49 protein-coding genes (1 of these 49 cut by a window edge) are annotated in these 56,339 nt (G+C 74.3%); 30 read left to right on the top strand and 19 right to left on the bottom strand.

Features of this window, described 5'->3' with window-relative positions:
• The 3 genes from ACIRBX_RS19655 to ACIRBX_RS19645 all read right to left on the bottom strand — a co-directional run.
• On the bottom strand, positions 1-470 hold the 5' portion of the coding sequence (locus ACIRBX_RS19655; protein ID WP_402298274.1) for a cellulose binding domain-containing protein. Its footprint begins 1,159 nt before the window's first position; only the first 470 of its 1,629 coding nucleotides appear in the window; it begins with the start codon at positions 468-470; its stop codon lies beyond the left edge, outside the window.
• 242 nt (positions 471-712) lie between these two features.
• Complete coding sequence (hrpB, locus tag ACIRBX_RS19650) at positions 713-3,229, bottom strand: ATP-dependent helicase HrpB (protein WP_402298272.1); 2,517 nt, start codon at positions 3,227-3,229, stop codon at positions 713-715.
• 3 nt (positions 3,230-3,232) lie between these two features.
• Positions 3,233-4,102: a class I SAM-dependent methyltransferase gene (locus ACIRBX_RS19645; RefSeq protein ID WP_402298270.1), complete on the bottom strand. Its 870-nt coding sequence runs from the start codon at positions 4,100-4,102 to the stop codon at positions 3,233-3,235.
• A gap of 412 nt (positions 4,103-4,514) precedes the next feature.
• Here ACIRBX_RS19645 and rpsA point away from each other — a divergent pair, with 412 nt between their 5' ends.
• On the top strand, positions 4,515-6,005 hold the full coding sequence (gene rpsA, locus ACIRBX_RS19640) for a 30S ribosomal protein S1 (protein ID WP_345284251.1): 1,491 nt from the start codon (positions 4,515-4,517) through the stop codon (positions 6,003-6,005).
• Between the two features lie 169 nt (positions 6,006-6,174).
• Positions 6,175-8,394 (top strand): MMPL family transporter, encoded by a 2,220-nt coding sequence (locus ACIRBX_RS19635; protein ID WP_402298268.1) that lies wholly within the window; start codon positions 6,175-6,177, stop codon positions 8,392-8,394.
• A 7-nt stretch (positions 8,395-8,401) separates the two neighbouring features.
• Here the strand turns inward: ACIRBX_RS19635 and ACIRBX_RS19630 are convergent, their stop codons facing one another.
• The gene (locus ACIRBX_RS19630) at positions 8,402-8,551 is read right to left on the bottom strand and encodes a hypothetical protein (RefSeq protein WP_402298266.1); all 150 of its coding nucleotides are present in this window, start codon (positions 8,549-8,551) and stop codon (positions 8,402-8,404) included.
• A gap of 126 nt (positions 8,552-8,677) precedes the next feature.
• On the opposite strand from ACIRBX_RS19630, the gene coaE reads away from it, so the two are divergent.
• The 5 genes from coaE to ACIRBX_RS19605 all read left to right on the top strand — a co-directional run bounded on the left by coaE (position 8,678) and on the right by ACIRBX_RS19605 (position 13,152).
• Complete coding sequence (coaE, locus tag ACIRBX_RS19625; protein ID WP_402298264.1) at positions 8,678-9,271, top strand: dephospho-CoA kinase; 594 nt, start codon at positions 8,678-8,680, stop codon at positions 9,269-9,271.
• A 171-nt stretch (positions 9,272-9,442) separates the two neighbouring features.
• Positions 9,443-10,435: a hypothetical protein gene (locus ACIRBX_RS19620; RefSeq protein ID WP_402298262.1), complete on the top strand. Its 993-nt coding sequence runs from the start codon at positions 9,443-9,445 to the stop codon at positions 10,433-10,435.
• A gap of 84 nt (positions 10,436-10,519) precedes the next feature.
• Positions 10,520-11,614: a saccharopine dehydrogenase gene (locus ACIRBX_RS19615; RefSeq protein WP_402298261.1), complete on the top strand. Its 1,095-nt coding sequence runs from the start codon at positions 10,520-10,522 to the stop codon at positions 11,612-11,614.
• Positions 11,611-12,243 (top strand): TetR/AcrR family transcriptional regulator, encoded by a 633-nt coding sequence (locus ACIRBX_RS19610; RefSeq protein ID WP_402298260.1) that lies wholly within the window; start codon positions 11,611-11,613, stop codon positions 12,241-12,243. The genes ACIRBX_RS19615 and ACIRBX_RS19610 overlap by 4 nt, the downstream gene beginning before the upstream one ends.
• 204 nt (positions 12,244-12,447) lie before the next feature.
• Entirely contained in the window at positions 12,448-13,152 is a 705-nt protein-coding gene (locus tag ACIRBX_RS19605; protein WP_402298258.1) for a hypothetical protein, read from the top strand.
• A 48-nt stretch (positions 13,153-13,200) separates the two neighbouring features.
• Here ACIRBX_RS19605 and ACIRBX_RS19600 read toward each other — a convergent pair whose 3' ends face one another.
• From ACIRBX_RS19600 to soxR, 5 genes are all read right to left on the bottom strand, one after another.
• Positions 13,201-13,605, bottom strand: a complete 405-nt coding sequence (locus ACIRBX_RS19600; protein ID WP_402298256.1) for a hypothetical protein — start codon at positions 13,603-13,605, stop codon at positions 13,201-13,203.
• Positions 13,602-15,992, bottom strand: coding sequence for a hypothetical protein (locus ACIRBX_RS19595; RefSeq protein WP_402298255.1), 2,391 nt, complete (start codon positions 15,990-15,992; stop codon positions 13,602-13,604). Before ACIRBX_RS19595 ends, ACIRBX_RS19600 begins: the two co-directional genes overlap by 4 nt.
• Positions 15,992-18,298 carry a hypothetical protein gene (locus ACIRBX_RS19590; protein WP_402298253.1) on the bottom strand — a complete coding sequence of 769 codons (2,307 nt, stop codon included), beginning with the start codon at positions 18,296-18,298 and terminating at the stop codon, positions 15,992-15,994. The genes ACIRBX_RS19595 and ACIRBX_RS19590 overlap by 1 nt, the downstream gene beginning before the upstream one ends.
• Positions 18,299-18,417: 119 nt before the next feature.
• Positions 18,418-19,272: an SAM-dependent methyltransferase gene (locus tag ACIRBX_RS19585; protein ID WP_402298251.1), complete on the bottom strand. Its 855-nt coding sequence runs from the start codon at positions 19,270-19,272 to the stop codon at positions 18,418-18,420.
• A gap of 75 nt (positions 19,273-19,347) precedes the next feature.
• Positions 19,348-19,836: a redox-sensitive transcriptional activator SoxR gene (gene soxR, locus ACIRBX_RS19580; protein WP_402298249.1), complete on the bottom strand. Its 489-nt coding sequence runs from the start codon at positions 19,834-19,836 to the stop codon at positions 19,348-19,350.
• A gap of 116 nt (positions 19,837-19,952) precedes the next feature.
• On the opposite strand from soxR, the gene ACIRBX_RS19575 reads away from it, so the two are divergent.
• Both ACIRBX_RS19575 and ACIRBX_RS19570 read left to right on the top strand, forming a co-directional pair.
• Positions 19,953-20,657 (top strand): transketolase, encoded by a 705-nt coding sequence (locus ACIRBX_RS19575; protein WP_402298247.1) that lies wholly within the window; start codon positions 19,953-19,955, stop codon positions 20,655-20,657.
• Between the two features lie 43 nt (positions 20,658-20,700).
• A complete protein-coding gene (locus ACIRBX_RS19570; protein ID WP_402298428.1) occupies positions 20,701-21,588 on the top strand; it encodes a transketolase family protein in 888 nt (295 codons plus the stop codon).
• Here ACIRBX_RS19570 and treZ read toward each other — a convergent pair whose 3' ends face one another.
• The 3 genes from treZ to ACIRBX_RS19555 form a co-directional block, all read right to left on the bottom strand.
• A complete protein-coding gene (gene treZ, locus ACIRBX_RS19565; RefSeq protein ID WP_402298245.1) occupies positions 21,589-23,313 on the bottom strand; it encodes a malto-oligosyltrehalose trehalohydrolase in 1,725 nt (574 codons plus the stop codon).
• Positions 23,314-23,341: 28 nt separating this feature from the next.
• Complete coding sequence (locus ACIRBX_RS19560; protein WP_402298244.1) at positions 23,342-26,116, bottom strand: alpha-amylase family glycosyl hydrolase; 2,775 nt, start codon at positions 26,114-26,116, stop codon at positions 23,342-23,344.
• Between the two features lie 81 nt (positions 26,117-26,197).
• Entirely contained in the window at positions 26,198-26,788 is a 591-nt protein-coding gene (locus ACIRBX_RS19555; protein ID WP_402298242.1) for a TetR/AcrR family transcriptional regulator, read from the bottom strand.
• Positions 26,789-26,929: 141 nt separating this feature from the next.
• On the opposite strand from ACIRBX_RS19555, the gene ACIRBX_RS19550 reads away from it, so the two are divergent.
• A complete protein-coding gene (locus tag ACIRBX_RS19550) occupies positions 26,930-27,757 on the top strand; it encodes an SDR family NAD(P)-dependent oxidoreductase (RefSeq protein ID WP_402298241.1) in 828 nt (275 codons plus the stop codon).
• 12 nt (positions 27,758-27,769) lie between these two features.
• Here ACIRBX_RS19550 and glgX read toward each other — a convergent pair whose 3' ends face one another.
• Positions 27,770-29,887 (bottom strand): glycogen debranching protein GlgX, encoded by a 2,118-nt coding sequence (gene glgX, locus ACIRBX_RS19545; protein ID WP_402298240.1) that lies wholly within the window; start codon positions 29,885-29,887, stop codon positions 27,770-27,772.
• A 351-nt stretch (positions 29,888-30,238) separates the two neighbouring features.
• Here glgX and ACIRBX_RS19540 point away from each other — a divergent pair, with 351 nt between their 5' ends.
• On the top strand, positions 30,239-31,462 hold the full coding sequence (locus ACIRBX_RS19540; RefSeq protein ID WP_402298238.1) for an SAV2148 family HEPN domain-containing protein: 1,224 nt from the start codon (positions 30,239-30,241) through the stop codon (positions 31,460-31,462).
• A gap of 88 nt (positions 31,463-31,550) precedes the next feature.
• Positions 31,551-32,252: an exonuclease domain-containing protein gene (locus ACIRBX_RS19535; protein ID WP_402298236.1), complete on the top strand. Its 702-nt coding sequence runs from the start codon at positions 31,551-31,553 to the stop codon at positions 32,250-32,252.
• A gap of 145 nt (positions 32,253-32,397) precedes the next feature.
• On the opposite strand, the gene ACIRBX_RS19530 is transcribed toward ACIRBX_RS19535, so the two are convergent.
• Both ACIRBX_RS19530 and ACIRBX_RS19525 read right to left on the bottom strand, forming a co-directional pair.
• On the bottom strand, positions 32,398-33,384 hold the full coding sequence (locus ACIRBX_RS19530; RefSeq protein WP_402298234.1) for a polysaccharide deacetylase family protein: 987 nt from the start codon (positions 33,382-33,384) through the stop codon (positions 32,398-32,400).
• Between the two features lie 120 nt (positions 33,385-33,504).
• On the bottom strand, positions 33,505-34,389 hold the full coding sequence (locus ACIRBX_RS19525) for an aminoglycoside phosphotransferase family protein (RefSeq protein WP_402298233.1): 885 nt from the start codon (positions 34,387-34,389) through the stop codon (positions 33,505-33,507).
• A 367-nt stretch (positions 34,390-34,756) separates the two neighbouring features.
• Between ACIRBX_RS19525 and ACIRBX_RS19520 the strand changes: the two genes are divergently transcribed.
• From ACIRBX_RS19520 to ACIRBX_RS19495, 6 genes are all read left to right on the top strand, one after another.
• A complete protein-coding gene (locus ACIRBX_RS19520; protein WP_402298232.1) occupies positions 34,757-36,916 on the top strand; it encodes an MMPL family transporter in 2,160 nt (719 codons plus the stop codon).
• A gap of 344 nt (positions 36,917-37,260) precedes the next feature.
• Positions 37,261-37,467, top strand: a complete 207-nt coding sequence (locus tag ACIRBX_RS19515; RefSeq protein WP_345284203.1) for a cold-shock protein — start codon at positions 37,261-37,263, stop codon at positions 37,465-37,467.
• Positions 37,468-37,630: 163 nt separating this feature from the next.
• A complete protein-coding gene (locus tag ACIRBX_RS19510; protein ID WP_402298230.1) occupies positions 37,631-39,358 on the top strand; it encodes a DEAD/DEAH box helicase in 1,728 nt (575 codons plus the stop codon).
• A gap of 175 nt (positions 39,359-39,533) precedes the next feature.
• The gene (locus tag ACIRBX_RS19505; protein ID WP_402298228.1) at positions 39,534-39,860 is read left to right on the top strand and encodes a DUF2563 family protein; all 327 of its coding nucleotides are present in this window, start codon (positions 39,534-39,536) and stop codon (positions 39,858-39,860) included.
• Entirely contained in the window at positions 39,857-40,750 is an 894-nt protein-coding gene (locus ACIRBX_RS19500; RefSeq protein WP_402298226.1) for a WXG100 family type VII secretion target, read from the top strand. The genes ACIRBX_RS19505 and ACIRBX_RS19500 overlap by 4 nt, the downstream gene beginning before the upstream one ends.
• 30 nt (positions 40,751-40,780) lie before the next feature.
• Positions 40,781-41,380: a hypothetical protein gene (locus ACIRBX_RS19495; protein WP_402298224.1), complete on the top strand. Its 600-nt coding sequence runs from the start codon at positions 40,781-40,783 to the stop codon at positions 41,378-41,380.
• Positions 41,381-41,452: 72 nt separating this feature from the next.
• Here ACIRBX_RS19495 and ACIRBX_RS19490 read toward each other — a convergent pair whose 3' ends face one another.
• A complete protein-coding gene (locus tag ACIRBX_RS19490; RefSeq protein WP_402298222.1) occupies positions 41,453-42,265 on the bottom strand; it encodes a helix-turn-helix domain-containing protein in 813 nt (270 codons plus the stop codon).
• Between the two features lie 135 nt (positions 42,266-42,400).
• On the opposite strand from ACIRBX_RS19490, the gene ACIRBX_RS19485 reads away from it, so the two are divergent.
• The gene (locus ACIRBX_RS19485) at positions 42,401-43,417 is read left to right on the top strand and encodes a hypothetical protein (RefSeq protein ID WP_402298220.1); all 1,017 of its coding nucleotides are present in this window, start codon (positions 42,401-42,403) and stop codon (positions 43,415-43,417) included.
• A gap of 2 nt (positions 43,418-43,419) precedes the next feature.
• Positions 43,420-43,803: a hypothetical protein gene (locus tag ACIRBX_RS19480; RefSeq protein WP_402298218.1), complete on the top strand. Its 384-nt coding sequence runs from the start codon at positions 43,420-43,422 to the stop codon at positions 43,801-43,803.
• On the opposite strand, the gene ACIRBX_RS19475 is transcribed toward ACIRBX_RS19480, so the two are convergent.
• Positions 43,800-44,573, bottom strand: coding sequence for an ATP-grasp domain-containing protein (locus tag ACIRBX_RS19475; protein ID WP_402298216.1), 774 nt, complete (start codon positions 44,571-44,573; stop codon positions 43,800-43,802). The two genes, ACIRBX_RS19480 and ACIRBX_RS19475, sit on opposite strands and share 4 nt — an antisense overlap.
• 115 nt (positions 44,574-44,688) lie before the next feature.
• Here ACIRBX_RS19475 and ACIRBX_RS19470 point away from each other — a divergent pair, with 115 nt between their 5' ends.
• Genes ACIRBX_RS19470 through ACIRBX_RS19460 form a run of 3 tightly spaced genes read left to right on the top strand, consistent with a single transcriptional unit; the run spans position 44,689 to position 46,265 of the window.
• Positions 44,689-45,216 (top strand): hypothetical protein, encoded by a 528-nt coding sequence (locus ACIRBX_RS19470; RefSeq protein WP_402298214.1) that lies wholly within the window; start codon positions 44,689-44,691, stop codon positions 45,214-45,216.
• Complete coding sequence (locus ACIRBX_RS19465; protein WP_402298212.1) at positions 45,213-45,680, top strand: MarR family transcriptional regulator; 468 nt, start codon at positions 45,213-45,215, stop codon at positions 45,678-45,680. The genes ACIRBX_RS19470 and ACIRBX_RS19465 overlap by 4 nt, the downstream gene beginning before the upstream one ends.
• Positions 45,681-45,695: 15 nt before the next feature.
• Positions 45,696-46,265, top strand: coding sequence for a HEAT repeat domain-containing protein (locus tag ACIRBX_RS19460; protein ID WP_402298210.1), 570 nt, complete (start codon positions 45,696-45,698; stop codon positions 46,263-46,265).
• Positions 46,266-46,558: 293 nt separating this feature from the next.
• Here the strand turns inward: ACIRBX_RS19460 and ACIRBX_RS19455 are convergent, their stop codons facing one another.
• Positions 46,559-47,800: a helix-turn-helix domain-containing protein gene (locus tag ACIRBX_RS19455; protein WP_402298208.1), complete on the bottom strand. Its 1,242-nt coding sequence runs from the start codon at positions 47,798-47,800 to the stop codon at positions 46,559-46,561.
• A gap of 104 nt (positions 47,801-47,904) precedes the next feature.
• Positions 47,905-48,075 carry a hypothetical protein gene (locus ACIRBX_RS19450; protein WP_402298206.1) on the bottom strand — a complete coding sequence of 57 codons (171 nt, stop codon included), beginning with the start codon at positions 48,073-48,075 and terminating at the stop codon, positions 47,905-47,907.
• Positions 48,076-48,265: 190 nt separating this feature from the next.
• Between ACIRBX_RS19450 and ACIRBX_RS19445 the strand changes: the two genes are divergently transcribed.
• From ACIRBX_RS19445 to ACIRBX_RS19415, 7 genes are all read left to right on the top strand, one after another.
• Complete coding sequence (locus ACIRBX_RS19445) at positions 48,266-49,612, top strand: ParB N-terminal domain-containing protein (RefSeq protein ID WP_402298204.1); 1,347 nt, start codon at positions 48,266-48,268, stop codon at positions 49,610-49,612.
• Between the two features lie 221 nt (positions 49,613-49,833).
• Positions 49,834-50,880, top strand: coding sequence for an NAD(P)/FAD-dependent oxidoreductase (locus tag ACIRBX_RS19440; RefSeq protein ID WP_402298202.1), 1,047 nt, complete (start codon positions 49,834-49,836; stop codon positions 50,878-50,880).
• Positions 50,881-50,916: 36 nt separating this feature from the next.
• Positions 50,917-51,195 (top strand): hypothetical protein, encoded by a 279-nt coding sequence (locus ACIRBX_RS19435; RefSeq protein WP_402298200.1) that lies wholly within the window; start codon positions 50,917-50,919, stop codon positions 51,193-51,195.
• Positions 51,196-51,327: 132 nt separating this feature from the next.
• The gene (locus ACIRBX_RS19430) at positions 51,328-52,764 is read left to right on the top strand and encodes a PLP-dependent aminotransferase family protein (RefSeq protein WP_402298198.1); all 1,437 of its coding nucleotides are present in this window, start codon (positions 51,328-51,330) and stop codon (positions 52,762-52,764) included.
• Between the two features lie 276 nt (positions 52,765-53,040).
• Positions 53,041-54,021: a DUF5937 family protein gene (locus ACIRBX_RS19425; protein ID WP_402298196.1), complete on the top strand. Its 981-nt coding sequence runs from the start codon at positions 53,041-53,043 to the stop codon at positions 54,019-54,021.
• A gap of 72 nt (positions 54,022-54,093) precedes the next feature.
• Positions 54,094-55,377, top strand: a complete 1,284-nt coding sequence (locus ACIRBX_RS19420) for an MFS transporter (RefSeq protein ID WP_402298194.1) — start codon at positions 54,094-54,096, stop codon at positions 55,375-55,377.
• Between the two features lie 206 nt (positions 55,378-55,583).
• Positions 55,584-56,285, top strand: a complete 702-nt coding sequence (locus ACIRBX_RS19415) for a hypothetical protein (RefSeq protein WP_402298192.1) — start codon at positions 55,584-55,586, stop codon at positions 56,283-56,285.
• The last annotated feature ends 54 nt before the right edge of the window (positions 56,286-56,339 follow it).

Genomic DNA, 56,339 nt, shown 5'->3' with positions numbered 1-56,339 from the left:
TTCAGACCGCCGGGCACGGTGGGCGCGGCGGTGTCGGCGGGGGAGCCCGCACAGGGCCGGTCGTTGACGGTGCAGTTGGCGGGCGGGGTCTGGGCCGCGCTGCCGTTGTTCACCCCGAAGCCGACCACGGCGGCGGTGGCACCGGGGGCCAGCGGTCCGGCCCAGGCCGGGGGAGTGACGGTGTAGCGGCGCCCGCCGGTGACGGCGACCGAGGTGAGCGTGCCGTTCCAGGCGCCGGTCACGGTCTCGGTCGCGGGCAGGTCGAAGGAGAGCGCCCAGGTGGAGACGGGCGCGTTGGTGCGGTTGGTGACGGTGTAGCTCGCCTCGAAGCCGGTCTGCCAGGTGGAGGTGACCGCGTAGGCGGCGGTCACGCCGGTCACGCCGGCCTCGGCGTGCGCTCCGACGGCGGAGAACGGGACGGTCAGGGCAGCGGCCGTGGCGGCTGCCAGGGGCAAGGCGACGCGCCTCATGGGCGGGTACTCCTCGGGGTGAGTGGGGGATGGCAGCCGCGCGGCCTCCACAAGATGGTCCAGACCAATGCGGGCCGTCAATGGATAGCCGGACGCTAGGCGAAAGCTTTGCCATCTGCGGTGGCGCACACCCGAGTTGAGCACCGATCGGCTTGACCTCCCGCTACGGCGGGCTTAAGGCCGGCTTGAGGTCCGCTCAGCGGCCGAGGGCCTCGGCCGACGGCTCTGCCACAGCGCCGCATTCAGCCCTTGCGCGGATTGGTGCGCTTGGTCGGCTCCGCCGTGCTCGGGTCCTCCGGCCACGGGTGGCGGGGGTAGCGGCCGCGCAGGTCGGCCCGGACGGCCTTGTAGCCCTCGCGCCAGAAGGTGGCCAGGTCGCCGGTCACGGCGGCCGGGCGGCCGGCGGGGGAGAGCAGATGGACCGTCAGCGGTACGCGCCCCCCGGCCAGCCGGGGCGCCGCCTGCCAGCCGAACAGCTCCTGGAGCTTGACCGCGAGCACCGGCCGGTCGCCCGCGTAGTCCACTCGGATCCGGGACCCGCTCGGCACGGTGATCCGCTCCGGCGCGAGCTCCTCCAGCCGCCCGGCCTGGCCGGAGGCCCAGGGCAGCAGGCGCTGCAACGCCGCCACCAGGTCGATCCGCTCCAGGTCCGCCCTCCGCCGGGCCCGGGACAGATCCGGCTCCAGCCACCCGCCCCCGGCCAGCGCCGCGTCGCCCACCTCAGGCCACGGCTCGCCCAACTCCCGCTCCAGGAATGCCAGTCGAGCCCGCAGTCCGACCGCCTCCGGGGTCCACCGGAGCAGCGCCCCGACCCCCTCCCGGGCCAGCCCGTCGAGCAGTGCGGCCCGTACCAGCTCCGGGTCGGGCTTCGTCAGCGGCGTGGTCTCCAGCTCCACCGCCCCCAGCGCCGACACCCGCCGGGCCGTCACCTCGCCCTGCCGTGCGGACCAGGCGACCTCCGCCCGGGAGGAGAGCAGCGCCGCCCCGGCCCGCCGCGCGGTCTCCTCGTCCAGCGCCGCCCCGAGCCGTACCCGGGCCGAGTGCGCCCCGGCGGGCCGGTCCGCACTCGCCACCGCCAGCCACTCCTCCCCGGCCAGCCGCGAGCCCGCCCCGAGCTCCGCCGCCGTCCCGGAGGCCATCAGGTACGGCCCGTCCACCGCCCGGGCCCGGGCGATCCGCTCCGGGTACGCCAAGGCCGCCACCAGGCCCGGCACCTGACGCTCCGTCACCGACGACGGGCCGCCGCCGCCCTCCACCAGCCGCCCGAGCCGCCGCACCTCGTCCTTCCACCGCCGCGCGTACGGGTCGTCCGACGACCCGGCCCGCACCCGCCGCCAGACCTCCGCGAGGTCGTCGCCGAAGGCCCGCGGCGGCTCCTCGGAGAGCAGTGCCACCACCTCCGCCGCCCGCCGGGCACCCACCAGCTCGGCACCGTCCAGCAGGGCCCGGGCCAGTCGCGGGTGCAGCCCGCTGCGGACGATCCGCTGCCCGCGCGCGGTGGCCCGCCCGTCCTCGTCCACCGCGCCCAGCCCGGCCAGCACCTGACGCGCCGCCAGCATCGCCCCGGCCGGCGGCCGGTCCGGCAGTGCCAGTCCGGCGGCCGTCGGATCGCCCCAGCAGGCCGCCTGGAGCGCGAACGAGGTGAGCTCCGCCTGGGCGATCTCCGGCGTCGGGAAGCGCGGCGCGAGCGCGTCCTCCGCCTCCGCCCAGCACCGGTAGACCACCCCGGGCGCCTCCCGCCCGGCCCGCCCGGCGCGCTGCCGGGCCGCCGCCAGCGAGGCCCGCACCGTCACCAGCCCGGACAGCCCGCGCGCGTGGTCGGTGCGCGGCTCCCGGGCCAGCCCGGAGTCGACCACCACCCGCACGCCCGGCACGGTCAGCGAGGACTCCGCCACCGAGGTCGCCAGGATCACCCGTCGCCCCGCACCCGTCCCGACCGCCAGCGCCGCGTCCTGCACCGCCGCCGGAGCCTGCCCGTGCAGCTGGAGCACCTCCACCCCCGGGGCGCCCAACTGCCCGGCGACCCTGGCGATCTCACCCACCCCCGGCAGGAAGCAGAGCACGTCCCCGCCCCGCTCGGCGAGGGCCCGCCGCACCGTCCCCGCGACGTGCTCCAGCAGCAGCGGGTCGACCCGCGTCCCCTGCGGCGGCTTCACCCCGCGCGGCGGCGGCGCCCAGACCCCCTCGACCGGGTACGAGACGCCGTGCGCCTCCACCACCGGTGCGCCGCCGAGCAGTTCGGCCCAGGCCTCGGTGTCCGAGGTGGCCGAGGCGCAGACGATCCCGAGCTCCGGCCGGAGCGTGCCCCGGACGTCCAGCAGGAAGGCCAGCGCGGTGTCCGCGTCCAGGTGCCGCTCGTGGCACTCGTCCAGCACCACCACGTCGACCCCGGTCAACTCCTGGTCCCGCTGCAGCCGTTGCAGCAGCACGCCGGTGGTGACCACCTCGACCACGGTGGCGGGCCCGGCCCGCCGCTCCCCACGCACCGTCAGGCCGACCGACTCGCCGACCTGCTGCCCCAGCAGCCAGGCCATCCGCCGGGCCGCCGCCCGCACCGCCAGCCGCCGGGGCTCGGCCACCAGCACCCGCCGCGCCGGTCCGGGCAGGCCTTCGGCCAGCCCGGCCAGCGCCAGCGGCACCAGGGTGGTCTTGCCCGTCCCGGGCGGCGCGGCGAACACCGCCACGCCCTCCTCCGCCAGGGCTCGCTGGAGTGCGGGCACGGCGGTGCGGACGGGCAGTTCGAGCCCGGCGGAGCGCACCCGTCAGCCCCGCTCGGTGACGAAGATCGCGGTGCCCGGGATCAGCCGGCCGCGCAGCGGGCTCCACCCGCCCCACTCCTGCTCCAGCCCCTCCGGCCACTCCGGCTCGACCAGGTCCAGCAGCCGGAAGCCCGCCCCGGTCAGCTCCCGCACCCGGTCGCCCAGCGTCCGGTGGTGCTCCACGTAGGTGGCCCGCCCCTCGGCGTCCTGCTCCACGTACGGTGTGCGGTCGAAGTACGAGGAGCCGGCCGTCAGCCCCTCCACCCCCGGCTCGTCGGGGAAGGCCCAGCGGATCGGGTGGGTCACCGAGAACACCCAGCGGGCCCCCGGCCGCAGCACCCGGTGCACCTCGCGCATCAGTGCGGCGGTGTCCGCGCTGAACGGCACCGCCCCGTAGGCCGAGCAGGCCAGGTCGAAGGAGCCGTCCGCGAACGGCAGCACCGCCGCGTCCGCCTGCACCACCGACAGCGGCTCGACGCCCCGGCCGAGGTCGATCCGGCGGGAGTGCTGGAGCTGCCGGTAGGAGATGTCCAGCGCCACCGGCACCGCCCCCTGGGCGGCCAGCCAGCGCGAGCACTGGGCCGCGCCGGCACCGAGCTCCAGCACCCGCAGCCCCTTCAGCCCGGCCGGGTCGCCGAGCAGCTGCGCCTGCGCCTCGTCCAGGCCCTCGGGGCACCAGGTGAAGCGGTCGTCGCCGAGGAACTCGCCGTGTTCGTCCTGGTACTCGTCCGCGTTCCGGTCCCACCAGTGGCGGCTGGCGCGGCTGGACTCGTCGGCCTCGGCGTCCCGCCGCAGTGCCTCGTCCTCGTCCTCCTCGGGGAGGTCGAGCGGGGCGAGGTCGTCCGGGTCGGGGGAGGAGGGGGTGGTGGCCAAGGTCGTGGAGCCCGTCGCGTAGGGTATGGGGTGCGGAAGCGCTGCTGTCACGACCGGTCCTGATCACGGGGCCGATTCGCGGCCGTGGCATCCGGGGAGAGGCCCCTGCGGCTGCCACCGGCTAGGTGCGCAATCGGAGGATATGGCCTGATCCATCCCGGCCTCCACCGTCTCGTCGTCTTCGACGTTGACCGTGCATGGCTGTCCCCGTATGCTACAAGTTGCGCTGCGGGCCTGCGCGCCTCGGACGGAGCAGGTCGCGCTCGCATCTGTCGAAGACCCCACGGTCGCAAGACGGACACCAGATCCTGGTGAGCCGTCGTCTTGGCTGTCCGGCTTTCGGTGGGAGCGATACGGGCCCTCCGCGTGGCATTACCTACGACTTCATGTCCGTACCGGAGCCCTTTTCCTAATGACGAGCCCCACCGACACCTCTGTCAGCACCACCCCGCAGGTTGCGGTCAACGACATCGGCGATGCCGAGGCCTTCCTCGCCGCCATTGACGAGACCATCAAGTACTTCAACGATGGCGACATCGTCGAGGGCATCATCGTGAAGGTCGACCGTGACGAGGTGCTCCTCGACATCGGTTACAAGACCGAGGGTGTCATCCCCTCCCGCGAGCTCTCGATCAAGCACGACGTTGACCCGCACGAGGTCGTCAAGGTCGGCGACGAGATCGAGGCCCTGGTTCTCCAGAAGGAGGACAAGGAGGGTCGTCTGATCCTGTCCAAGAAGCGCGCTCAGTACGAGCGTGCCTGGGGCACGATCGAGAAGATCAAGGAAGAGGACGGGATCGTCACCGGTACCGTCATCGAGGTCGTCAAGGGTGGTCTCATCCTCGACATCGGCCTCCGTGGCTTCCTCCCGGCCTCGCTGGTCGAGATGCGCCGCGTCCGCGACCTCCAGCCCTACGTGGGCAAGGAGCTCGAGGCCAAGATCATCGAGCTGGACAAGAACCGCAACAACGTGGTCCTGTCCCGCCGTGCCTGGCTGGAGCAGACCCAGAGCGAGGTCCGCCAGACCTTCCTCACCACCCTCCAGAAGGGTCAGGTGCGCTCCGGCGTCGTCTCCTCGATCGTCAACTTCGGTGCCTTCGTGGACCTGGGTGGCGTCGACGGTCTCGTCCACGTCTCCGAGCTGTCCTGGAAGCACATCGACCACCCGTCCGAGGTCGTCGAGGTCGGCCAGGAGGTCACCGTCGAGGTCCTCGACGTCGACATGGACCGCGAGCGCGTCTCCCTGTCGCTGAAGGCGACCCAGGAGGACCCGTGGCAGCAGTTCGCCCGGACCCACCAGATCGGTCAGGTCGTCCCGGGTAAGGTCACCAAGCTGGTTCCGTTCGGTGCGTTCGTCCGCGTGGACGAGGGCATCGAGGGTCTGGTCCACATCTCCGAGCTGGCCGAGCGCCACGTGGAGATCCCGGAGCAGGTCGTCCAGGTCGGCGACGAGATCTTCGTCAAGGTCATCGACATCGACCTCGAGCGTCGTCGCATCAGCCTCTCGCTGAAGCAGGCCAACGAGGCCCTCGGTGGCGACGCCGCCGCGGCCGAGTTCGACCCGACCCTCTACGGTATGGCTGCCTCGTACGACGACGCGGGCAACTACATCTACCCCGAGGGCTTCGACCCCGAGGCCAACGACTGGCTCGAGGGCTTCGAGAAGCAGCGTGAGGAGTGGGAGCGCCAGTACGCCGAGGCGCAGACCCGCTTCGAGGCCCACCAGGCCCAGGTCATCAAGAGCCGTGAGGCCGACGCCGAGGCCGCTGCCGAGGGTGGCGACGCCGTCGCCGCCGCCGCCGGTGGCTCCTACACCTCGGCCAGCGACGAGGGCTCCGGCGCCCTCGCTTCGGACGAGGCGCTCGCTGCGCTCCGCGAGAAGCTGGCCGGCGGCCAGAGCTGAACTGACTGGGCCTCAGTCGCTGACTGAGGGTCGGTAGTCGACGAACCCCCTGTCCCGGTTCCCGGGGCGGGGGGTTCGTTCGTGTGAGATGGAACTCCGTTCCGCGGTATAGGGAATCGGGTGGTTTACACCTAGCTTGGTGGGGAACCGCCCGAAAGGTCTACGCACCATGCGCACCACCCTCACTGCGGCACCCCCCTCCCGGCAGCCCGTCGACCAGCAGGTCGGCGGACGGCTCGCGGCCCTCGGCCGGTTCTGCTTCCAGCGGCGGCGCTGGGTGGTCGGTCTCTGGGTGGTGGTCCTCGCGCTCGGTGTGCTGATCGGCGGGAAGGTCTTCGAGGGCACCGTCTCGGCCACCGACGCCAAGGGTTCGGAGTCGGCGGCGGGCGCGGCCGTGCTGGCGGCGGCCGATCCCTCCCGGGGGACCGTCACCGCCGTGGTGGACGGGGCCCGGGTGAGCGATCCGGCGGTGAAGTCGGCGGTCACGGACGTGACCTCGGCCGTCGCCAAGCTGCCGGGAGTGATCGCGGTGGCCGACACCTACGCGGCCGACGGGGGGCTCAACTCCACTGACGGGACTGCCTCCTTGGTCTCCGTCCGGATGTCCGACGGGTCCACCGACGCGCAGTTCAAGGCGGTCGCCTCGGCGCTGAAGGGGATCGACGCACCGGGTGCGAAGGTCACCGTCGGCGGGGACCTGGTGACCCAGGCCGAGGTGGTCGCGCAGACCCAGGCGGACACCCGTTTCGGTGAGATCGTCACGCTGCCGTTGACGCTGCTGGTGATGGTGCTGGTCTTCGGCGGCTTCGCCGCTGCCAGCCTGCCGGTGATCGGGGCGGTCGCCTCGGTGGGCGGGGCGCTGCTGGCCATGTTCGGGTTCAGCCGGCTGATGGACATCGACACCAGCGTGCTGCCGATCGCCACCGTGCTCGGCCTCGGACTCTCCATCGACTACGCCCTCCTGATGGTCAACCGCTTCCGTGAGGAGCGCGGCCACGGGGCGGCGATCGCCGCCGCCGTGGAGCGGACGGCGGCCACCGCCGGACGGACCGTCATGTTCTCCGGCCTGACCGTGGCCGTGGCGCTCTCCGGCCTCTTCGTCTTCACCAGCCCGGTCTTCCGGGCCGTCGCGGTGGCCGGGGTGAGCGTGGTGGTGATCGCCGTCGCGGCGGCGCTCACCCTGATACCCGCGCTGCTCGGCTTCGTCGGGCACAGGGTCAAGACCCCCACCGGACCGGTGCCGGACGAGGGCTTCTTCACCCGGACGGTGCGGCGGGTGCAGCGCCGGGCGGTGCCGGTGGTGCTGATCTGCGTCGCGCTGCTGATGGCGGCCGGCGCCCCCTTCCTCGGCTCGGACTGGCGCAGCTCCGGGGCCGCCGTGCTGCCCTCCTCCTCGGCCGGCCGTCAGGTGGCCGAGACGATCGAGCAGCGCTTCCCGGCGCTGGCGCCCGCGCCGGTCACGGTGGTGGTCGAGGCGGACCGGGCGGCTGCCCAGCACTACGCCGATCAGGTGGTCTCCAAGCTCCCGGACGTGGCCGGGGTGCGGGCGGTGACGGCCGTCTCGCCGGGGGTCAGCACCGTGGAGGTGCTGGTGCACGGCGATCCGCAGGGCGCCGAGGCCAAGCGGGTGGTCGGTGAACTCCGCGAGCAGCGGGATGGGTTGACCACCCACGTGACCGGTGATGCGGCCTCGGTGGTGGACTTCCAGCACGAGATCGCCTCCCGGGGCCCCTGGGCGCTCGGCCTGGTGGCACTCGGCACCCTGGTCCTGCTGTTCCTGATGACCGGTTCGGTGGTGGTGCCGGTCAAGGCCCTGCTGATGAACGTCCTCTCGCTGGGGGCCTCGCTCGGTGCGCTGACCCTGGTCTTCCAGCACGGCTACTTCAGCGGCCTGCTCGGCTTCACGCCGACGGGCGGGCTGGAGACCTTCATACCCGTGCTGGTCTTCGCCTTCGCCTTCGGACTCTCGATGGACTACGAGGTCTTCCTGCTGGCCCGGATCAAGGAGCTCCGGGACCAGGGCCACAGCTGCTCGCGCGCGGTGGAGCTCGGACTCCAGCGCAGTGGGAAGATCATCACCTCGGCGGCCCTGCTGATGGTGATCGTCTTCGCGGGCTTCGCGGCCGGGCAGATGCTGATGGTCAAGGAGATGGGGATCGCGCTCGCGGTGGCCGTGGCGGTGGACGCCACGCTGGTGCGGTGCCTGCTGGTGCCGGCCGCGATGACGCTGTTCGGCGAGTTCAACTGGTGGGCGCCGGCGCCGTTGCGGCGGCTGCACCGGCGGTTCGGGCTGACCGAGCACGTCGCGCTGCCGCCGCTGCCGCAGGTGGTGCTGCCGGCCCAGGCGCCGCCGGTGGCTGAGGAGAAGGTGCCGGCCCCGGTCGCCTGAGGCGGGGTCAGCGCAGCACGCAGGAGTTGCCGAAGTCGCCGTTCAGGGCGGAGAGGCCGCCGAGTGCGTCGCAGGCGGCGGCTGGGCCGGCGGTGAGCAGCAGGCCGCCGACGGTGGTGGCGAGCAGCAGGACGAGCCGGGTGCGGGTGAGCTTCATGAGGGTTCCTTGCTCGGTGGGGCTTGGTTCGTACGGAGCTTCCTGCTCAACGCCGGTGCGGCGGCGAGGGCATGGCGCCTCACCCGGGCGGACGAGCGTACGCCGGGAGGCGGTAGCCTGGCGCGCATGCTGAGGATCGGACTGACCGGTGGTATCGGGGCGGGCAAGAGCGAGGTGTCCCGGCAGCTGGCCGCGCTCGGGGCGGTGATCGTCGACTCGGACCTGATCGCCCGTGAGGTGGTGGAGCCCGGGACCGACGGGCTGCGGGCGGTGGTGGCGGAGTTCGGCGAGGGCGTGCTGCGGGCGGACGGCTCGCTGGACCGGCCGGCGCTGGGGGCGCTGGTGTTCGCGGACCCGGAGCGGCTGGCCGCGTTGAACGCGATCGTGCACCCGCTGGTGCGCGCGCGGTCGGCGGAGCTGGAGTCGGCGGCCGGGGAGGAGGACGTGGTGGTGCACGACGTCCCGCTGCTGGCGGAGAACGGGCTGGCGCCGCTGTACGACCTGGTGGTCGTGGTGGACGCCGGGGACGAGGTGCGGCTGGACCGGCTGGTGCGGCTGCGCGGGATGGGCGCCGAGGAGGCCCGGGCCCGGATGGCGGCCCAGGCGACCCGGGAGGAGCGGCTGGCGGTGGCCGATCTGGTGATCGACAACGGTGGCACGCTGGCCGAACTCGCCCCGCAGGTACGGAAGGTGTGGGAGGAACTGCGCGAGCGGCACTGAGTGCCGGAGGCATCCGGGTGGTGCGGTGTGGTGCGGTGTGGTGCGGTGCGGTTGGTGCGGTGCGGGCGGGAGGTATTCCGAGCGGTGTGGCGGGGCGTTCGGCTAGGGTCTCGGTGATCTTGTCGAACGTCTGATCGTGCCCGTGCGGGCCACCGGGGGAGTCCCAGCACCATGACCGAGTACCAGCCGTCCTCCGACGTGCCGCCCGCCGCCGACCCCTGGGCGCCGCCCGCAGCCGTGCGGCCGTCCCGGAGTCGGGGCGCCTGGTGGATCGCGGGCGTGGTGGCGGCGGTGCTGGCGGCCGGGGGCGGGCTGACCGCGGTGGTGTTGGCGGCCACGGACGGCGGGCTCGTCGAGAGCATCGAGACGGTCGCGGGCCGCCCCGCGCTGGCGCCCGGGGACTGCTACCTGGTGGACCGCCGCTCGGACCGGGTGGATTCGGAGCTGCTCACCGGGCTGACCGAGATCCCGTGCGGCAAGGCCCACAACGGCGAGGTGGCCGGCACCGTCCGGCTGGCCGATCTGCCGGGTGGGGAGCCGACCGGCCGCCAGATCCGGCACGCCGCGGTGCTGGCCTGCGCTCCGCACTGGGACGCCTACGCGCCGGACGGCTGGGCGCTCCCCAAGCACGTGGGCGAGAACCACCTCTACCCGACGCCCCGTCAGTGGGCGCTCGGCGTGCGGGAGGTGACCTGCGTCTTCGACGCCGGGCACCTGACCTCCACCGGCTCGGTGCGGGTCGCGCCCGGCACCCTGAACGCGGCGCAGCTCGCCTACCTGGGCGCGGTCAACCCGTACAACCGCGCCATCGGGGAGTGCCCGGTCTACGACGACGACTACACGGACGCCGAACTGCGGGACTGGGCAGGGAAGATGGCCGAGGTCTCGGAGCAGGAGGCGAAGGGGCTGCGGGCGGTGGAGCTGCCCGAGGCGGCCAAGGGGCCGATGGGGCGCTTGCTGGCCGCCAAGGACGAGGAGACCGCCGCCTGGCGGTCCGCCGCCGCGCTGACCGACCCGGACGAGCTCGCCGACCGGGCGGCGGAGCTCGCGGAGGCGACGGACGGCTGGATGTACGCGGGGCGGGTGCGCAAGGCGCTGGGGCTGGCCGACGGCGCCTCCGGCGCTTCGGTGGGGACGCCACCGGGACCGGGCACCCAGGTCTGAGCCGGAGGGCTGCGGCCCCGGCCGGGAGACCGGCCGGGGCCTTCTTCGGTCGGCTTTTTAGGTCGAGTGACCTATATTGGGCTCATGACACTGGATCAGCTCTCCCACGACCCGTCCGGCCCGGTCCTGCTGCTCGGCGGCTACGGCACCGTCGGCGCCGAACTCGCCCGGGCCGCCGCCCCGTTCTGGCCGCTGATGTTGGCCGGCCGCACCCCGTCGCGGGCGGCGGAGCTCTGCCGGGAGACCGGGGCCGTGGCCCGGCGCTGGGACCTCGCCGACCCGGAGCCGTTCGCGGCCGGGGTGCGGGCGGTGGTGGCGCTGGTCAACGACCCGGCCGACCGGGCGCTTGAGGCGGCGCTGCGCGGCGGGGTGCCCTACGTGGACGTGACGCGGTGGACCGCGCGGCTCCAACGGGCCGTCGCCCGGGTCTCGTTGGAGAACGGCGCGGGTGCTGCGGCGCCGGTGCTGCTGTCCTCCGGATGGATGGGCGGGGTGGTGCCGCTGGTGGCCGCCGCGCTCGCGGAGCGGCTGGGCGGGCTGGAGTCGCTGGACACCGCGATCCGCTACGACCTGGCGGACCGGGCCGGGGCCGATTCGGTGGAGTTCATGGACCGGCTCGGCCTCGCCTACGAGGTGACGGAGGGCGGGCTGAGCCGGGCAGTGACCCCGCTGACCGCAGCACGGACGGTGGACGTGGGCGGGGAGCGCACCCGGGTGGCGCGGATCGACACCCCCGAGCAGTTCAGCCTCCCGCTCACCCTGGGGGCGTCCAGCGTGACGACCCGGATCGGCTTCAGCAGTGTGGGGGCGACGCGGGCGCTGATCGGCCTCGGCCGGGTCGGCTTCTTCCGCTGGGCCTCCGGCGAGCGCTGGCAGCCCGCCCGGCGCAAGCTGCTGTACGCGCCCGGCGAGGGCGGGACGGCACGGCTGCGGCTGGATGCGAGCGGGCCGCGCGGGCGGGCGAGCTGGACCGTCACCGATCCGGCCGGGCAGGCCCATCTCACGGCGGTGGGAGCGCTGTTGGGCCTGCGGCGGGTGCTCGGGGAGGACGGTGCGCCCGCTCCGGCGGGCCTGGTCTTCCCCGAGCAGCACCCGCGGGCGGGCGAGGTGGTCGGCGCGCTGGCCGACCTCGGCGTGGCGGTCGAGGCGACCGGTGGCGCGGGCGAGGTGGCGGCGTGAGCACGGCGAAGGGGAGCGCGCGGCGGACGGCGATCCTGGACGCGGCGGAGCGGACCCTGGTGACGAGTGGCCACGGCGCCCTGTCGCTGCGCGCGGTGGCGGAGGCGGCCGGCGTGCGGCTGGGGCACCTGCAGTACTACTTCCCCAGCCGGGAACGCCTGGTGGCCGAGCTGCTGGCCCGGGTGCTGCACCGGTCGTTGGAGCAGCTGGGCGCGGAGGCGACGGCGCCCGGGGCCGATCCGGAGCGGCTGGTGGAGGTGGTGCTCGCGCAGCAGCAGGACGCCGAACTGGTGCGGCTGTTCGTGGAGTTGTGGGCGCTGGCGGCCGGGGACGAGGCGGTGGCGGAAGCGGTCAGGGCGTTCTACGCGGACTACGCACGGCTGGTGGCCGGGCAGATCGGCGGCTACCGGCCGGAGCTGCCGTTCGCGGAGTGCCTGGCGCGGGCCGAGTCCTTCATCGCCCTGGTGGAGGGGGCTTCGCTGTTCCGCTCGGGGGTGGCTGGGCGGGTGTCGGAGGCGACGGACCGCCATCTGGTGCGGATGGCGCGGGCCCTGCTGACGGCTGACGGGGCCGGAGGGGGCTGTGCACTGTGTACCCGGGAGGTGCCGGCTGCGGTCCCGGCGGACTGAGCCGGGAGTCGGGTCCGGCCGAGGACCGCGTCGCTCTCCCGGTGCGGTGGGGCCACCGTCCCGACCTCGTCCGGTGGGGCGAATGCCCGGCGTTGGGCGGATATCCACCCCGCGGATACGTCCGGGCACTTGTGTGCGGGGCGGGGGGCGTGGAGACTGCCGGGCAATCGTTCGAGGTGCTCGGTGGAGGGGAGGGTGGGGCGGATGGCCGTGCGTCGGTACTGGTACGTGCTCGCGCTGTTCGGGGTGCTGATCGGCTGTTCGCTGCCGCTGTACCGGGTGCGGGTGGCGGGGTGTCGGCAGGTGGTGCCGGACGGGTTCTGTGCCGGGGTCGCGTTCCGGGCGCCCGGAGGGCTGCTGGGACCGCACGAGTTGGCCCGGCCCGGGTGGTTGGCGGTGTACTGGGCGGTGGCCGGGCTGCTGGCCTGCTGGCTGGTGCTGCGCCGGTACCGGCGGGCCGGGCGGCCGGTGCGGGTGCTGCCGGCGGTGGTCGGGATGGTGCTGGCCGGCGGGGCGGCGGCGGTGCTCACGGTGATCGGCTGGCAGGGCATCCGGCACCCGTCGGCCTGGGCCGCCTCGGCGCACCTGCTGGTCTTCAACGGGGCCACCCCGCTGCTGGTCGGGGCGGTCGCGCTGCTGCTGCTCGCGGTGGGGGAGCGGAGCTGGGTGCTGCTGCTCTTCGCGCTGGGCTTCGCCGCGATCGGGTACGGCTGCGCCACCTACGATCCGCTGTACCTGGCCGAGCGGCTCGGCTGGGTGGTCGAACTGCCGGAGGGGATGGTGGAGTTCCGGCCGGCCGTGCATCTGGCCATCCCGGCGGTGGTGCTGTTGCTGGGGGCGCTGGCGGCCGGGCTGACCGGGCGGTTCACCCGGGGCACGGGCGGCCGGCACGCCCGCGAGGAGGAGTGAGGCGGCGGCCCGCGCCCCCGGAGGGGTGCGGGCCGCCGTGACGGCGGGTCAGCCCAGGACGACGGTCGAGAGCTCGGCGACCGCCGTGGCGAGCGGGACGATCGGCACGGCGATGGCGGCGAGGCGGTCCAGGGCCCGGCGCAGCACGCCCGGCTGGGGCTCGGCCTCGTCCAGCTCCTCCCGGAGGCGGCGCAGCTCCACCTGCGGGGCGTCCGGGTCGGGCAGTTCGGCGGCGTGGGCGGTGAGCAACTGCTGGATCGTGGTGAGCAGTTGCTCGATCCGCTCGGCGGATCCGGCCGGGGCTGCGGACTGGAAGGCGATCTGGTGCGCGACGGCGCGGGCGTTCGGCCCGATGGCCTGGTTGCCGACCTGGCTGTGGCCGCCGGACTGCTGCACGCCGTAGTTGGCGTTGGCGTTGGCGTTGGCGTGGAGGTCGGGGTCGGGGTGGGTCAACTCGTGCTCCTCGGCTGCTTCTCGAAGGTCGGGGGCGGGGCAGGGGCGGCGGGCGGGACGGGGCCCGCGTGGGCGGCGGCGCCGGGCCCGATCGCCTGGTTGCCGACCTGGCTGATGCCGCCCTGCTGGATCACGCCGAAGTTCACCAGGCTGTGCTGTTGGGCGGTGAGCGGGTGGGTGTCCACGCCGTGCTCCTCCAGGAAGTCCCGGATCGCGGTCAGCGCGTGCTGGTACAGGGCGAAGCCGGCCTGGATGCCGTCGCTCTTCTGGTAGTAGTTCTGGTAGACCGGGTTGGTGGCGCTCTCCCGGATGCTGATGTGCGCCCCGTGGTCGAAGCCCGGGTCGTACGCCAGCGCGAGCAGGCCGCGGCCCCGTCGGTCCCGGTGCCGGGAGTCGTACCCGGCCGCGTCCAGGAAGGCACCCGGTGCCCGGCGCACGGCGGTGTACGCCCCGGCCAGGGCGGTCAGCCGGAGGGTGTCCAGGTGCTGCGGCGAGGGCGTCCGGGTGAGCAGGTCCAGCTCGTGGTAGCCGGACCGGACCGGGGGCAGGATGCGCAGGGCCGGGTCGATGTGCAGGGCCCCGCCGGTGACGGTGAGGCGGAGGAAGAGACTGGGCACCACGTCGTCGCCCCAGAGCGGCAGGTGGGCGAGCAGGTGGTGCCGGGCCACCCCGTCCGGGTCGAGGGCGATCTCCCGCACCGTCTCCTCGGGCAGCTCGGCGACGGGGGCGAGCCGGTCGGGCCGGAGCAGCCGGGGGTCCTCGACGGCCACCGTGCCGTGGACCGCGATCCGGTGCTCCAGCCGCAGGTCGGTCAGATCGGTGGTGGCGTCCGCCGGGGGCTCGGCGGCGTGCCGGGCGGAGGTCTCGCGGAGCCGCTCGTGCACCGCGCTGATGATCTCCCAGTTGTCGAACTCCCGGATCGGAGCGGACGGTTGGCCGGGCATCCGGTGCTCCGGGCGGAGCGGGACGACCAGCGGGGGGACGGCGGAGATCTCCGTACCGTGGCCGAGGTACGGCAGATAGGTGCTGTGCACGATGACGTTCCCGCGCTGCGCCTCGGCGATGGCGGCCAGCCGTGCGCCGGTCCAGGCCGGGCCGAGCGGTTCGACCGGGGCGTCCGGGGAGTACGCCTCGCGGCGGAGCTGGCCGCGCAGGCGGGCGTCCACGTCCTGGAGGTGACGGAAGGTCAGCCGGTGGGCGGCGGCGAGCGTGCCGAGCAGGACCAGGACGGAGGGGAGGCCGGCCAGGTAGGCGCCGGTCAGCCAGGCCAGTACGCCGGCGGGGGCGAGCACGGCGTTCAGGTACAGGGCGGCGGACACCAGGAGCGCCGCCATCAGCACGCTGACCAGCAGGCTCCGCACGGCGTGCGGAGGGACGCCCTCGTGCCGGCCGCGGTCCGGGCGGGTCGAGTACCGCCAGCGGGCGGCCCCGACCGGCCGGGTCGACCGGATCGACCTGGCGGTGCCGGAGAACAGGCCCAGCAGCAGGGCGGCGATCAGCAGCCAGAGCGGGCTGACCAGCAGCAGGCCGAGGGGGAGCAGGGCCAGCGCGCCGTCCCGCCGTCGGCGCAGCACCTGGGCGGCCAGGGCGTGCCGGGCCACCGCCACCAGGTCCACTCCGGGGGAGGTGGCGACCGCCCCGAGGTCGTCCGCCACGAGGTGCTCGGTGACCTGCCGGGCGAAGACCGGGTCGGTGTAGGTGGCAGCGCTCAAGTACCGGGTGACGTCGCCGGGTTCGCTGCCCAGCGGCACACCGGCGGAGGTCGGGACGGTCATCTGGGCGCTCCGATCGAGGGGCCGGCCGCCACGGCGTGCGGTGTCGGCGGTGGGCGCGGCAGGCACGGTGGACGCGGTGGGCAGCGGAGGGTTGGCGAAGCCGGTCAGCGTCAGGGCCAGGGCGAGCCCGAGGAGCAGGCCGAAGCCGGCCAGCCGGGGGACGCTCGGCTCCCACCCGACGGCGGACCGGCCGCGGTCGCTGAGCACCAGCAGGCGGGTGCCCGAGTCGGCCAGCGTGGTGCAGAGGGCGGCCAGCAGGCCGGTGCCGAGGCAGCCGCCCAGCAGCCGGCCCCGGCCGGCCCCGAACGGCACCAGCCGGGGGGTGAGCAGGAACAGTGCCGCGAGCAGGACGACGGCGGCGACCGCGTTGCTCCACCGGAAGACGGATTCGCCCACCAGCAGGTAGGAGTCGGGCAGTTCGTAGCCGGTGCTCCAGGCCAGGTAGGGGAGTTCGCTCAGCAGCCAGTCCGGCACCGCCTGGTCGGTGTACAGCCCGGCCGACCACTCCTGGACCCAGGGCGAGCCGAGGGTGACGAGGACCGCCGCCAGGCCGTAGAGCCGGTGCCGGAGCGGGCGCCGGACGGCCCGGCGGAGGCCGGGGTCGGCGGCCATCAGCCCCGGGCCTGCGGCGCGGGGGCGGGTGCGGGTACGGTCTGGGCGGTGGAGTTCGGGCCGACGGCCTGGTTGCCCACCACGCTGACGCCGCCCTGCTGGATCACCCCGTAGTTGAGGATGGTCTGCTGCTGGGTGCTGAACAGCGTGGTGTCCACGCCGTGGTCGTCCAGGAAGTCCCGGATGGCGGCCAGTGCGTGCCGGTAGAGGGTGGCCAACGCCCGGTCGGCGTCCACCTCCTGGAAGTAGTTCTGGTACTCCGGCCCGCTGGCCAGCTCGCGGACGCTGAACCGGGCGCCGTGGTCGAAGGTCGGGTCCTGCTTGATGGCGGTCAGCTCGTGCTTGAGCCGCTTGGCACGCCGCTTCTGGTAGCGGGCCTGGGCGGCCGCGGCGCCGGGGGCCCGGACCACCGTGCCGAAGGTCTCCGCCAGGGCCTCGAACCGGAGCACGCCCCGCCGGGCGGCGGTGAGCCGGGCCGGCAGCAGGTCGACGGAGTGGTAGCGGGCGTGCACCGGTTGGAGCAGGTGCGCTTCGGCCTGGATGTAGAGGGTCTTGCCGTTGGTGGACAGGTGCAGGAAGGTGCTGGCCACCACGTCGCCACCCCAGAGCGGCAGGTGGGCGGCCAGGTAGTGCCGGGCCACGCCGTCCGGGTGGAGCGCGATCTGCCGGACCGTCTCCCGGTCGAGTGCGGTGGGCGGTGTGTACCCGGCGGTCGGCAGCAGGCGCGGATCACCGTCCAGGGCTGCGCCGTTGGCGAAGACCCGGCTCTCCAGCAGCAGGCCCGTGAGGTTGGTCTCGGCCGCGTCCGGCGGGGTGGCGGAGTGCCGGACGGAGGTCTCCCGGAGCCGGTCGCGGATCGCGGTCATCGCCTCCCAGGCGTCGAACTCCTCCACCTCGGCGGCGGGTCGGGCGCCCGGTTGGTGGGCGGCCAGGATCGGGACGGCGAGCTGCCAGTTGTTGTACGCCTCGGCGAAGCCGACGAACGGCCGGTAGCCGCTGTAGACGGTGAGGTTGCCCCGCTGGGCGTCGGCGATGGTGGTGAGCCGGTCCCGCATCCAGCCCGGCCACTCGGCCTCGGCCGGCCCGGAGGGCTGCTCGGGGTCGAAGACCTCGCGGCGCAGCCGGTCACGCAGCAGCGCGTCGACGGCTCGGTGGTGATGGAGGATCAGCAGGTAGGCGGCCACCACGGCGGCCAACATGACCAGTTGGGCGGGCCACCCGCCGGCGTAGGTGCCACAGAACCAGGCCCAGAAGCCCTGCGGTTCGATCGGTGCCAGCGGCATCAGCGCCACTACCGACGCCAGGTAGGCGGCCGGCCCGGCGGCGGCCAGCTTCCACCAGGCCGAGGCCGGGACGCCGGGGCTGCGGCCCCGGTCCGGCCGGTCGGCGCCGGCCTTCCGGCCGGCCAGGCCGAACACCGCGAGGACCGCCAGGGCGGGCAGCAGCCAGTACGGTCCGGTGAGCACGATCGCGCCGAGCACCACGCAGAGCGCCAGGTCGCGCTGCTGGCGCAGGGCCCGGGCAGCCAGGGCGTGCCGGGCGACCGGCACGAGGTCGAGCCCGGGGGAGGTGGCCACGGCGCCGAAGTCGTCGGAGACCAGGTCCTCGGTGACCCGCCGGGCGAAGGCCGGGTCGGTGTAGGCGGCCGCGCTCAGGTACCTGGTCACGTCGCCCGGGACGCTGCCGAGCGGGGTGGCGGCGGTGGTCTTCGGGTCCTCGGCCATGGCGGTGCTCCGTTCTGGCGTACGGGCGGGCCGCCGGGCGGTCCGGTCGGCGTCCGGGACGAGGTACTGGGCGGCGCCGAACCGTTGCAGCAGCAGGGCCAGCACCAGTCCGAGCAGTACACCGAACCCGGCGGTCGCCGGCAGCGACTGGGGGAGGCCGTAGGTGGCGTGCCGCAGGTCCCCGGTGACGGCGAACATCGCGACCAGGGTGACCAGTTGGTCGAGCAGGGCGGCCAGCACGCCGACGCCCACGGCGCCGGCCGCCACCCGCCACCGGCCGCGCCCCAGGGGCAGCAGCCGGGGTGGCAGCAGGACCAGGGCGGCCAGCAGGACGCCGGTGCCGGCGATGCCGACCGTGCGGCGCCCGGTGTCGTCCAGCACCTGGTAGGTGAGGTCGGCGAAGTTCTCCGTCCACCAGGCGGGGAAGTGCAGCTGCCACTGGAGCCACTGGGTGAAGCCGGTCTCCGGGTCCCAGTCGTGCAGCGCCTCCTGGCCCGTGGCACTGCCCAGCACGGCCAGCACGGCGACCAGCAGGTACAGCCGCGGCCGTAACAACTTCCCCCGGGCGCCGTTCGGTTCCATCCGCCCCCCAGTGCGTCAGGTGGGCAGAACTCTACGTTTCCGAACGGCGCCTGTCAGGACAACGGACCACGCGTGGCAGGGCGAGCGGTGGTACGGGTGGCGGGGGAGCGTGGTGCGGGTCAGGGCTTGCGGGCCACGCCCGCCCAGATCGCGGTCTCGGCGTCGGTCGCCTGGGGGGCCTCGTCCGGGCGCCAGTTGGGGGCGGTGACCACTCCGGGCTCCAGCAGCTCCAGGCCGTCGAAGAAGCCGAGCACCTGCTCCCTGCTGCGCATGGTCAGCTGAGCGGAGGCAGCCCGGTAGACGGCCGGGCCCTTGGCCGCCTGGTCGGGGGCGGAGAAGTCGCCGGTGGCGTGCGAGACGGCCAGGAAGCTGCCGGAGGGCAGGGCGTCCAGCAGGGTGCGGACGATGCCCTTCGGGTCGTCGGAGTCGTCGATGAAGTGCAGCACCGCGAAGAGCAGCAGGCCGACCGGCTGGTCGAAGTCGATCACCTTGCGGACGTCCGGGTCGTCCAGGATGGCGGCCGGGTCGCGCAGGTCGGCCTGGACGACGGTGGCGTTGCCGGTGCCGGCCGCGGCCAGCAGGGCACGGCTGTGCACCAGCACGATCGGGTCGTTGTCCAGGTAGGCGACCTTGGCGTCGGGGTGCACCTGCTGGGCGATCTCGTGGGTGTTGCCTGCGGTGGGGATGCCGGTGCCGATGTCCAGGAACTGTCGGATGCCGTGCTCGGAGGCCAGCTCGCGCACCGCGCGCTGGAGGAACGCCCGGTTGGCCTGGGCGCTGATCCGCACCAGCGGGCCGAGGGCCAGCACCTTCTCGGCGGCCTCCCGGTCGGCCGGGAAGTTGTCCTTGCCGCCCAGGTAGTAGTCGTACATCCGGGCCGGGTGCGGGATCTCGGGGCGCAGGTCGGTGGGCGGCCGCAGGTTCTCCTGGTCGGTCGACATCCAGTCCAGCGAGACGTCCTGATGGTCGGTCATGTCGGTTCTCCCCCGTGGCTGTTCGAGACGGCCGTGTGCCGTGGTGCCGGGCTTCGCGAGAGCAGCATAGATGGCTCAGGGGGCTTCGGGGGCCTGCTCCGCGCCTCGGGACGGATCGGTGGTGAGCAGGTAGCGGGCACCGGGGCCGGTGGCGGCGGCGCGGTCGCCGGCGTTGTAGAGCGCGCAGCGGGAGAGCGAGAGGCAGCCGCAGCCGATGCAGCCGGTGAGCTTCTGCTTGAGGCGCTCCAGCTCGGCGATCTGCTCGTCGATCCGGGACTGCCAGGACTCGGCGACCCGGCTCCACTCGCCGGCGTTCGGGGCGCGCTCGGCGGGCAGCCGGTCCAGCGCGGTGCGGGCCTCGTCCAGCGAGAGGCCGACGCGCTGGGCGGCCCGGACGAAGGCGACCCGGCGCAGGGTGGCGCGGGCGTAGCGGCGCTGGCCGCCGGCCGTGCGTTCGGCGTGGATCAGGCCGAGCTTCTCGTAGTAGCGCAGCGCCGAGGTGGCCAGCCCGCTGCGGGCGGCGAGTTCGCCGATGGTGAGGAGGTCGTGCCGGGAGAGCGCCATGGGCGGAACACTAACGGTCCGCCGGGAGCCGCTCGGGGACGGCTGTCGAGCGGGCTGCGGCGTGGGCCGAGGTGTGGGCTTGACTTGAAGTCGGCTTCAACTTGCAGGCTGTGCCCATGACCTCCGCAGCGATCACCAAGCAGCAGTACGGCCACCGGGACCTGGCCCCGCTGATGGCCCTGATGACCGGCGCCGAGAAGCACGGCCCGGCCGCCACCTCGACCCTGGACGTGCTCTGGGTGCTCTACGACCGGGTGCTCCGGGTCTCCCCGGAGACCGCCGAAGACCCCGAGCGGGACCGCTTCCTGCTCTCCAAGGGCCACGGCCCGATGGCCTACTACGCGGTGCTGGCCGCCAAGGGCTTCCTCGACCCGGAGGTGCTGCGCAGCTTCGGCGCCTACGACTCCCCGCTCGGCCACCACCCCGACCGGCTGCTGGTGCCCGGTGCCGAGATCGGCTCCGGCTCGCTCGGCCACGGCCTGCCGCTGGCGGTCGGCACCGCGCTCGGCCTGCGGGCCCAGGGGCTGACCGACCCGGCGGTCTGGGTGCTGGTCGGCGACGCCGAGTTCGACGAGGGGAGCAACCACGAGGCGGTGGCCTTCGCCGGCGCGGCCGGTCTCGACCGGCTGCACACCGTGGTGATCGACAACTCCTCGGCCACTCACGGCTGGCGGGGCGGCCTGGCCTCCCGATTCGAGGCCGAGGGCTGGTCGGCGGTCACCGTGGACGGCCGGGACCACGAGGCGCTGTACCGGGCGTTCACCGCCCCGCACGACGGCCGGCCGCACGCGGTGGTCGCCCGGGTCGAGCCGAAGAACTGACAGCAGGGACAAGGGGAGAGAGACCGTGGAGACCACCGAGACCATGCGTGACCGCTTCATCGGCATCACCGGTGAACTGCTGGACCAGGACCCGAGGCTGGCCGTCGTGCTGGCCGACATCAGCGCCGCCAGCCTGGAGGCGGAGGCCGCCCGGCACCCGGACCGGGTGGTGAACGTCGGGATCCGGGAGCAGCTGCTGATCGGCGTGACGGGCGGCCTGGCGCTGACCGGGCTGCGCCCGATCGCCCACACCTTCGCCAGCTTCCTGGTCGAACGGCCCTTCGAGCAGGTCAAGTTGGACCTCGGCCACCAGGGCGTCGGCGCGGTGCTGGTCAGCGCGGCCGGCTCCTACGACTGGCCGGCCGGCGGCCGGACCCACATGGCCCCCGGGGACGTCGCCCTGCTGGACACCCTGCCGGGCTGGACGGTGCACGTGCCGGGGCACCCGGACGAGGCGGAGCGGCTGCTGCGGCACGCGGCGGCGGACGGCGACGAGAAGGTGTACGTCCGGCTGTCCGTGCACCAGAACGCCGAGGCCCGGCCGGTGGAGCCGGGACGCTTCCTGACGGTGCGGCAGGGGCGGCGCGGCGTGGTGCTGGCGGTCGGGCCGATGCTTGACGCGGTGCTGGCGGCCACCGAGGGCACGGACGTGACGGTGCTGTACGCGGCCACCGTGCGGCCCTTCGACGGGGCGGCGCTACGGGCCGCAGTCGGGGACGGACCGGCCGAGGTGGTGCTGGTGGAGCCGTACCTGGCGGGCACCTCGGTGGGCGAGGTGAACGCGGCACTGGCCGAACTGCCGCACCGGGTCCTGGGGTTGGGCGTGCCGAAGGAGGAGCACCGGCAGTACGGGACGATCCCGGAGCACCTGGCGGCGTACGGGCTGGACGTGGCGGGGCTGCGAGGGCGGATCACCGCGTTCCTACGCTGATCAGTCGATCTCCAGCAGGGCGGTGGAGTCCGGGCCGAGCAGCAGGCCGTCCGGGGTCTGCTCGGCGCTGCCGAAGACGGCGACCGGGGTGCCCGGGGGGACCGGGAGGTACTGCTCGGCGGGTGCGAGGTTGACCGCGAGGCGGTGCGGGCCGCGGTGCACCACCAGCCAGCGGGCGTGCTCGTCGAAATCCACCCGGACGGCGCCTAGGTCGGGGTCGGTGAGGGTGGGGTGAGTGCGCCGCAGGCGGATCAACCGGCGGTACCAGTCCAGCAGTTGGGCGTGCCCCGGGGCGGCGGGCTCGGTCCAGTCCAGGGTGGAGACCAGCACGGTGGCGGGGGCCTGCGGGTCGGGCACCGCCTCCGGGGCCCAGCCGTGCGAGGTGAACTCCCGGCGGCGGCCCTGCCGGACGGCCTCGGCCAGCTCCGGGTCCGGGTGGCTGGTGAAGTACTGCCACGGGGTGGCGGCGCCCCACTCCTCGCCCATGAAGAGCATCGGGGTGAACGGCGAGGTGAGCAGCAGCGCCGCCCCGGCCGCCAGCCGCCCGGGGGAGAGGGTGGCGGAGAGCCGGTCGCCGAGTGCCCGGTTCCCGATCTGGTCGTGGGTCTGGGTGTAGCCGAGCAGCCGGTGCCCGTAGGCGGCGGGGAACGGGCGGCCGTGGCTGCGCTCCCGGAAGGAGGACCAACTCCCGTCGTGGAAGAAGCCCTTGGTGAGCGTCTTGGCCACGGCGGCCAGCGGTGCGGCGGCGAAGTCGCCGTAGTAGGCCTGGGACTCGCCGGTCAGCGCGGCGTGCAGGGCGTGGTGGAAGTCGTCGCTCCACTGCGCGGTCAGGCCCAGGCCGCCGGCCTGCCGGGGGTTGGTGGTGCGCGGGTCGTTCAGGTCCGACTCGGCGACCAGGAACAGCGGACGGCCGGTGGCCGCCGCCAACTTCTCCACCTCGACGGCGAGTTCCTCCAGGAACGGGTACGCTCGGTCGTCGGCCAGTGCGTGCACCGCGTCCAGCCGCAGCCCGTCGATCCGGTAGTCCCGCAGCCAGGCCAGCGCGCTGCCGGTGAGGAAGGCACGGACCTCGTCGGAGCCCGGCGCGTCCAGGTTCACCGCCGCGCCCCAGGGGGTGTGGTGCCGGTCGGTGAAGTACGGACCGAAGGCGGGCAGGTAGTTCCCGGACGGGCCCAGGTGGTTGTGCACCACGTCGAGGATCACCCCGATCCCCTTGCGGTGCGCCGCGTCCACGAAGCGCTTCAACCCCTCCGGGCCGCCGTAGGGCTCGTGCACCGCCCAGAGCGAGACCCCGTCGTAGCCCCAGCCGTGCCGGCCGGGGAACGGGCAGACCGGGAGCAACTCCACGAAGTCCACCCCGAGTTCGACCAGGTGGTCGAGGCGCTCGGCGGCCGAGGCGAAGGTGCCGCCGGGGGTGAAGGTGCCCACGTGCAGCTCGTACACCACGGCCCCCGGCAGCGCCCGGCCCTGCCACGGGGTGTCGGACCAGTGGAAGGCGGCGTGGTCGACGGGCCGGCTCAGGCCGTCCGGCCCGTGCGGCTGGCGGGGCGAGCGCGGGTCGGGCAGCGCCCGGCCGCCGTCGAGGCGGAAGCCGTAGTCGCCCTCCGGCGCCTCGGCCCGCCACCAGCCGGGGCGGCCCGGCCAGGGCGTCATCGGGTGGTCGGTGCCGTCGACTTCGAGCTCGACCAGGGACGCCGCCGGCGCCCATACCTGGTAGTGCGTCACCGGGTGCTCCCTCGTGCTCGGGTCGGGCTCAAGTCTGGACCAGCAGGGCGACGGGCAGGGCGGCGAACAGCTCCGCCGCCGGTACTCGGCCGCCTTCGAAGCGACGTTGCGTCAGCTCCTCGCGCCAGTGCCCGGCCGGCAGCTCCAGGGCGGTGGAGCGCCAACCGCCGCCCCGCTCCAGCCCGTACGGGAGCCGGGTGACGGCGGTGACGGTGTGCTCGCCCCGGGCGAAGGCCAGCAGGTGGCCGGCGGCCGGCCCGGTGGCGGTGAGCGGCCGGTACGGGCCGGGCTCGGGCGTCTCTTGGCGCAGGTGCAGGGCGGTGGCGGTGAGGTGCAGCTTCTCCCGGGCCGGGTCGTCCGGGCGCGGCGCGGCGGAGTCGGTGAGGCGGACGGCGAGCGCGGAGAGGTCGACGGGTGCGCGGTTGTCCGGGTCGACCAGGGTGTGCAGCGGCTCCTCGCTGCCCTGGTAGAGGTCGGGCACGCCGGGGCCGGTGAGGTGCAGCAGGGCGGCGGCCAGCGAGTTGCTCCTGGCGTAGGGCGCGATGGAGCCGACGAAGCCCTCGATCCGGGGGTGCAGCGCGGGGTCGGCGAGGGCGGCCCGGGCGTAGGCCAGCACGGCCTGCTCGTACTCCTCGTCGGGGTCGGTCCAGGAGGTGCGGCGCTTGGCCTCGCGGACGGACTTGAGCAGGGTCGCGCCGAGCCGCTCGGGGGTGATCGGCCAGGCGGCGACCAGGGTCTGCCAGAGCAGCCAGGCGGTCGGCCGGTCCGGGCAGGGCCCGGCGGCGGTGGTCCAGGCGGCGCACTCGGCGGCCCAGCGCTCCGGCAGCTCGGCGAGCACGGTGAGGCGGGCCCGGGCATCGGCGCTGCGCTTGGTGTCGTGGGTGGAGAGCGCCGTCATGGAGTGCGGCCACTCCTCGGCCAGCGCGCCGTACCAGGCGTGGAACCGGGCCGGGCTCAGACCGGGGTGGGTGGGGCTGCCGCCGACCTCGTTCAGGCTGAGCAGCGCGTTGAAGCGGTAGAAGGCGGTGTCCTCGACACCCTTGGCGGCCACGGCGGCGGCGGTCTGCCCGAGCCGGGCGGCGAACTCGTCCTTGGCCGGACTGCTGCCCAGCTCACCGAGGGCCAGACCGCGGACCAGCCCGGCGGCGCCGCTCAGTCGCTCCGGCACCCCGGCCAGTGCGGTGGTCACCCCCGCGACGGCCTCCGGCGGGGCGGGCTCGCCGGGGACGACGTAGGGGCGGTAGACCGGATAGGCCGTCAGCAGCTCGGCCAGTACCTCCCGGACGGCCCAGGCGGGGTGGTCGGCGAGGCCGGGCTCGGCGGCGCAGATCCGGCCGACCAGGCGGACCAGCCGGCCCAGCTCGGCGGACAACTCGCCGTCAGGGGTGAGGAGTTCGGCCCGGCCGTGGCGGATTTCGGCCGCCATGTCGTCGGTGCCGGGCCGCGCGCTGCCGGACTCGTCGGTGCCGGGCCGGGGGAGGGGTGGGCGCCCGACACCGCCGGAGTGGGTGGAGCCGCCTGCGGCGGGCTCGCCGGCCGGGGCGCCGGCCGGCCGGTCGTCGGTGCCGGGTCGCGCGGCCGGGGCTCCGGTGGGCGGGGCGGACGGGTCGGGCGCAGCGGGTGCCCCTGCCGTCCGGTCGCCGTCCTGGAGACGTGCGGGGGACGGGGTGCCGCCCCCGTCCGGTCCCGGTGGCCGCGCCGAGTGCGACTCGGACCGGAGCGGGGCGGCGGGTGCTGCGGCGTCCCCGTGCCAGGGGGCCCCGGTCGGCCGGGCGGGCTCGAACCGGGCGGGGGTGTGCGGGGGCCGGGCCGGAGCCGGGGCGGCGCAGTCCGCGCGGTAGGCGGTGACGAGGCGTTCGGCGCCGAGGGGGTCGGTGAGGACGCCGTCGATGCGGCGCAGGGCGTCGTAGCCGGTGGTGCCGGCGCAGGGCCAGTCGGCGGGCAGGAGCTCGTCGCCGGTGAGGATCTTCTCGACCACGGTGTACGCGCCGCCGGTGGCCTCGGCCAGTCGCCGGAGGTAGCCGCGCGGGTCGGCCAGCCCGTCCGGGTGGTCGATCCGGAAGCCGTCCAGCACGCCCTCGGCGTGCAGCCGGAGCAGGGTGCGGTGGGTGGCCTCGAAGACCTCGGGCACCTCGACCCGGACCGCGATCAGCTGATTGACCGTGAAGAACCGGCGGTAGTTCAGCTCGCTGTCGGCCACCCGCCACCAGGCCGGCCGGTACCACTGGTGCCGCACCAACTCGGCGAGCGGCAGGTGCCCGGTGCCGGGCCGGATCGGCAGCGCGTGCTCGTGGTAGCGCAGCACCGGGCCGTCCACCGTCAGCTGGTCGAGCACCTCGCCGAGCCGTCCGCCGAGGACCGGCAGCAGCACCCGCCCGCGCTCCGGCGCGTCGGCCGGGCCGGTCTGGGCCGCCCAGTCGATGTCGAACCAGGCCGCGTACGGGGAGTCGGGGCCGTCCCGGAGCACCTGCCAGAGCGGCTGGTTGAGGTCCTCGGGGACGGGCAGCGCCATGTGGTTGGGCACCACGTCGGCGATCAGCCGCAGCCCGTGCCGCCGGGCCTCGGCGGCCAGCGCGCGCAGCGCCGTCTCGCCGCCGAGCTGCTCGCTGATCCGGGTGTGGTCCACCGTGTCGTAGCCGTGGGTGGAGCCGGGGGCGGCCTCCAGCAGCGGTGACAGGTGCAGGTGCGAGACGCCCAGGGCGGCCAGGTACGGCACCGCCGCGCGGGCGTCGTGCAGGGTGAAGGCGGGCTGGAGCTGGAGGCGGTAGCTGGCGGTGGGCGGGCGCGGCTGCGCTGACGTCATGGGGTTACGGGTACCCCCTGCCGGGCCCGTTATGGCGGTATTGGTGCGAACGGCGTAGCCGTGTCAGGTTGTGACGCGCCGTCAGCCGGCCCCGGGCCGTGGTCCGGCGCCGTGCAGCAGGGTGTCGACGATCCGGGTGGCCAGCGCGTCCGGATCGGGGTCGCCGGCCGTTGGGCCGCCGTGCAGGGCCTCGCCGATCAGGGCGTAGAAGACCCGCCGTACCCACTCCGGATCGGCGTCTGCGGCGAGCGCGCCCTCGTCCCGCATCCGGGTGAGCAGCGCCGTGCAGCGCTCGGCGATCTCCTGGTGCCGCCGGGCGGCCCGCTCGCTGCCCGCCACCGCCGGGCCGAGGGCGAAGCCCCAGGCGCCCTTGATCCGTAGCACGTTGGCGGTGGCCCGGTGCAGGGCGACCAGCGGCGGGGCGGTCTCCGGGTGGCTGTCCTCGATGGCCCGGGCCAGCTTGTCGGCGGCCTCGGTGGCCAGGGCGTCCAGCAGGGCCTGCCGGTTGGCGAAACGGCGGTGCACGGTGATCCGGGTGACCCCGGCCGCCTCGGCGATCTGCTCCATCGAGGCGGCCGGATGCTCCGTCAGCACCCGCTCCGCCGCCGCCAGGATCGCCCGGACGCTGCGCTCGGCGTCGGCCCGCAGCGGTCGTCCCGAGGTCGTGCTCATCCCTGCCTCCCAGGCCGGTCGTGGTCCTCCGAGAGGCTATCGCGGACTTACTGATCCACCACTGTTGCAGCTTTCGAGTTATCGGATACTCTCCTGTATCAGATGACTGAGTGTCAGTTCTCCAGCAGAAGGAGTGTCACCATGCCCGGAACAGCTCTGATCACAGGCGCGTCCTCCGGCCTCGGCGCGGAGTTCGCCGAGCAGCTCGCGGCCCGGGGCCAAGACCTGGTGCTGCTGGCCCGCTCCGCCGACCGGCTGGCCGAGCTGGCCGCCCGGCTCGGCCGGGCCCACGGGGTGCGGGCCGAGGTGCTGGTCCAGGACCTGGCCGAGCCGGACGCCGCCCGCCGGGTCGGGGCCGAACTGGCGGCCCGGGGGCTGGCGGTGGACCTGCTGGTGAACAACGCCGGCTTCGGCACCTGCGGGCGCTTCGAGGAGAACGGGGCCGGGCGGGACCACGACCAGCTGATGGTCAACGTGGTGGCGCTGGTCGGCCTCACCCACGAGGTGCTGCCCGGCATGCTGGCGCGCGGCGCGGGCGCGGTGCTGAACGTGGCCTCCACCGCGGCCTTCCAGCCCACCCCGTACTTCGCCGTCTACGGCGCGTCCAAGACCTTCGTGCTGGACTTCGGCCTCGCCCTGCGCCAGGAGTACCGGCGGCGCGGCATCAAGGTGCTGACGCTCTGTCCGGGCCCGGTGGAGACCGGCTTCTTCGAGGTGATCGGCACCCGGAAGGCGGCCGTCACGGGCTCGTTCGCCCAGCCCGGCCCGGTGGTGCGGGCCGCACTGCGGGCACTGGACCGGGACCGGGCCTACGTCACCCCGGGGCTGTCCAACCTGGTCGCCGCGCACCTCGCACCGCGCCGACCGCGCACCCTGGCCGCGGTGGTCGCCGAGCGGATCTCGCGCGGCGCCCGGGACGCCGAGAAGACGGCGCCGCCCGCCCCGCGCGCGGCGGAGCGGGCGGCGTAGCCGGGGCCCGGGTCAGGCCGGGCGCTGGAGCACCATCAGCGAACGGTCCGTCAGCCAGAGGGTGTCGCCGGCCTTCACCCGGGTGCCGGTGCCGGGCGCCGGCAGGGTGGCCAGCGTGGTGTCCACCACCACCTGCCACTCGTCGCCGTGGTCGGCCGGGACGGTGAACTCCAGCGGCTCGTGGTGGGCGTTGAAGAGCAGCAGGAAGGAGTCGTCCACGATCTTGCCGCCGCGCCGGTCCGGCTCCGAGATGGCGTGCCCGTTCAGGAAGACCGAGAGCGACTTGGCGTAGCAGGTCGACCAGTCCTCCTGGGTCATCTCGTCCCCGGCGGGGGTGAACCAGGCGATGTCGGTCAGGTCGTCGTGGGTGCCGGAGACCGGGCGGCCGTGGAAGAACCGGCGGCGCCGGAAGACCGGGTGGTCGCGCCGGAGCCAGATCATCCCCTGGGTGAACTCCAGCAGCTCCGACTCGGCGCCGGGGCGCTCGGGCCAGTGCACCCAGGAGAGCTCGTTGTCCTGGCAGTAGGCGTTGTTGTTGCCCAGCTGGGTGCGGCCGAACTCGTCGCCGTGCGAGAGCATCGGCACGCCCTGGGAGAGGAACAGCGTGGCGATGAAGTTCCGCTGCTGACGGGCCCTCAGCAGCTCCACCTCCGGGTCCTCGGTCGGGCCCTCGGCGCCGCAGTTCCACGAGCGGTTGAAGGACTCGCCGTCCCGGTTGTCCTCGCCGTTGGCCTGGTTGCGCTTCTCGTTGTAGGAGACCAGGTCCCGCAGGGTGAAGCCGTCGTGGCAGGTGACGAAGTTGATCGAGGCGATCGGGCGGCGCCCGTCGTTCTGGTACAGGTCGGAGGAGCCGGTCAGCCGGGAGCCGAACTCGGCCAGCGTGGCGTTCTCCCCGCGCCAGAGGTCGCGGACGGTGTCCCGGTACATCCCGTTCCACTCGGTCCACAGCGGCGGGAAGTTCCCCACCTGGTAGCCGCCCTCGCCCAGGTCCCAGGGCTCGGCGATCAGCTTGGCCTGGGAGACCACCGGGTCCTGCTGGCAGAGGTCGAAGAACGAGGACAGCCGGTCCACCTCGTGGAACTGCCGGGCCAGGGTGGCCGCCAGGTCGAAGCGGAAGCCGTCCACGTGCATCTCGGTGACCCAGTAGCGCAGCGAGTCCATGATCAGCTGGAGCACGTGCGGGCTGCGCATCAGCAGGCTGTTCCCGGTGCCGGTGGTGTCCTCGTAGAACCGCTGGTCCTTGGCCAGCCGGTAGTACGAGGCGTTGTCCAGGCCCCGGAAGGAGAGCGTCGGGCCGAGGTGGTTCCCCTCCGCCGTGTGGTTGTAGACCACGTCGAGGATCACCTCGATGCCGGCCGCGTGCAGCGCCTTCACCATCGACTTGAACTCCTGCACCTGCTGCCCCCGGTCCCCGCCGGAGGAGTAGGAGGAGTGCGGGGCGAAGAAGCCGATGGTGTTGTAGCCCCAGTAGTTGGAGAGCCCGAGGTCGGTCAGCCGGTGGTCGCGGACGAACTGGTGCACCGGCATCAGCTCGATCGCCGTCACCCCGAGCTTGGCCAGGTGCTCGATCACCGCCGGGTGGCCGATGCCCGCGTAGGTGCCCCGGATCTCGTCCGGGATGCCTGGGTGCAGCCGGGTCAGGCCCTTCACGTGCGCCTCGTAGAGCACCGTGCGGTGGTAGTCGGTGCGCGGCGGGCGGTCGTTCCCCCAGTCGAAGTAGGGGTTGATCACCACGGAGTGCATGGTGTGCGCGGCGGAGTCCAGGTCGTTGCGCCGCTCGGGAGCGCCGAAGTGGTAGCCGTAGACCGACTCGTCCCAGTCGATGTGGCCGCTCATCGCCTTGGCGTACGGGTCCAGCAGCAGCTTGGAGCTGTTGTGCCGCTGGCCGAGCCCGGGGTTGTGCGGGCCGTGCACCCGGAAGCCGTACCGCTGGCCGGGCTGGATCCCGGGCAGGTAGGCGTGCCGGACGAAGGCGTCCGTCTCGCGCAGCTCCACCGACTGCTCGGTGCCGTCCTCGGCGAGCAGACAGAGCTCGATCCGGTCGGCACCCTCGGAGAACACCGCGAAGTTGGTACCGGCCCCGTCGTAGGTGGCGCCGAGGGGGTACGGCTGCCCTGGCCAGACCTGCATGCTGCCTCAACTTCCTTGGGGCATGGCGGAATTGACGCTTCTCTAGCGGATGCCCCGGTCTGGCCGGAGCATGCCACTCATCGTCGTGCCGTGACGAACGGCACAGAACCGATCCTTCCCGGCGCCCCGCTCCCCGGACGAGCGAATGGCCGCCGGTTCGCCCGAACGAGTGTCCGCCACCGGAGCATTCCCGCGCACTTGACGGAGTGCGCGCCGACCGGGTGAGCCGGGGTTGTGCGGTGAAGGGGCTGCGCCCCCGTCCGTGCGGGCAGTACTCTTGATCGTCCGTCAGATCGCGGCCGGACCGATCGCGGCAGCCCCGGAAGCGGGCCTAGAGGTGTGAGGTAGCGCATGGTGGTCCCCGCCGACGGCCCGGGCCGCTCCGGCCGGAGCGAGGCGCCGACGGTGGTGATGGGCGGCGGCCCGCCGAGGCGCCCGACCGTCCCGGCCCAGGGCGGGCCGGTGGAGAGCATCCCGCTCGCCTGGACGGCCGAGCAGTGGGGCCTCGCCGACCACCGGGTCCGGCTCGCCGGGCGGGCGTACGTCTGGCTCAACCTGGTCGAGCAGCGGCTGCGCTCCCTGGTGGACGAGGTGCTCCGCCCGGTCTACGCCCCCGCGCACGGCGAGGACTGGGTGACGGCCGCGGCCGGCCCGGCCGGCGAGGAGTGGGTGCACCGGGCCGGTGCGGTCCGCGAGGTCAGCCGGCGCAAGGGCTACCTGCTGGACCCGGCCGACGACGACCCGCTGGTCTTCCTCACCCTGCCGCAGCTGCGCGAGCTGATGGTCCAGCACTGGCCGTGCTTCGAGCCGCACCTGATCGACCGCCGGGAGATCGAGCTCGCCCTGGACGAGCTGGAGGTCGCCCGCCACGTGGTCTCCCGCAACCGCAGCCTCTCCACCACCGTGCTCGCCCAGACCGAGCGGGCCGCCGCCCGGCTGCTCGGCCTGCTGGACGGCGGGGGCGGCGCCGGGGTGCCCGGCGACGTGGTCGAGGAGCTGGTCGGCGGCCGGTTCGCCGACGTGGTCTCGGTGCACCCCGACCGGGTCCGGCTCCAGCGCGACCTGCCGGTGGAGGACCTGCTGGACGGCGCCCGCCGGCTGGACGCGATCGGCATCGGCCTCGGCATGCTCTGCCAGAACTACACCGGCAAGCGGCTGGTCCGGCTGGCCTCCGACGGCTGCCGGGTGCGGCTGCTCTTCCTCAACCCGGCCGGCAGCGCCGTCCGCCGCCGCGAGCGCGAACTCGGCCTCGGGCGCGGCGAACTGGCCCGCTCGATCGAGATGAACATCATGCACGTCCGCCGGGTCCGGGCCCACCTGCGGGACCAGGCCTCCTTCGAGATCCGGGTCTTCGACGAGACCCCGCGCTTCACCGCCTACCTGGTCGACGGCCCGCGCCATCCGGGGCGGCGGCGGACCGGCGACATCGGCGTGGTCCAGCCCTACCTGCGGCGCACCCGGGGCATCGAGTCGCCGGCCATGGTGCTGCGCGGCGGGAGCGCCGAGCCGGGCCTGCTGGAGGTCTACCGGGAGGAGTTCGAGGACAGCTGGGGAGACTCCCGGGCGGTCTCGTGAAGACGCTGAGGTGACCCGGCGGGCCCGGCTGTCACTGGGGCAGGCGATGATGGACGGACTCTGACGGACCGACGGAAGGACATCTCGGATGAGCTGGTGGAAGGAGCCCCTGGTCGGCTTCGATCTGGAGACCACGGGCACCGACCCGGCCTCCTCCCGGATCGTCACCGCCGCGCTGGTCGACACCTTCGGGGGCCGCCCCGAGCGGGTACTCAACTGGCTGCTCGACCCCGGCGTCCCGGTCCCGGCCGACGCCACCGCGATCCACGGCATCACCGACGAGCAGGCCCGGCGGGACGGCCGCCCGGCCGTGCTCGCGGTCGAGGAGATCGCGCACGCCCTCTGCGAGCGGCTGGCCGCCGGCCGCCCCGTGGTCGCGTTCAACGCCCCGTTCGACCTCTCGCTGCTGGACGCCGAGCTGGCCCGGTACGGCCGGCCCTCGCTGGCCGCCCGGCTGGGCGGCGAGGTGCGGCCGGTCATCGACGCGCTGGTGGTCGACCGGGCGGTGGACCGCTACCGGCGCGGCTCGCGGACGCTGCAGAACGTCTGCGAGGTCTACGGCGTCGAGCTGACCGACGCCCACGAGGCCGGCAGCGACGCGCTCGCGGCGGTGCGGGTCGCGGTCGCCCTCGGCGAGCGCTACCCCGCCGAGGTCGGCGGCCTGACGCCGGACCAGCTGCACACCCGTCAGATCGGCTGGCACCGCACCTGGGCGGCCGACCTGCAGTCCTGGCTGCGCCGGGAGAAGGACCCGACGGCGGAGATAGACCCGACCTGGCCGCTGCGCTGACGCGGCGTTCAGGTGGGGTGAGCCCCGGGCGCGACGTCCGGTGGCAGCGGGCCGGGAGCGCGTGACCCTGCGTCCGGCCCCCGGCCGCAGGGTCACGCGCCCTGCGCCACGGTGGTCGCCTGCGTCGCGCCCGTGCCCGCCGGGATCACGTCGCGGGGAAGGTGCACGCGTAGCCGTTGGCCGTGAGCCAGGGGAGGAGCCCGGCGAGGGCCGTCACGGTCTGGGTGCGGTCGCCGCCGCCGTCGTGCAGCAGGACCACGCCACCGGGACGCAGGTCGTGCTGGACGCGGTGCAGGATGGCGTCGGCGCCCGGGCGGCTCCAGTCGCGGGGATCGACGGACCAGCCGAGCGGGCGGAGGCCGTTGCGGGCGGCGAGCGTGCGGTTGGCCTCGGTGAAGGCGCCGCCGGGGGCCCGGAACCATGGCACCTGGGTACCGGGGCCGCCGGCCTGGACGATCATGGCCTTGGCGTTGACGATCTCCTCCGCCGTCCGCTGCGGCGACAGGGCTGCGAACGGCTGCGGGTGGTTCACGCTGTGGTCGCAGAGCCGGTGCCCGTCCGCCCGGATGCGCCGGACCAGCTCCGGATGCGCGGCGGCGTTCTTCCCCGTCACGCAGAAGGTGGCCCGCACGCCGTACCGGGCCAGCAGGTCGAGGACCGGCCCGGTGGCCGGCCCGGGACCGTCGTCGAAGGTCAGCGCCACGCCTCGGCCGGTGCCGGTGGAGGACACCACCTCGACCGAAGTCCCTTGCGGGGGAGGCGGCTTGGGCGTGCTCGGTGCCGGGCTCGGGGTGGCCGTGCGGGTGGGTGTGGCGGTCGGGGTCGGCCTCGGCTTCGGGGCGGACGTCCGTGACGGCGACGGCGAGGGCGACTGCGAGGGCGACTGCGAGGGCGACGGCGGACGCGGGTCGGGGCTCGGCGGCCTCGGGACGGCCGAGGGCGTGCGGGTCCGCGCGGGCGTCGGCGAAGGGGTCGGCATCGCGGTCGGCGTCTGCGTCGGCGACGTGGTGGCCGAGGGCGTGGCGGTGCCCGGCCCTCCCGCCGCCACGGGTGCGGCGGTGGAGCAGCCGGCCAGCAGGGCGGCCAGCAGGGCGGGCAGGGCGAGGCGTGACCGGTGGCGTGGTGTCCGCATGGCGGGCGGCTCCTGGGGTCGGACCGGCGCGGGAGGCTGCCCGGGAGGACGAAGCGAACACCCGCGCGGTTCCGTGCGGCGCCCCGCACCGACGCGAACCGGCCACGGCCGGACGGCCCGTCAGAACGGGTACCAGCGCACCTCGGTGGCCCCGTCCCGGAGCGAGCCCACCCGGCGGGCGAACTCGGCCAGCGCCGCCGCGTTCCCCGCCGCCTGCTGCGCCACCCAGGAGGCGCTGGCGGTCTCCCGGGCGCCGCGCAGCACGGCGAAGCCGGGCCAGTCCCGGACGTCCCAGCCGTAGGCGGTGGTGAAGGCGAGGTACTCCTCGGCCGGGACGCCGTAGCGGTCGTGACTGAGCGCCAGCACCACCAGGTCGTGCTCCCGGAGGTCGGCCGAGGCGGTCTCCAGGTCGAGCAGCACCGGGCCGTCCGCACCGATGTGCACGTTGCGCGGCAGGGCGTCGCCGTGGATCACACCCGGCGGCAGGGCCGGCACCAGCGCGGTCAGCGCGGCCTGGTGGTCGGCCCGGCGGGCCCGGAGGAAGGCGACGTCCTCGGGGGCGACCACCTCGGCGGCGGTGGCCAGCCAGCGGTCCACCGGGGCCAGCAGATCGCGGCCGGGGAGCTCGAACGGCGGGGCGGGCAGCGCGTGCAGGGCGCGCAGCAGCGGAGCCAGGTCGGCGGGCCGGGCGGGCCGGACGGCCGGGGCGAGCCGGTGCCAGAAGGTGACGGGGTGTCCGTCCACCTCGAACGGGGCCGGTGCCCAGGGGCGGACCACCGGCAGGCCGTGGCCGTCCAGCCAGTCGGCGACCGCGAGTTCGCGGCCCGCCCGCTCCGCCACGGCCGGCCCCCGGCCGACCTTGGCGACCACGGCGGGGGAGCCGAGGTCGAAGACCGCGTTCTCGGCCAGCGCGAGCAGGCGGGCGCCGTCGGGTGCGGGCAGTCCGGCGGCGGCGCAGGCGCGGGCGAGCAGGGCGGTGGCACGGGAGGCGTCGAAGACGGTCATCCGAGCATCATCGCCCAGCGTGGCCACCGGCCTGCGCAGCGCGGTCGGAACGGCCGGAACCGAGGGCCCGTCAGGCCCCCGGTCCCCGGCTCGGGGTCGGATCTCCACCCTGAGGGGGAGGCGTCTCCGCCCGGAGCAGGAGGTGACGGACGCCGCATCCGGGTCAGGATGGGGCGGGGCCGTGCCACGGCCTCCGGGGGGTGCACCGATCGGGGACCCGCCCGTCCGGTCGGGCGGGGGCTCTCGTACGATGCTCACACTCACTTACCTGCCGACCGGCTAACGAAACGTCAGCCGGTCACTTGCCGTCGCCCGTGTCCCGTCCCCCAAGGGCTGCGGTGAACCATGCCCAGGAGGCACAGCGAGCATGTTCCACCGGATCGGACAATTCGTCGTCAAGCGCGCGTGGTGGGTGATCGCCGCGTGGCTGGTCGCCGCCGTGGCGATCATCGGCACCGCGCCCAAGCTGACCGCGCAGACGGACCAGAGCAGCTTCCTGCCGCACCACTACGAGTCCATCCGGGCCGGCAACGTGCAGCAGGGGGCCTTCCCGGCCAACTTCACCCCGGCCGCCTTCCTGATGGTCGAGCGCCTGGACGGCGGCCCGATCACCGAGTCCGACCAGCCCGCCGTCACCAAGGTGGTCCAGGGCCTGACGGACAAGAAGGTCAGGTTCGTCGAGCACGTCGTGCCGCTGACCCCGGAGACCACCTCGAAGGACGGCCGGTACGGCCTGGTGCCGATCGGGATGGAGAAGGACGCGCTCTTCAAGCCCGAGGCGGCCGACTCCGCCAAGGAGCTGCGCGAGACCGCCAAGCAGCTGGCCGAGGGCAGCACCCTCAAGGTGCAGCTGGGCGGCCAGGTGGCCCAGGCGCTGGACCAGAAGGACTCCTCCGAGCTGGCCAACGCGCTGATCGGCCTCGGCACGATCGTGATCATCCTGCTCACGCTGGGGATCATCTTCCGCAGCCCGATCATCGCCTTCCTGCCGGTGGTCTCGGTCTTCGTCTACTCGATGGTGGCCAACGGCCTGATCGGCTACGCGGTGAAGGCGTTCGGCCTGAAGGCGGACAGCTCGGTCTCGGCGATCCTGATCATCGTGCTGTTCGGCGTCGGCACCGACTACTTCCTCTTCCTGATGTTCCGGTACCGCGAGCGCCTGCGGGCCGGTGACGACCGGAAGGAGGCCGTGGTCAACGCGGTCGGCCGGGTCGGCGAGGCGATCACCTCCGCCGCCGGCGCGGTGATCGTGGCCTTCAGCGTGCTGCTGCTCTCCAGCCTCGGCATGTTCAAGGCGATGGGCCCCTCGCTGGCCATCGCGGTCGCGGTCACCGCCGCCGCCTCGGTCACCCTGGTGCCCGCGATCCTCTCGCTGATCCCGGAGAAGGTGCTGTTCTGGCCCTCGAAGGCCTGGCAGCGCGAGCCCGAGGGCGCCAAGTTCGCGGCGTTCGGCCGGCTCGTCCAGCGCCGCCCGATGGCCGTCGCCATCGCCTCGGGCGCCCTGCTGCTGGCCTTCTCGGCGGCCGGGCTCGGCTACAAGGGCACCTTCGACCTGGCGGCCGGCTCGATGCCGAAGACCAAGGAGTCGATGGTCGTCCAGGACACCATGATGAAGGCGTTCGCGGCCGGCGCCGCCGACCCGAGCCACGTCTACGTGAAGGTCAAGGAGGGCGCCAAGCTGGACGAGTCCTCCTTCGCCGGGTACGCGGCCGAGCTCGGCAAGGTGCCCGGTGTCGCGATGGTCGGCCCGAAGCCGACGGTGAGCGCGGACGGCACGGTCGCCGACTTCACCGTGATGCTCAAGGACGGCCCGTCCACCAACGCGGCCATCGACACCATGGACGGCCTGCGGACGACCGCGCACGCCAAGACCCCGGCCGGCACCGACGCCCTGGTCGGCGGTCAGACCTCGGTGCTCAAGGACATCAACACCGCGATGGCCCGGGACTACTCGGTGGTCTTCCCGGTCGCCGCCATCCTGATCATGCTGATCCTCGGCCTGCTGCTGCGCAGCGTGGTCGCCCCCTGGTACCTGATGGCGGCCGTCGGCCTCGGCTTCACCGCCACCATCGGCGCGACCAGCCTGATGTTCCAGCACCTCCAGGGCGAGGCGGGCGTGATGTTCATGCTGCCGATGCTCATCTACCTGTTCGTGGTGGCCATCGGCACCGACTACAACATCCTGATGATCGCCCGCCTGCGCGAGGAGGCGGCCGAGGGCCACGACCCGCGCACCGCCGCCTCGTTGGCGATCCGGCACGGCGGTCCGACCATCGCGGCGGCCGGCTTCATCCTGGCGGCCACCTTCGGCACCATGCTGCTGGCGGGGAACATCTTCTTCAGCGAGATCGGCTTCTCGGTGGCCTTCGGCATCATCGTCTCGGCCTTCGTGATGTCGCTGTTCTTCACCCCGGCGCTGACCGCGCTGCTGGGCAAGTGGGCCTGGTGGCCGGGCCACGCCCTGCTGCCCGGGCACGGGGCCGAGCCCTCGCTCACCAAGACCCCGGAGCCGGCCGGTCGGCACTGACCCGGCCCTGACCCGGCCATGATCCGGCCCTGATCCGGCACCGGCCCGGCGCCGGGCCGAGCACCCCGTAGCACCCGGGAGGCGGCGGACCGTACCCACGGTCCGCCGCCTCCCGGCGCAGGTGAACGGAGTATGTCGGCGAAAATTTCTCGGATCATCCGGGCCCCACCGTGCTACAGTCGAAGCAGTTGCAGTTTTGGTTCCCATGAACGTATGTGTGCGCCTGCTGGTACCAACCAACAGGCGCATTTGTTTTGTCCGGTGTTTTGTCTCCGGATGGGGATCGCGGCTACTTGGAGCCTACGAGGTGTGGGTTCCTTGCCCCAGTTTTAGAGGAGACGGTTATGGCTACCGGCACCGTGAAGTGGTTCAACAGCGAAAAGGGCTTCGGCTTCATCGAGCAGCAGGGTGGCGGCCCGGACGTGTTCGCCCACTACTCGAACATCCAGGCCAACGGCTTCCGTGAGCTCGTCGAGGGCCAGCAGGTCGAGTTCGACGTGACGCAGGGCCAGAAGGGCCCGCAGGCCGAGAACATCCGCGTCATCGGCTGAAGCTGATCCACGCGAGAGCGAGGGCCCGTACCGCTCGGTGCGGGCCCTCCCTCATGCCGCCGAACGGCCGGGGCGGCACCACCTTCCTGACGGCCGATCACCAGGACGATCGCCCACGCGCAGCGCGTCGGCCATCGGACGTCCAGGACGGAGCACCACCCGTATGAGCACTCCCGCACGCCCGCCGCGCGCCCGTCGCGCCCCGCAGCAGTCCGCCGAGCGCGCCCAGTCCGGCGAGCGCGGCCAGCAGCCCCGTACCGGTGAGCGCGGTCAGCGCTCCGGCGGTGGCCGCGGCCAGCAGTCCGGCGGCTCCGGCCGCCCGCAGTCCGGTGCCGCCCGCCGCGCCCCGCGGGCCCGCACCGCGCCGCCGGCCCCCGCCGACTTCACCGTGGTCGAGGGCACCCCGGCCCGGCCGCCGGCCGCCACCTTCGCCGAGCTGGAGATGCCCAAGGGCCTGCTCTCCGCGCTCGGCCAGCAGGGCGTGATCGAGCCCTTCCCGATCCAGTCCGCCACCCTGCCGGACGCGCTGGCCGGGCGCGACGTGCTCGGCCGGGGCCGCACCGGCTCCGGCAAGACGCTGGCCTTCGGCCTGGCGCTGCTGGCCCGGACGGCCGGCAAGCGCGCCTCCGCGCGCAGCCCGCTGGCCCTGGTGCTGGTGCCGACCCGTGAGCTGGCCCAGCAGGTGACCGACGCGCTCACCCCCTACGCCACCGCCGTGAACCTGCGGATCGCCACCGTGGTCGGCGGCATGTCGATCAACCGCCAGGCGAACGCCGTCCGGCGCGGCGCCGAGGTGCTGGTCGCCACCCCCGGCCGGCTGGACGACCTGATCAACCGTCAGGACGTGCAGCTCGGCGACGTGCAGATCACCGTGCTCGACGAGGCCGACCAGATGGCCGACATGGGCTTCCTGCCGCAGGTCACCAAGCTGCTGGAGCAGGTCGCCGAGGGCGGGCAGCGGATGCTGTTCTCCGCCACCCTGGACCGGAACGTCGACCGGCTGGTGCAGCGCTTCCTGACCGACCCGGTGACCCACTCGGTGGACCCGTCGGCCGGCGCCGTCACCACCATGGACCACCACCTGCTGCAGCTGGAGGCGACCGACAAGGTCTCCGCCGCCGCGCACATCGCCTCCCGCGAGGGGCGCCTGATCATGTTCGTGCACACCAAGCACGGCGCCGACCGGCTGGCCAAGCAGCTGCTGGCCAGCGGCGTCCGGGCGGCTGCGCTGCACGGCGGCAAGTCGCAGCCTCAGCGCAACCGGGTGCTCGACCAGTTCCGGGACGGCCACGTCACCGCGCTGATCGCCACCAACGTGGCGGCCCGAGGCATCCACATCGACGGTCTCGACATGGTCGTGAACGTGGACCCGCCGATCGACCACAAGGACTACCTGCACCGTGGCGGTCGTACCGCCCGGGCCGGCGAGTCCGGCACCGTGGTGACCCTGGTGCTGCCCGAGCAGCGCCGCGAGGTCAGCCGCCTGATGACCACGGCCGGCATCCGGCCGACCGTCACCAAGGTCCGCCCCGGCGACGCCGAGCTGGCCAGGATCACCGGCGCCCGCACCCCGAGCGGCGTGGCCGTCACGCTGGCCCCGCCGGTCGCGGCCACCCCGCCGGCCGCCGAGGGCACGGGCTCCGGCCAGCCGCGCCGCCGCGCGCCCAAGCGCTCCGGCCTGCCGGCCGACGTGGACATGAACGGCAACGCCCGCCGTCCCCGCCCCAAGCAGCGGATCGGTGCCGGTGGTTCGGGCTCCGGCAGCGGCGGCACCGGTGGCTCCCGCACGGCGGCCGGCTTCATCGGCAAGTCGGCCGGTCGCAAGCCGGGCTCCGGCGCCAAGAGCGGCTCGAACTACGGCACCGGCCGCCAGCGCCGCAAGGCCGACTGAGCAGCAGACCGGGCTCCCCACGGGGGCGGTGGACCAGGACGGTCCACCGCCCCCGTGGCGTTTCCCGGACGCCCCGTCACGGGGCCGTGCCGGAAGGCGCGTTCGGGGGTGTGCTACGTTCTCCGCCGCCGCCGGACGGCGGCTGACCACGGGGCACGGGGGAAGGGAATCTGACATGGCGGGTGGGTACCAGGTCGATCCGGAGGCGATACGGCGGTTCGGCCGCACCTCCACGGAGCGTTCGGCCAAGCTGCGGGAGATCCGGGAGCGGCTGGGCGGCGGGTGGCTGCTGCCCGGCGCTTTCGGCAAGCTGCCGGAGTCCGACGAGATCGCCACGGACTACCAGGAGCGGCACGAGGCCGCCGTGGTCAACCTGATCTCGGCCGCCGACACGATGGACCGGATCGGTGACCACGCGCAGGACCTGGCCCGCTCCTACGAGGCGGTCGAGAGCTCGCTGTCCGAGCAGCTGGAGTCGGTCACCAGGGGGCTGGAGGCATGAGCGGTCCGGCGTCCGAGGCGGCCAACGCCTATGTGAAGATCGACAATTGGCTCAGCCCGATGGGCAGCGTGGTGGACGCGATCATGCGCCCGATCGTGGAGCCCTTCGCCGAGATGCTGGAGTTCGTCACCGGTGATCCGGAGGGCATCGAGGCGGCGGCCCGGCTCTGGAAGGAGCAGGCCGAGGCACTCCGCGAGGTGATCGCCGACCAGCGGCGTGACCGCGCCGCCCTGGCGAACGACTGGGAGGGCGAGGCCGCAGACCGGCTCCAGCGGGAACTCGCCGAGTACGAGACCGCCTTGGAGGAGGAGGCGGACGACATGGAGAACACCGCCGCCCACCTCCAGGAGGCCGCCGAGCAGTGCCGGATCGCCCAGGACCTGGTGGAGACGGTGATCCGCGAGCTGATCGAGTGGGCGATCATCACCTTCGCCGCCTCGCTCGCCTTCAGCGTGCTCACCGCCGGGATCTCGCTGGCCGCCGAGGCGGCGGCCGCAGCGGCGGAGGGGGCCATCGCCAGTGCCCGGATCGCCATGCTGGTGCGGAAGTTGGCGACCGCCCTGACGAAGGTCGCGGATGCCATGAAGGCCATCAAGCTCGCCTCGAAGCGGCCGCACCTGAACCCGAAGAAGCCGTGGACCTGGAACAAGCCCTTCGACCCCACCGCGCTCGGTGCCAGCATGGTCAAGAAGGGGGTGGGCAAGGCGGCGCTCGGTGCCGTCGGCTTCACCGGTGACCCGGTCGGGGAGACCGCCAAGACCGCGATCCAGGACGGCCTGGTGCTCGGAGCGGGCGAGCTGGACGACCGGGCGGGACCGCAGCACCCGCTGCCGACCGTAGAGTTGAGCCCCGAGGAGCGCAAGCGGCGCTTCGACCAGGCCTTCGGCTGACGGGCCGGGCGAGGAGAGGACGGGCACGCGATGCTCAACGCCCAACGGGACGCGGTCACAACGTCGTTGGAGCCCGGCGAGCGGCTCCTGGAGGCGGCGGCCGTCACGCTGGCCCCCGGCATCCCGCACCCGCCCGCCGAGCTCCTGGCGCCGCGTCGGGTCAGCCCGGTGGAAGAGGGCCTGGGGAGGTCCTTCGGGCTGCTCCGCCGGGCCTACGCGGTGGTCAATCCGGTCTCGGCGGCAGTCGGTGCGATCGAGAACCGGGTGGTCGCCGCCGAGCCCGAGCGGGTGCTGCACGGGGCCGGCATAGGCGGTGGCTGGCAGAGCGCGGCCGGCCGCCTGGTGATCCGGCTGCACGAGGGCGGGGCCAAGGGCGGCGGGCTGCTCGCCGTCACCGACCGGCGGCTGCTGGTGGTGGTGGACCGCGCGGCGCTCTGGCAGCTGTTCACCGAGGAGTACGCGCTGCACTGGGCCGTGCCCCGCGCCGAGGTCCGGGAGGTGCGGCGCCACGCGACCGGAGTGCTCCAGCGCGGACGGATCGACCTGCACTTCGCGGACGGCTCCTGGGTCGCCGTGACGGCCGATCTGCCACGCGCCGCCGACCCGGTGGTCGCGGCCTTCCACAGCTGACCTGGCGCCCCCAGTCGGTCCGGGCGGCCGGACCGACACCCGGTCGGTCCGGCCGCCCGGGCTGACCGGGTGTCATCCGCCGGCCAGCAGACGCAGCCGTGCGGTGGTCGGCTCGTCGCGCGGGGAGAAGACCACCAGCTGGAAGCCGTCTGGGGCCTGGAGCACCAGCTGGTCGATCCGCAGCAGGCCGGCCGTCTCGTGGGCCAGGTCCTTGGCGGTGCCTGTGCGTTCGCTCACCTGGTGCTCCTCCAGCCAGCGGCGGGCCTCCGGGAAGGCGTCCCGCAGCCGGGTCAGGGTGGCAGCCAGGGCCGGGCGGTCCCCGGCGGCGGCGCGGAGCTGGGCGAGCAGGCGGCGGGCGTGCTGCTCCCAGTCGACGGTGCGCTCGCGGTTGGGGCGGTGGGCGAAGGCCAGCCAGGCGAGGTTGCGGTCGGCGGGGGCCTGCCGGGAGAAGTCGAAGAGCGCGTCGGCCTCGGTGTTCCAGGCCCGCACCGCCCAGTCGGCGTCCATCAGGAAGGCCGGGGCGGGGGACTGCGCGGTGGTCAACCGCGTGAGGGCGGCCGGGAGTCGGTCCGGCGCCGGGTCCTGGGCCGCGACGGTGGGGTCGGCGGCCAGCCGGAACAGGTAGTCGGTCTCGGCGCGGTCCAGCCGCAGCGTGCGGGCCAGGCTGCCCAGCACCTCGGGGGACGGGTTGATCCGGCGCCCCTGTTCCAACCACGTGTACCAGGTGACCCCGACCCCGGCCAGCAGCGCCAGCTCCTCGCGGCGCAGCCCCGGGGTGCGGCGGCGCACGCCGGGAGCCAGGCCGACCTGCTCCGGGGTGATCCGGGCCCGGCGGGTGCGCAGGAAGTCGGACAGCTCGGTGCGCCGCAGCTCGGTGACGGCCATGTGGTCTCCCCCTCTGGTCGGGCGTGGTCCTGGTAGCCCGACTACCAGTATCACCACGCACTGCTGCGCCCCGGCGGCGGGCGGGAGGGTGGAGGTGTCGCAAGGACGCACCACCGCTCGTGAAGGAGTACCGAGATGACGTACCGTCCGATCCGCGCCGCCGCCGTGGCCGTGGTCGCCGCCGCCCTGCTGGGCGGGGCCGCGCTGCCCGCCGCCGCGCACCCTGCCGCCGTGCACTCCGCCCACCGGCCGCCCGCCACCGCCCCCGTACTGAACGGCCATGCGGCGAGCCTGCACCCCGAGGACGCCGTCTGGGACGCCGGGCACGGCCGCTTCCTGGTCGGCTCGATCCGGCACGGCACCGTCTCGGTGGTCCGCCCCGACGGTTCGGTCCGCACGCTGGTGGACGATCCGGCCAAGCTGGTCTCGGTGATCGGCATCCAGCTCGACCCGGCCCGCAACCGGGTGCTGGTCGCCAACGCCGACCCCGGCTTCGGCCTGCGGCACGACGCGGGGAAGGTGATCGCGGGCATCGGCGCGTACGACCTGGAGACCGGACGGCGGCTGTTCTACACCGACCTGGCGGCGGTGGCCGCCGACGGTGGGCGGCACTTCGCCAACGACCTGGTGCTGGGCCCGGACGGGGAGGCGTACGTGACCGACTCCTTCGCCCCGGTGCTGTACCGGGTGCGGCCGGACGGGCGGGCCTCGGTGATCCTGCGGGACGCCCGGCTGGCCGCGCCGGTGGGCGGCTTCGGGCTGAACGGCATCGTCCGGCACGGCCGGACCCTGCTGATCGGCAAGTACGACGACGGCACGCTGTGGCGGGTGCCGATCGACCGGCCGACCGACGTCCGGCAGGTCCGGCTGACCGGTCCGCGGGCGATCGGGCTGGACGGCCTGTACGGCGCCTCCGACGGTCGGCTGCTGGGCACCACCAACACCCTGGGCGGCGGCGGGGCCGACACGCTGGTCGACATCCGCTCCACGGACGGCTGGCGCAGTGCGGTCCTGACGGCCCGTCCGTCCGCCGACCCGGCGCCGACGGCGGTGGTGGCCGGGCCGCGCGGCGCGGTCTACACGCTGTCCGGCCGGATGGACCTGCTGTTCGGCGGCACCATGGACGACCGGTTCACCCTGCGTAGGCTGTGACCATGGAACTCGACGCGCGGGCCCTCGACGCCCAGGAACACTGCCTGGACGAGCTGCTCACCGCGCTCGGTCTGGGCTGGGACGAGCCCGCGGACCCGCGCGTCGAGGCCCTGGCGGTGCGCCAGCCGCTCTTCCCGCAGTACCACCGGGTGGGCCACAAGCGGCAGTTGGTGTACCGGACGCTGGAGGCGGGGTCGAGGCAGCAGGTGCTGGCGCACTACCCGGCGGTGCTGCGGACGGTGGCCGCCGACCCCGATCCGAACTCGCCGCGCTGGCTGGTCGCGGTGCTGGCCGGCGCGGTCGGCCCGCGCCGGGCCCGGGCCGACCTGGAAGCGGCCGGAGCCTCGGCGCACACGCTGCGCTGGGCGCTGCCGGACGGCGCCTAGCGCACCACCTCGGGGACGTGGCGGACGTACGGCAGGTCGGTGGGGTGCAGCGCCCCGGTCGGGCCGGCGGCGCGGAGCACCACGTCCAGGACGGCGTCCGGGGCACACGCGTAACCACCGCTGGCCCAGGCCGGGTTGGCCTCGACCACGGCCCAGGTGCCGTCGGCGAGCCGGCCGACGTCGAGCACCACGGCGGACGGGAGCCCGCCGTGGGCCAGCACCTCGGCGGCGAAGGCCAGGGCGGCGGGCGGCGCGTCCGGGGTGACGGCGAGCTCGCCGTCCAGCGCGTACCGGCTCGCGGTGCGGACGGTGCCGTCGAGGACGAAGAGCCGGTACTCGGCGGCGAACGTGACCACGTCGCTGACCAGGACCGGGGTGTCGTCCGCCAGTGCGTCGGGCCCGGGCAGCTCGGCGCCGTCCCGGTAGACCCGGGCGGCGAAGACCTTGTCGTTGGGCGGCTTGACGAAGGCCGGCCGGCGCAGGCGGCGGGCCTCGGCCAGGGTGGTGCAGGCGACCTGACGGCCCAGCAGCTCCGGGGGCAGCGTGCTCAGCCAGCCGTCCGGCGGCTCCAGCGGCGCGACCCCGAGCACCCCGGCCGCCACGTCGGCGAACAGCGGGCCGCCGTAGAGGTGGGCCGGCCGCAGCTCGGCCAGCCCGGCCGGGACCTCCCAGCGCACGGCGGTGTGCGCGGCGAGGCCGCGCCGGCGGGCCTGGGTGAGGAGCTGGAGGCCGGTCTCCGAGATCCGGGGGGCGAGCAGGAGGAGCGCCATGCGGCTCATGCTGGGGCAGGGCGGGCCTCCAGGGCGAGCGGATTATCCGTGTCCGGAGCGGGGCCTTCCATGATCGAATGGGGGTATGGCCGTGACGCGGAAGTCCCTGGGTCCCTTGGTGTTCACCGATGGCCGCTGGGTGCTGGGTGATCCAGAACGCAGGGGCGGCGCCGCCTGGTCCGAGTTCCGTCCGGACGGCCTGCTGACGCACGCTCGGGACGGCGGGGAGGAGCTGCTGCCCTGGGAGCGGCTGATGGACGGGGTCCGGCTGGTCGTGGGCGGGCACGTCACGCGGGCCGGATCGACGGTCTCGCCGTTCGGCCTGGTGGCCGGGCTGCCCGGTCCGTTCCGGGGTCGTGGCGGCGGCCGTCTGCACCTGAACGTGCGTCACCCCTACGACGAGATCACCCTGTTCTTCGACCGCCACCGGCGCTGGTACCCGCTGATGGAGCTGTCGATCCTGGAGGCGCTGCTCGGGCACCTGTCCTCGCGTCAGGAGTGGGAGCGCCTCGCCGACGAGGCCTGGCTGACCGAGGTGGTCGAGCGCCTCTCCCGCCGGAAGTGGCAGACCACCGGGCAGATGCACCGGTCGGTCACCGAGGCGCTGGACGCGGCCTCCGGTACGGCGGGGGCCGCCGCGTGAGTGACCAGGCGCCGGCCGATCCGGCGGTGACGGACGAGGCGCTGGCCTCCCAACCGGTCGGCTACTGGGCCGGGTTGGCGCACGAGGTGGTGACCGCGCACCTGCGGGACGCGATGGCCCGGATCGACGTGACCCAGCCGCAGTACTGGGTGCTGAACCGGGTGCACGGCGGGTCCGTGGCACCGGGCCGCGCGGAGGTGGTGGAGCAGCTCGCCCCGCTCGCGGCCGGCCCGGAGGAGATCGGCCGGACCGTCGACCAACTGCTGCACCGGGGGTGGCTGCGGGCCGATCGGGAGCAGCGGCTGCACCTCACCGGGGACGGCGAGGCGGCCCGGCTGCGGCTGCGGGCGCTGGTGACCGGGCTGCGGACGGTGGTGCACGAGGGGGTCGCGGACGAGGAGTACGCAGCCGCGCTGCGGGTGCTGCGCCGTATGGTGGCGAACGTCAGGGCGGCGCAGGAGTGAAGGGCGGCGGCAGTGGTGGGTCTTCCCGTTCCCGGTGAGCTCGACCAGCGTCCCCGGGCGCTGGTCGAGCAGGCGTGCGAGCGGCTGGGGCGGGGAGCCGTGGTTGCGTGGTGCGTGGCGCTGCTGGAGCAGCGGACCGCCCCGGACGACCCCGAGCAGCCTTCGCTGACCTGGATCGGTGGCCGGCACGCCGCCGCACTGCTGCGGGCGGGCGGGCTCGACCGGCCCGAGCAGGCGTACTGGCCACGGGTCTGGGCGGCCCGGGCGCTGCGCTACGCCTGGCTGCCCGAGGCCGGCCCGGCGGTCGTCCGGGCGCTGGCCGATCCCTCCTGGCGGGTCCGGGAGACGGCGGCGAAGCTGGCCGCGATCCACGAACTGGCCGGAGCGGTGGAGCTGTTGGAGGCTCTGACGGCGGACGGGGCGGCCCGGGTGCGGGCGGCCTCGGTGCGCGGGCTCGGCGCCGTGGGGGAGGGCGAGCACGCGGCCCCGATCCGCGTGGCCCTCGACGACCCGGAGCCGGCCGTGGCCCTGGCCGCCCGCCGGGCCTTGGCGGAGCTGTGCCGCCGCCTCGACCGGGAGCTGTGAACGCCCTCCTGCGGGTTCCGTACTGCTCACTGCTCACCGCTCACCGCGCTCGGCCGGACCGGAGGACATGGTGGGCGTCTGGCCGGAGGGCATCGCGGACCGGGTGACCGGGCTGGAGGGTCGTTGCCGCTGTGGTGACCTGGCTCGGGCCGGTCGCGGGGTCCCTGGCGGGGCGTCAGCCGACGAGGCCGGGCCGGCGGGCCGGAGGGCATCGCGGGCCGGGTGACCGGGCCGGAGGGTCGTTGCCGCCGTGGGGACCTGGCCCGGGCGGGCCGCAGGCCCCTGATGGAGGGTCAGTCGGTGCGGCCGGGCCGGTCCAGGGCGGCGGTGGCGAGGACGCGCCAGATCTCGGCGGCCAGGTCGGTGTGGTGGGACGCGTCGGTCTGTTCGGCCAGGTGCCTGAGGCGGCGGATGGCCTCCTCCGGATCGGTAGCCAACCGGAGGCGGTGGTAGAGGAGTTGGTGTCGGACCCGGTCACGGTGGGAGAGCAGCTGCGGGTCCTCGCCCAGCTCGGCGCAGAGCCGCTCGGCGGCGGCCGTGTCGCCCTGGAGGTGGGCCAGGTGGGCGCTGAGTGCGAGGTGCTCCTGCCGGTGCACCGGGAGGTTGAGCAGTTGGACGGCGGGGCCGGCCTCGGTGAGGTGGCGCAGCGCCTGGGCGGTGTCCGGCCGGGTGGCCCGCAGGTGCAGGGCGGCGGCGGCCAGCCGCAGCCGGGTCCAGAGCAGGAGCTCGTCGTTGCCGGTCCCCAGCAGGGTGATGGCCTGTTCGAGCAGGCCGGTGGCCTCGGGCAGCCGGCCCTGACGGGCCCGGATGCTGCCGGCCGTCCAGAGGGCCTCGGCCCGCAGGGTGTGCGGCAGGTGCTCGGCGGCGCGCAGCACCTGATCGGTGTGGGCGACGGCCTGGTCGAGGTGGTCGGTCTCGGCCTCGACGGAGATCAGCACCAGCAGCGCCCGGGTCAGGTCGCTCGGCGGGAGCCGGTGTTCGGCGGCGATCGCGTGGGCTTCGGCGGCGGTCAGGTGGGCCAGGTCGGAATCGCCGAACGCCCGCTGGCACCGGGCGAGTTGGACGCGGGAGCGGGCCTGGAAGCTGGGATGCCGGATCTGGTCGCTGAGCTCGGTGAGCGCCTCCAGGGTGGCCCGTTCGTCCTCCCGGTCACCCTCCTTGCGCTGCTGCTCGGCGAGCATCCAGAGCGCCTGCCAGCGCAGCGCCGGATTGGCCGTGACGGGCTGCCGGACGGTGTCCAGGAGCAGCCCGAGCGCCTCCTCGGTGTCGCCGGAGAGGGCCATGGCCAGGGCCTCCGCCGTGCGGTCGGTGCGCTCGGTCTGGAAGGAGGAGGCCGGCAGGCCGAGCTTCTCGCAGAGGTAGGCCACCACCCGCTCGGTCGGCGGTCGACTGCCGGACTCCAGGCGGGAGAGGTAGGCGGTGGACATCCCCGGGCCCGCCAGCTGCGCCTGCGAGATGCCCTTGTCCTGCCTGATCGTCCGCAGCCGGATGCCGAACTGCGGCTGGGGCAGGGTCTCGATGGCCGTGTCGAACATGGCGAGAACATTGCCACAGTGCTGCGGGGTCGTGTCAACATTCCGCCCCGATCCCGGACATCTCTGTCAACTCGGGCTCGGGGCGGAACGTCACACCGTCGGGATCACGGCCACTCGATGTCGCCACCGGGGACGTCCGGCGCCTTGGTGCTGGGGCCGCCGGCCTGGACGGCGTGCTGGTGACCGGCCTGAACGGGGGTCAACTGCTGGGCGGCGCCGAGCAGGAGGGCGACGGCGAGGGCGGCCAGCGCGAAGGTGCGGCGTGCTGCGTGCATCGGGAGGTTCCCCTTGGAGGATCGTGGGTGGATCGCTGTGGCCCGCTCGGATGTGGTGTCGGGCGCGCCGTCCTGAAACGTAGTCATTCTGATCACTGGCAACAAGCTCCTGACAGATGTTTGACAAATTTGGCAACTCCCCGAAAGCTGCATGTTCACGCACGTGAAGTGATCAGAGGGGGTGGGGGCGGTGACGGGGGATGTCGCGTCCGAGGTGGAGAGCGTGCCGGTGGAGCTGTTGCTCCCGGCGGATTCGCCGCGACTGACGGGGGAGGACCCCGGGCACGTCGAGGCACTGGCGCAGAGCGGACGGGCACTGGCCCCGATCCTGGTGCACCGGGCCAGCCGGAAGGTGGTGGACGGCAGGCACCGGCTCCGGGCCGCCGCGCTCCGGGGCGAGCAGGAGGTGCTGGTCCGCTACCTGGAGGGCCCGGAGGAGGAGATCTTCATCCGGGCGGTGGAGGCCAACGTCGCGCACGGACTGCCGCTCACCCTGGCGGACCGGCGGGCCGCAGCGCGCCGGATCCTGGCCTCCCATCCCGGCTGGTCGGACCGGGCGATCGCCCGGGTCACCGGGCTGTCCCCGAAGACGGTCGGGGCCGCCCGGCGGTGTTCGAGCGAGGAGAATCCTCAGTCGATCGCGGGGGTGGTCCCCACCGTGCGGGTCGGCCGGGACGGCCGGGTCCGGCCGCTGGACCCGGCCGAGGGGCGGCGGGCGGCGGCGAAGCTGTTCGCCGAACGCCCCGACGCCTCGCTCCGGGAGGTCTCCCGGGCGGTCGGCATCTCGGTCAGCACCGCGCACGACGTGCGGCGGATGCTCCAGCGCGGGGAGGGACTGCTGCGGTCCGGGCGGTCCGGCCCGGGTGGTCCGGGCGAGCAGGGCGGACGGTCCGGGCAGGGTGAGCAGGCCGGGCGGTACGCCGGTTCGGTGGACCCGGAGCGGGCCGAGGGCGGGTCGTTCGGGCCGGAGCACTTCGGATCGGAGCGGTTCGGTGCGGGGCTGCTCGTGGGTGGGCCGGTCGCGGCGGAGCAGCTGATGGTGGGTCGGGTCGCGGCGGGGCGGGGTGACGAAGGCCGGCCGCCGGCCGTCCCGCTCCCGCCCGCTCCGGTGGGGAGCCACCGGGCGGCAGCGGAGGGGACCGCCGGGACACCGGGCACCGTCGTGCCCGCCACCGGCCCCGACCCGGCCGCCGTCGCGCGGGTGGTGCGCCAGGCGCGGCCCGGGAGCGGCCCGGCCCGTTCGGCGGCCGGGGCGGTCCCGCCCCAGGGGGCGGGTGAACGCGCTCCGGGCGGAGCACAGCCGGCGGCGGCCATCCTGGAGCGGCTGGCCAAGGACCCCTCGCTGCGCTTCACCGAATCGGGGCGGCTGCTGCTGCGCTGGCTCGGCGCCCGTGATCTGGACGCGCGCACCAGGAGTGACCTGGTGGCGGCCGTGCCGCCGCACTGTGCCGTGGTGGTGGCCGATCTGGCCAGCAGCTACGCCCGGGAGTGGAGCAGCTTGGCCGAGGAGCTGGCCCGCGCCGCCGACCGCGCCTGAGCCGCCTTCGGCGGCTCGCATCCGGACAAGAGCTCTGCCCGGAAACGTCATTGACGCATCGTCAGACCCAGGGTGAGGATCATCGAATCCGGCCGCCGTTCCGCGCGCCCTGCCCGTCCGTACGCTCGCCCCGCCCTCCGTCGCGGGTGCCCGGCGCGGACCGCATCCGTACCAACTCCCCATCGCAGCATCACCCATGGCAAGACAACGAGGAGGCGGGCATGACCCGGCCGCTGCAGTACACCGTTGACCTGGCGATCGTCGGGGCCGGCCCCGCCGGGCTCTACGCCGCCTACTACGCCGGATTCCGAGGGCTGACCAGTGCGGTGATCGACGCGCTGCCGCAGTCCGGCGGGCAGGTGGCGGCGCTCTACCCGGAGAAGCGGCTGTACGACGTGGCCGGTCATGTCGCCGTCCGAGGGCGGGAGTTGATCGACAACCTGCTGGCCCAGTCGGCGCCGTTCGAGCCGAGGTACCTGCTCGGCCAGAGCGCGGTGACCCTGGAGCGGAGTGGTGAGCGCTGGCTGGTCGGCACCGATGCGGAGGCCGTGGTGGAGGCCGGTGCGGTGGTGATCGCGGCCGGGATCGGGCAGGTCCGGCCGCGTACCCTGGCCTGCTCACTGCCGTACGAGGGGCGCGGCGTGGCCTACCACGTGCCCCGGCTGGAGGAGCACCGCGACCGGGACGTGGTGATCGTCGGGGGCGGGGACAGTGCGGTGGACTGGGCGCTGGCGCTCGCGCCGATCGCCGCCTCGGTCACCGTGGTCCACCGGCGCGGCTCGTTCCGGGCGCACGAGTACAGCGTCCGGCAGCTGCGCGAGGCGCCGGTGCGGGTGCTCACCGACGCCCAGGTGACGGCCTGTCACGGGGCGGACCGGCTGGAGCGGGTGACCGTCCGAGCGGGCCGGGACGAACTCGACCTGCCCGCACAGGCGTTGGTCGCCGCGCTGGGCTTCTCCTCGCAGCTCGGCCCGATCGCCGACTGGGGTGTGGAGCTCGACGGGCGGCAGGTGCGGGTGGACGCGGCCATGCGCACCAGCCTGCCGGGGGTGTACGCGGTCGGCGACGGCTGCGGTTACCCGGGCCGGGTGCCGCTCATCTCGGTCGGCTTCGGCGAGGCCGCCACCGCCGTCAACCACGCGGCGGTCGCGCTGCGCCCCGGCGCGGAGCTCGCACCCGAGCACTCCTCCGACCGGCTCGCGCCGCACGGCACCCCTGGGCACGACACCTCGCAGCTCGACAGCGCGCCGCTCGCCGCCGCGCGCTGAGCACCCACCACCACGTCCTTCGAGAGGAACCCGACGATGACGCAGCTCCAGACCCAGAGCGACCGGACCCGTGAGCTGATCCCCGGGGTGGTGGACGGCTCGGTCAGCGTCTCCGCCGACGCCGAGGGGAACGTCTCGGTGCACGTGCTGGTCGGCGGCTACGGCCGGCAGTCCGACCGGTGCGACCGGATTGAGTTCGTGCTCAGCGGTGAGCACGCCCGGAGCCTGGGGGCGGTACTGGCCGCCGGCCGGCCCGAGCAAGCCGCCCCGGTGCCCTGCTCGGTCGGTGTCCAGCTGAACGCGCCCGCCCGCTGATCCCGGCCCGCCCGCCCGCCCCGCCCCACCGGTCCCGGACCGCTGCGCACCCCACGCCGCCGCGCGGTCCGGACACCCCCACCACGCCGCCGCACCCCCACCCGGGCGCGGCCCACACCGAAGGCAGCGGAGTTGAGCTACTCACTGACGGCACCTCAGGTGGCCCGGATGCTCGGCCACTGGCGGGCGCAGGGCCCGGCCTACCTCGACCTGGCAGGTGCCTTCGAGGTGCTGATCGCCGACGGACGGCTGCCGGCCGGGGCGCGCATCCCGGCCGAGCGGGCCCTCGCCACCCAGTGCGGGATCAGCCGGAACACCGTCACCGCCGCCTACCGCCTACTGCGCGAGCGGGGCCGGCTGGCCAGTGACCGGGGCGCCGGCTCCTTCGTCCGGGCACCCCGGGCCGCCCGGAGCGTGCAGGCTGCGGCTGCGTCCACCGTGGGCCGCCACCCGGGCACCGACGTCGACCTCACGGTGGACGCGCTGCCGATCCCGCAGGGCGTGCTGGTCCCGGCCGTCCGTGAGGTGTCGGCCGATCTCGGCCGCTACGCGGACGGGCTCCAGCCGGGCCATGACCTGATGGGCCTTCCGGAGCTCCGCCGGGAGATCGCGGCCGGCTTCACCCAGCGCGGGGTGCCGACCGGCCCGGAGGAGATCCTGGTGACGGGCGGGGCCGAGCACGGCCTCGGCCTGGTGCTGCGCCTGCTGTCGCGGCCCGGCGAGGCGGTGCTCACCGACAGCCCCACCCACCCCGCCGTGCTCGACCTGACCCGGGCGCTGAACCGCCGGCTGCTGACCGTCGGCCTGGCCCCGGACGGTTGGGACGCCGACGTCTGGGAGTCGGTGCTGCACCGGGAGCGGCCCCGACTCGCCTACCTGGCACCGGACTTCCACCATCCGACCGGGATGGTGATGCCGGCCGCGATCCGCGCCGCGATCGCCCGGGCGGCCGTCCGCTCCGGCACCCACCTGGTGGTGGACGAGTCGGTGCGCGATCTGGCCCTGGACGGCCCGCCGCTGCCGCCGCCGCTCGCCGGCCCGCAGGTGATCACCGTCGGCACGCTCAGCAGCTCCTGCTGGGCGGGTCTGCGGGTGGGCTGGATCCGGGCGGCCGAGCCGGTGGTCACCCGGTTGGCCGGCCTGCGGCACCTGGTGGACGGCGGGAACTCGCTGCTGACCCAGCTGGTCGGGCTGCGGGTCCTGGAGTCCTATCCGCCGCTGTTGGCCGAGCGCCGGCAGCTGCTGCTCCACCGTCGGTTGCTGCTCGCCGAGTTGCTGGCCGAGTACCTGCCCGACTGGCGCTACCGGCTGCCGCACGGCGGGCTGGCGCTCTGGGTGGATCTCGGCCACCGGGTCGGGCCGCCGCTCGCCCGGGCGGCGGCCGAGCGCGGGGTCCGGGTGCTGACCGGCGGACGGTTCGGGGTGGACGGCACCTTCGAGGACCACCTGCGGATCCCGTTCACCGCCGACGAGTCGGCCCTGGAGTCCGCCTGTGCCCGGCTGGCACGGGCCTGGCAGGACGTCGGCCGGGCCGGGACGGCACGGCACCGGGTGCACGCGGCCGCCTGACGGCGGCCGGGTGCGGCGCCCTCCGCAGCAGCGCACAGCGGGGCGGTGCGCAGGGGAGTGGTGCGCGGCGAGGCGGTGTGCGGCAGGGCCGTGCACCGCGGGGCGGTGTGCAGGGGAGCGGTGCGCGGCAGTACGGCGCGCGGCCGGTCGTCCGGGGGAGGTGGTGCGGGGGTCATGGCAGCCAAGACCACCATCCTCCGGGCCGCGCCGCCAGTGTTTCAGGCAGGGCTAAATCGTCGCGTCGCGGCGGCAGCCTGAGCGGAAGGAGGCGGGGACGTGGGGCAGTTGAGGTTCGGGGTGCTGGACGCGGTGAACGTGCGGTTCGCCGTCTCGCCGCTCTGGGAGACGGTGGGCGGCCTGCGGGCGCTGGCCGATCCCGGCCGGTACGTGGTGCACCTCCCGTGGATCAGGGAGGCGCTGACGCTCCCTCAGGAGCAGCTGCCCGGAGCGCCGCTGGCCGCGCTGCGCCTGCTGGCCCGGACGGCGGGGCGGCCCTCGCACTTCCTGACGCCGCCCGCCACCTGCCCGCTCTCCGAGATCGAGGAGGAGCTGGCGGTGGTGCTGGCCACCCCGCCCGAGCTGGTCCGGGAGGCGGTGCGCGGGGTCCGGCCCCGCCAGGGCCGGCCGGATCCGTTCCTGCACCGGCTCGCCGAGGAGCCCGAACGGGTGCTCCCGGAGCTGGCGGAGGCCGTGCTGGGCTGGTGGCGGGTGGCGGTCGCCCCGTCCTGGCCGAGGATCCGGGCCCTGCTGGAGGCGGACATCGCGCACCGCACCCGCCGGCTCGCCGAGGACGGCATCCAGCAGGTCTTCGGGGATCTGCACCCGACCCTGCGCTGGCGGGACGCGCAGCTGCTCTCGCCGGACTGGCCGGCCGCCGGGCCCGACCTGGACGGCTGCGGGATCACCCTGGTGCCGAGCGCCTTCGCCCACCAGTGCCACCTGCTGACGGGTCATCGGGCGGTGGCCCCGGCGGTGGTCTACCCGGCCCGGGGCGTCGGGACGCTGTGGCAGCGGCGGGGCGCGGCCGGGCCGGCCCTGGCCCGGCTGCTCGGGCGCAGCCGGGCCGAGCTGCTGGCGGGCACCAGCTCACCGGCCACCACCACCCAGCTGGCCGCCCGGACCGGCCTGACCCCCGGCGCGGTCTCCCAGCACCTGGCGGTGCTGCGCGACTCGGGCCTGGTGACCAGCCACCGCCACCGCCGCGAGGTGCACTACACGGTGAGCGACCTGGGGACGGCTCTGCTCACCCGGGTCTGATTCCCGGCGCTGTTCGGCAGGCGAATGCGGAATGCGTTGACAGCCGCTCGGGAATTCCCCGATGATCCCCGGGTGTCTGACAAGAGCCTGTTCTTCCACCGTGATTTCCGCCAGCTCTGGATAGGCGATTCCATCAGTCAGGTGGGATCGGCCGTGACCCTCCTGGCGCTGCCATTCCTGGCCATCAAGGTCCTGGACGCCACGCCGTTCGAGGCGGCGCTGCTGACGATGTTCCAGTACCTGGCCTTCCTGCTGCTCGGGCTGCCCGCCGGGGCCCTGGTGGACCGGATGCGGCACCGCCGGGTGATGATCGTCGGCGACCTCGGCCGGGCCCTGCTGCTGGGGTCCGTCCCGGTGGCGTACTGGCTGGACGTGCTGACCCTCGGTCAGCTCTACGCGGTGACCTTCGGGGTCTCCGTGCTGACGCTGTTCTTCGACGTCGCCTACCAGAGCCTGCTGCCCCAGCTGGTCGACGACGACCGGCTGATGGAGGGCAACGCCAAGCTGGAGGCCACCCGGAACGTGGCCGAGGTCGGCGGTCCTGGCCTGGGCGGAGCCATCATCGCCGCCGTCACCGCCCCGGCGGCGCTGGCCATCGACGCGGTCAGCTTCCTCGTCTCGGCGTTCTTCCTGGGCCGGATCCGCCGGCCGGAGCCGAAGCCCGAGCGCCGCCCGGACGCCCACCTGCGCCGGGAGATCGGCGAGGGCCTGCGGTTCGTGCTCCGCCACCCGGTGCTGCGGCCGATCGCCACCACCGCCGCGATCTCCAACCTGTTCGGCACCGTCGGCCTGTCGCTGCTGGTGGTGCTGCTGGCGGACACCCTGAAGCTGTCCGCGCTGCTGTGCGGCGTGGTGTTCAGCGCCGCCGCGCTCGGCGGCATCGGCGGCGCGCTGCTGGTCGAGCGGGTGGTCGGGTGGCTGGGCCAGGGCCGGGCGCTGTGGATGTGCATGCTCACCAGCACCGCCTGCTGGTTCCTGGCGCTGCCGCTCTACCAGGCCGACTGGCGGCTGGCGGGGGCCGTGCTGCTGCACGGGCTGGGCTGGATCACCCTGATCATCTTCAACATCACCCAGGTGAGCTTCCGTCAGCGGGTCACCCCCAAGCCGCTGATGGCCCGGATGAACGCCACCATCCGGTTCCTGGTCTGGGGCGCGATGCCGGTCGGGGCCTTCCTCGGCGGCGTGCTGGCGCAGACCCTCGGGGTGCGCAACGCGATGTGGCTCGGCGTCACCGGCGAGCTGCTGGCGGTGCTGCCGATCCTGCTCTCCCCGCTGCGCGGCATGCGCGAGCTGCCGGCCGCCCCGGCCGAGCAGGAGCAGGAGCAGGAGCAGGAGCAGCGGCCGGTGGCGGTCTGACGCCGCCCGCCCCCGCCCGCCCGTCGACCGGCCCGTGGCCGGGTCCCGAATTCCGGGACCCGGCCACGGGCCTTTTCCGTGCCGTTCGACCGGAAGGGGCCAAGCATCACGAATTGGCTCTGTCCGGCCCCGAGGGCGCTCAGTAGATTCTTTTTCAGCAGGGAACGCGCCGCTCGGCGCACATTCGAAAGCAGAGGAAATTCACCGTGGTAAACGCAACTCTCGACCGCGCCCGTCTCGAGGCGCTCGCCGCCGAGCTGCTCGAGAAGCAGTTCCAGCGCGTCCCCAAGATGCGCGAGCTGCACGCCGGCGAGTGGACCGACCGCGACTTCTACGTCCGGCACATCACCGAGACGGTGCTGCGCATCCGCCTGAACAACGAGGTCGACACCTACGCGCTGTTCAAGGTCGGGTCCAAGGACGACACCCTGGCCGCCCACCTGGCCAAGTACCTGGCCGAGGAGTTCGGCCACGAGGGCATGTTCACCCGTGACCTGATCAAGTTCGGCCTGACCCAGGAGCAGATCGAGGCGACCGATCCGTTCCCGTCCACCAAGAAGCTGATGGGCTACCTGCGCCTGGAGGCCGACTCGCGCGGTCCGGCCCCGACCACGGTCTGGGACTGGCTGGTCGAGTGGTACTCCGACCGCTACAACCCGGTCATCACCAACAAGGCGTCCGAGGAGTTCGGCCGCGAGTTCGTCCAGGGCACCGCGACCCACATCGAGTTCGACGAGTCGCACGACCACGACGAGCTGATGTTCCGCACGGTCGCCCGCGCGGTCGAGGTGTTCGGCACCCCGGAGCAGGCGTACTCGGACCTGGCCACCTTCGTGGAGCTGATCGGGGACTACTTCTTCGAGCTCCACGAGCAGACCGTCGGCAGCAAGCAGCCGGTCGCGGCCTGATCCCGGCCGGGGGCGGCGGCGGGGGGGGGGGGCGGCGCCCGCGCCCCCGCCCCC

It is taken from the genome of Kitasatospora sp. NPDC096147 (assembly GCF_044763225.1).
GTDB lineage: Bacteria > Actinomycetota > Actinomycetes > Streptomycetales > Streptomycetaceae > Kitasatospora.
This window is presented reverse-complemented; position numbering and strand designations above follow the sequence as displayed.

Coding starts and splice junctions, on each gene's coding strand:
- rpsA (WP_345284251.1), top strand. CDS start 4,515: ATGACGAGCCCCACCGACACCTCTGTCAGCACCACCCCGCAGGTTGCG.
- ACIRBX_RS19635 (WP_402298268.1), top strand. CDS start 6,175: ATGCGCACCACCCTCACTGCGGCACCCCCCTCCCGGCAGCCCGTCGAC.
- ACIRBX_RS19630 (WP_402298266.1), bottom strand. CDS start 8,551: ATGAAGCTCACCCGCACCCGGCTCGTCCTGCTGCTCGCCACCACCGTC.
- coaE (WP_402298264.1), top strand. CDS start 8,678: ATGCTGAGGATCGGACTGACCGGTGGTATCGGGGCGGGCAAGAGCGAG.
- ACIRBX_RS19620 (WP_402298262.1), top strand. CDS start 9,443: ATGACCGAGTACCAGCCGTCCTCCGACGTGCCGCCCGCCGCCGACCCC.
- ACIRBX_RS19615 (WP_402298261.1), top strand. CDS start 10,520: ATGACACTGGATCAGCTCTCCCACGACCCGTCCGGCCCGGTCCTGCTG.
- ACIRBX_RS19605 (WP_402298258.1), top strand. CDS start 12,448: ATGGCCGTGCGTCGGTACTGGTACGTGCTCGCGCTGTTCGGGGTGCTG.
- ACIRBX_RS19595 (WP_402298255.1), bottom strand. CDS start 15,992: ATGGCCGCCGACCCCGGCCTCCGCCGGGCCGTCCGGCGCCCGCTCCGG.
- ACIRBX_RS19590 (WP_402298253.1), bottom strand. CDS start 18,298: ATGGAACCGAACGGCGCCCGGGGGAAGTTGTTACGGCCGCGGCTGTAC.
- ACIRBX_RS19585 (WP_402298251.1), bottom strand. CDS start 19,272: ATGACCGACCATCAGGACGTCTCGCTGGACTGGATGTCGACCGACCAG.
- soxR (WP_402298249.1), bottom strand. CDS start 19,836: ATGGCGCTCTCCCGGCACGACCTCCTCACCATCGGCGAACTCGCCGCC.
- ACIRBX_RS19575 (WP_402298247.1), top strand. CDS start 19,953: ATGACCTCCGCAGCGATCACCAAGCAGCAGTACGGCCACCGGGACCTG.
- ACIRBX_RS19570 (WP_402298428.1), top strand. CDS start 20,701: ATGCGTGACCGCTTCATCGGCATCACCGGTGAACTGCTGGACCAGGAC.
- ACIRBX_RS19560 (WP_402298244.1), bottom strand. CDS start 26,116: ATGACGTCAGCGCAGCCGCGCCCGCCCACCGCCAGCTACCGCCTCCAG.
- ACIRBX_RS19555 (WP_402298242.1), bottom strand. CDS start 26,788: ATGAGCACGACCTCGGGACGACCGCTGCGGGCCGACGCCGAGCGCAGC.
- ACIRBX_RS19550 (WP_402298241.1), top strand. CDS start 26,930: ATGCCCGGAACAGCTCTGATCACAGGCGCGTCCTCCGGCCTCGGCGCG.
- glgX (WP_402298240.1), bottom strand. CDS start 29,887: ATGCAGGTCTGGCCAGGGCAGCCGTACCCCCTCGGCGCCACCTACGAC.
- ACIRBX_RS19540 (WP_402298238.1), top strand. CDS start 30,239: ATGGTGGTCCCCGCCGACGGCCCGGGCCGCTCCGGCCGGAGCGAGGCG.
- ACIRBX_RS19535 (WP_402298236.1), top strand. CDS start 31,551: ATGAGCTGGTGGAAGGAGCCCCTGGTCGGCTTCGATCTGGAGACCACG.
- ACIRBX_RS19530 (WP_402298234.1), bottom strand. CDS start 33,384: ATGCGGACACCACGCCACCGGTCACGCCTCGCCCTGCCCGCCCTGCTG.
- ACIRBX_RS19525 (WP_402298233.1), bottom strand. CDS start 34,389: ATGACCGTCTTCGACGCCTCCCGTGCCACCGCCCTGCTCGCCCGCGCC.
- ACIRBX_RS19520 (WP_402298232.1), top strand. CDS start 34,757: ATGTTCCACCGGATCGGACAATTCGTCGTCAAGCGCGCGTGGTGGGTG.
- ACIRBX_RS19515 (WP_345284203.1), top strand. CDS start 37,261: ATGGCTACCGGCACCGTGAAGTGGTTCAACAGCGAAAAGGGCTTCGGC.
- ACIRBX_RS19510 (WP_402298230.1), top strand. CDS start 37,631: ATGAGCACTCCCGCACGCCCGCCGCGCGCCCGTCGCGCCCCGCAGCAG.
- ACIRBX_RS19505 (WP_402298228.1), top strand. CDS start 39,534: ATGGCGGGTGGGTACCAGGTCGATCCGGAGGCGATACGGCGGTTCGGC.
- ACIRBX_RS19500 (WP_402298226.1), top strand. CDS start 39,857: ATGAGCGGTCCGGCGTCCGAGGCGGCCAACGCCTATGTGAAGATCGAC.
- ACIRBX_RS19495 (WP_402298224.1), top strand. CDS start 40,781: ATGCTCAACGCCCAACGGGACGCGGTCACAACGTCGTTGGAGCCCGGC.
- ACIRBX_RS19490 (WP_402298222.1), bottom strand. CDS start 42,265: ATGGCCGTCACCGAGCTGCGGCGCACCGAGCTGTCCGACTTCCTGCGC.
- ACIRBX_RS19485 (WP_402298220.1), top strand. CDS start 42,401: ATGACGTACCGTCCGATCCGCGCCGCCGCCGTGGCCGTGGTCGCCGCC.
- ACIRBX_RS19480 (WP_402298218.1), top strand. CDS start 43,420: ATGGAACTCGACGCGCGGGCCCTCGACGCCCAGGAACACTGCCTGGAC.
- ACIRBX_RS19475 (WP_402298216.1), bottom strand. CDS start 44,573: ATGGCGCTCCTCCTGCTCGCCCCCCGGATCTCGGAGACCGGCCTCCAG.
- ACIRBX_RS19455 (WP_402298208.1), bottom strand. CDS start 47,800: ATGTTCGACACGGCCATCGAGACCCTGCCCCAGCCGCAGTTCGGCATC.
- ACIRBX_RS19450 (WP_402298206.1), bottom strand. CDS start 48,075: ATGCACGCAGCACGCCGCACCTTCGCGCTGGCCGCCCTCGCCGTCGCC.
- ACIRBX_RS19440 (WP_402298202.1), top strand. CDS start 49,834: ATGACCCGGCCGCTGCAGTACACCGTTGACCTGGCGATCGTCGGGGCC.
- ACIRBX_RS19435 (WP_402298200.1), top strand. CDS start 50,917: ATGACGCAGCTCCAGACCCAGAGCGACCGGACCCGTGAGCTGATCCCC.